At 58.8% G+C, this 56,281-nt stretch carries 52 protein-coding genes and 1 pseudogene (1 of these 53 cut by a window edge); 20 read left to right on the top strand and 33 right to left on the bottom strand.

Features of this window, described 5'->3' with window-relative positions; translation table 11 throughout:
* A protein-coding gene (pyrC, locus tag AO068_RS10925; protein WP_058408365.1) for a dihydroorotase crosses the window boundary here: on the bottom strand, window positions 1–293 show its 5' portion. Its footprint begins 751 nt before the window's first position; 293 of the gene's 1,044 nt are visible here — the first part of the coding sequence; the start codon lies at window positions 291–293; the stop codon falls past the left edge of the window.
* Window positions 294–442: 149 nt separating this feature from the next.
* Here pyrC and AO068_RS10920 point away from each other — a divergent pair, with 149 nt between their 5' ends.
* Together AO068_RS10920 and AO068_RS10915 are read left to right on the top strand one after the other, a co-directional pair.
* Window positions 443–1,348: a flagellar protein MotY gene (locus tag AO068_RS10920; RefSeq protein WP_057455933.1), complete on the top strand. Its 906-nt coding sequence runs from the start codon at window positions 443–445 to the stop codon at window positions 1,346–1,348.
* A gap of 120 nt (window positions 1,349–1,468) precedes the next feature.
* A complete protein-coding gene (locus tag AO068_RS10915) occupies window positions 1,469–2,686 on the top strand; it encodes an argininosuccinate synthase (RefSeq protein ID WP_003412906.1) in 1,218 nt (405 codons plus the stop codon).
* 434 nt (window positions 2,687–3,120) lie between these two features.
* Here AO068_RS10915 and AO068_RS10910 read toward each other — a convergent pair whose 3' ends face one another.
* Window positions 3,121–3,648, bottom strand: a complete 528-nt coding sequence (locus tag AO068_RS10910) for a hypothetical protein (RefSeq protein WP_063611886.1) — start codon at window positions 3,646–3,648, stop codon at window positions 3,121–3,123.
* Window positions 3,649–4,790: 1,142 nt separating this feature from the next.
* Between AO068_RS10910 and AO068_RS10905 the strand changes: the two genes are divergently transcribed.
* Window positions 4,791–5,417 (top strand): response regulator transcription factor, encoded by a 627-nt coding sequence (locus tag AO068_RS10905; protein ID WP_002554843.1) that lies wholly within the window; start codon window positions 4,791–4,793, stop codon window positions 5,415–5,417.
* Window positions 5,418–5,559: 142 nt separating this feature from the next.
* Here AO068_RS10905 and AO068_RS10900 read toward each other — a convergent pair whose 3' ends face one another.
* The 4 genes from AO068_RS10900 to metG form a co-directional block, all read right to left on the bottom strand.
* Complete coding sequence (locus tag AO068_RS10900) at window positions 5,560–5,742, bottom strand: PA3496 family putative envelope integrity protein (protein ID WP_058401641.1); 183 nt, start codon at window positions 5,740–5,742, stop codon at window positions 5,560–5,562.
* A 106-nt stretch (window positions 5,743–5,848) separates the two neighbouring features.
* Window positions 5,849–6,487 carry an endonuclease III gene (nth, locus tag AO068_RS10895; protein ID WP_002554841.1) on the bottom strand — a complete coding sequence of 213 codons (639 nt, stop codon included), beginning with the start codon at window positions 6,485–6,487 and terminating at the stop codon, window positions 5,849–5,851.
* Window positions 6,484–7,359 (bottom strand): electron transport complex subunit RsxB, encoded by an 876-nt coding sequence (rsxB, locus tag AO068_RS10890; protein ID WP_058408364.1) that lies wholly within the window; start codon window positions 7,357–7,359, stop codon window positions 6,484–6,486. Before rsxB ends, nth begins: the two co-directional genes overlap by 4 nt.
* A gap of 129 nt (window positions 7,360–7,488) precedes the next feature.
* Window positions 7,489–9,537, bottom strand: a complete 2,049-nt coding sequence (gene metG, locus AO068_RS10885) for a methionine--tRNA ligase (protein ID WP_058408363.1) — start codon at window positions 9,535–9,537, stop codon at window positions 7,489–7,491.
* Window positions 9,538–9,722: 185 nt separating this feature from the next.
* On the opposite strand from metG, the gene apbC reads away from it, so the two are divergent.
* Entirely contained in the window at window positions 9,723–10,817 is a 1,095-nt protein-coding gene (gene apbC, locus AO068_RS10880) for an iron-sulfur cluster carrier protein ApbC (protein ID WP_004657466.1), read from the top strand.
* Window positions 10,818–10,967: 150 nt separating this feature from the next.
* On the opposite strand, the gene AO068_RS10875 is transcribed toward apbC, so the two are convergent.
* Window positions 10,968–11,177, bottom strand: a complete 210-nt coding sequence (locus AO068_RS10875; protein WP_002554837.1) for a cold-shock protein — start codon at window positions 11,175–11,177, stop codon at window positions 10,968–10,970.
* 319 nt (window positions 11,178–11,496) lie between these two features.
* Between AO068_RS10875 and dcd the strand changes: the two genes are divergently transcribed.
* Window positions 11,497–12,063, top strand: coding sequence for a dCTP deaminase (dcd, locus tag AO068_RS10870; RefSeq protein WP_002554836.1), 567 nt, complete (start codon window positions 11,497–11,499; stop codon window positions 12,061–12,063).
* Between the two features lie 112 nt (window positions 12,064–12,175).
* Window positions 12,176–12,397, top strand: coding sequence for a hypothetical protein (locus AO068_RS26165; RefSeq protein ID WP_058428140.1), 222 nt, complete (start codon window positions 12,176–12,178; stop codon window positions 12,395–12,397).
* Window positions 12,398–12,457: 60 nt separating this feature from the next.
* Here AO068_RS26165 and pdeM read toward each other — a convergent pair whose 3' ends face one another.
* The 11 genes from pdeM to AO068_RS26855 form a co-directional block, all read right to left on the bottom strand.
* Entirely contained in the window at window positions 12,458–13,114 is a 657-nt protein-coding gene (gene pdeM / locus AO068_RS10865) for a ligase-associated DNA damage response endonuclease PdeM (RefSeq protein ID WP_058408362.1), read from the bottom strand.
* Window positions 13,111–15,603: a ligase-associated DNA damage response DEXH box helicase gene (locus tag AO068_RS10860; protein WP_058408361.1), complete on the bottom strand. Its 2,493-nt coding sequence runs from the start codon at window positions 15,601–15,603 to the stop codon at window positions 13,111–13,113. Before AO068_RS10860 ends, pdeM begins: the two co-directional genes overlap by 4 nt.
* 552 nt (window positions 15,604–16,155) lie before the next feature.
* Window positions 16,156–16,920: an ABC transporter ATP-binding protein gene (locus AO068_RS10855; RefSeq protein WP_002554833.1), complete on the bottom strand. Its 765-nt coding sequence runs from the start codon at window positions 16,918–16,920 to the stop codon at window positions 16,156–16,158.
* A gap of 9 nt (window positions 16,921–16,929) precedes the next feature.
* Window positions 16,930–18,048 (bottom strand): succinylglutamate desuccinylase/aspartoacylase family protein, encoded by a 1,119-nt coding sequence (locus tag AO068_RS10850; RefSeq protein ID WP_058408360.1) that lies wholly within the window; start codon window positions 18,046–18,048, stop codon window positions 16,930–16,932.
* A gap of 12 nt (window positions 18,049–18,060) precedes the next feature.
* On the bottom strand, window positions 18,061–18,771 hold the full coding sequence (locus AO068_RS10845) for an ABC transporter permease (protein ID WP_002554831.1): 711 nt from the start codon (window positions 18,769–18,771) through the stop codon (window positions 18,061–18,063).
* Complete coding sequence (locus tag AO068_RS10840) at window positions 18,768–19,496, bottom strand: ABC transporter permease (RefSeq protein WP_002554830.1); 729 nt, start codon at window positions 19,494–19,496, stop codon at window positions 18,768–18,770. The genes AO068_RS10845 and AO068_RS10840 overlap by 4 nt, the downstream gene beginning before the upstream one ends.
* Before the next feature lie 80 nt (window positions 19,497–19,576).
* Window positions 19,577–20,359: a transporter substrate-binding domain-containing protein gene (locus AO068_RS10835; protein WP_058401649.1), complete on the bottom strand. Its 783-nt coding sequence runs from the start codon at window positions 20,357–20,359 to the stop codon at window positions 19,577–19,579.
* Between the two features lie 343 nt (window positions 20,360–20,702).
* A complete protein-coding gene (locus AO068_RS10830) occupies window positions 20,703–22,406 on the bottom strand; it encodes an ATP-dependent DNA ligase (RefSeq protein WP_058408359.1) in 1,704 nt (567 codons plus the stop codon).
* Window positions 22,403–23,449, bottom strand: coding sequence for a ligase-associated DNA damage response exonuclease (locus AO068_RS10825; protein ID WP_058401651.1), 1,047 nt, complete (start codon window positions 23,447–23,449; stop codon window positions 22,403–22,405). Before AO068_RS10825 ends, AO068_RS10830 begins: the two co-directional genes overlap by 4 nt.
* A gap of 523 nt (window positions 23,450–23,972) precedes the next feature.
* Window positions 23,973–26,447, bottom strand: a complete 2,475-nt coding sequence (locus tag AO068_RS10820; protein ID WP_058408358.1) for a penicillin acylase family protein — start codon at window positions 26,445–26,447, stop codon at window positions 23,973–23,975.
* Window positions 26,448–26,642: 195 nt separating this feature from the next.
* A complete protein-coding gene (locus AO068_RS26855) occupies window positions 26,643–26,849 on the bottom strand; it encodes an SEC-C metal-binding domain-containing protein (RefSeq protein ID WP_002554826.1) in 207 nt (68 codons plus the stop codon).
* Between the two features lie 159 nt (window positions 26,850–27,008).
* On the opposite strand from AO068_RS26855, the gene AO068_RS10815 reads away from it, so the two are divergent.
* The 3 genes from AO068_RS10815 (at window position 27,009) to AO068_RS10805 (ending at window position 28,635) form a co-directional block, all read left to right on the top strand.
* Window positions 27,009–27,665, top strand: a complete 657-nt coding sequence (locus tag AO068_RS10815; RefSeq protein WP_054996890.1) for a LexA family protein — start codon at window positions 27,009–27,011, stop codon at window positions 27,663–27,665.
* A 128-nt stretch (window positions 27,666–27,793) separates the two neighbouring features.
* The gene (locus tag AO068_RS10810; RefSeq protein WP_057455702.1) at window positions 27,794–28,042 is read left to right on the top strand and encodes a DUF1654 domain-containing protein; all 249 of its coding nucleotides are present in this window, start codon (window positions 27,794–27,796) and stop codon (window positions 28,040–28,042) included.
* A gap of 263 nt (window positions 28,043–28,305) precedes the next feature.
* Window positions 28,306–28,635, top strand: coding sequence for a hypothetical protein (locus tag AO068_RS10805; RefSeq protein WP_058408357.1), 330 nt, complete (start codon window positions 28,306–28,308; stop codon window positions 28,633–28,635).
* A gap of 9 nt (window positions 28,636–28,644) precedes the next feature.
* Here the strand turns inward: AO068_RS10805 and AO068_RS10800 are convergent, their stop codons facing one another.
* Window positions 28,645–29,136, bottom strand: coding sequence for an LEA type 2 family protein (locus tag AO068_RS10800; RefSeq protein ID WP_005743218.1), 492 nt, complete (start codon window positions 29,134–29,136; stop codon window positions 28,645–28,647).
* Between the two features lie 114 nt (window positions 29,137–29,250).
* Here AO068_RS10800 and AO068_RS10795 point away from each other — a divergent pair, with 114 nt between their 5' ends.
* The gene (locus AO068_RS10795; protein ID WP_058401654.1) at window positions 29,251–29,814 is read left to right on the top strand and encodes a hypothetical protein; all 564 of its coding nucleotides are present in this window, start codon (window positions 29,251–29,253) and stop codon (window positions 29,812–29,814) included.
* A 111-nt stretch (window positions 29,815–29,925) separates the two neighbouring features.
* On the top strand, window positions 29,926–32,361 hold the full coding sequence (locus tag AO068_RS10790) for a TonB-dependent receptor (RefSeq protein ID WP_058408356.1): 2,436 nt from the start codon (window positions 29,926–29,928) through the stop codon (window positions 32,359–32,361).
* Window positions 32,362–32,525: 164 nt separating this feature from the next.
* On the opposite strand, the gene AO068_RS10785 is transcribed toward AO068_RS10790, so the two are convergent.
* Window positions 32,526–32,999 carry a YchJ family protein gene (locus tag AO068_RS10785; protein WP_058408355.1) on the bottom strand — a complete coding sequence of 158 codons (474 nt, stop codon included), beginning with the start codon at window positions 32,997–32,999 and terminating at the stop codon, window positions 32,526–32,528.
* A gap of 3 nt (window positions 33,000–33,002) precedes the next feature.
* A complete protein-coding gene (locus AO068_RS10780) occupies window positions 33,003–33,500 on the bottom strand; it encodes a DUF6231 family protein (RefSeq protein WP_058408354.1) in 498 nt (165 codons plus the stop codon).
* Between the two features lie 218 nt (window positions 33,501–33,718).
* Between AO068_RS10780 and AO068_RS10775 the strand changes: the two genes are divergently transcribed.
* Together AO068_RS10775 and AO068_RS10770 are read left to right on the top strand one after the other, a co-directional pair.
* Complete coding sequence (locus tag AO068_RS10775; protein WP_004657499.1) at window positions 33,719–33,994, top strand: DUF1145 domain-containing protein; 276 nt, start codon at window positions 33,719–33,721, stop codon at window positions 33,992–33,994.
* On the top strand, window positions 33,987–34,745 hold the full coding sequence (locus AO068_RS10770; RefSeq protein ID WP_058402133.1) for a hypothetical protein: 759 nt from the start codon (window positions 33,987–33,989) through the stop codon (window positions 34,743–34,745). The genes AO068_RS10775 and AO068_RS10770 overlap by 8 nt, the downstream gene beginning before the upstream one ends.
* Window positions 34,746–34,825: 80 nt before the next feature.
* Here AO068_RS10770 and AO068_RS10765 read toward each other — a convergent pair whose 3' ends face one another.
* The 3 genes from AO068_RS10765 to AO068_RS10755 form a co-directional block, all read right to left on the bottom strand.
* Entirely contained in the window at window positions 34,826–35,857 is a 1,032-nt protein-coding gene (locus AO068_RS10765; protein ID WP_005732255.1) for a purine-nucleoside phosphorylase, read from the bottom strand.
* A 26-nt stretch (window positions 35,858–35,883) separates the two neighbouring features.
* Window positions 35,884–36,843 (bottom strand): nucleoside-specific channel-forming protein Tsx, encoded by a 960-nt coding sequence (locus AO068_RS10760; RefSeq protein ID WP_058408353.1) that lies wholly within the window; start codon window positions 36,841–36,843, stop codon window positions 35,884–35,886.
* A gap of 180 nt (window positions 36,844–37,023) precedes the next feature.
* Complete coding sequence (locus AO068_RS10755; RefSeq protein ID WP_005732258.1) at window positions 37,024–37,488, bottom strand: CopD family protein; 465 nt, start codon at window positions 37,486–37,488, stop codon at window positions 37,024–37,026.
* 107 nt (window positions 37,489–37,595) lie between these two features.
* Here AO068_RS10755 and dinG point away from each other — a divergent pair, with 107 nt between their 5' ends.
* The 5 genes from dinG to AO068_RS10730 all read left to right on the top strand — a co-directional run bounded on the left by dinG (window position 37,596) and on the right by AO068_RS10730 (window position 43,774).
* Window positions 37,596–39,740, top strand: a complete 2,145-nt coding sequence (gene dinG, locus AO068_RS10750) for an ATP-dependent DNA helicase DinG (RefSeq protein WP_002554813.1) — start codon at window positions 37,596–37,598, stop codon at window positions 39,738–39,740.
* Window positions 39,741–39,851: 111 nt separating this feature from the next.
* Window positions 39,852–41,000 carry a serine hydrolase domain-containing protein gene (locus tag AO068_RS10745; protein ID WP_058408352.1) on the top strand — a complete coding sequence of 383 codons (1,149 nt, stop codon included), beginning with the start codon at window positions 39,852–39,854 and terminating at the stop codon, window positions 40,998–41,000.
* A 153-nt stretch (window positions 41,001–41,153) separates the two neighbouring features.
* The gene (locus AO068_RS10740) at window positions 41,154–42,299 is read left to right on the top strand and encodes an OmpA family protein (protein ID WP_058408351.1); all 1,146 of its coding nucleotides are present in this window, start codon (window positions 41,154–41,156) and stop codon (window positions 42,297–42,299) included.
* Window positions 42,300–42,514: 215 nt separating this feature from the next.
* Window positions 42,515–43,162 carry a pyridoxamine 5'-phosphate oxidase gene (pdxH, locus tag AO068_RS10735; protein WP_058402138.1) on the top strand — a complete coding sequence of 216 codons (648 nt, stop codon included), beginning with the start codon at window positions 42,515–42,517 and terminating at the stop codon, window positions 43,160–43,162.
* 147 nt (window positions 43,163–43,309) lie between these two features.
* Window positions 43,310–43,774, top strand: a complete 465-nt coding sequence (locus AO068_RS10730) for a glycine zipper 2TM domain-containing protein (protein ID WP_004657512.1) — start codon at window positions 43,310–43,312, stop codon at window positions 43,772–43,774.
* A 181-nt stretch (window positions 43,775–43,955) separates the two neighbouring features.
* On the opposite strand, the gene AO068_RS10725 is transcribed toward AO068_RS10730, so the two are convergent.
* From AO068_RS10725 to AO068_RS29230, 8 genes and pseudogenes are all read right to left on the bottom strand, one after another.
* Window positions 43,956–45,569: an NAD(P)/FAD-dependent oxidoreductase gene (locus AO068_RS10725; RefSeq protein WP_058408350.1), complete on the bottom strand. Its 1,614-nt coding sequence runs from the start codon at window positions 45,567–45,569 to the stop codon at window positions 43,956–43,958.
* A gap of 96 nt (window positions 45,570–45,665) precedes the next feature.
* Complete coding sequence (locus AO068_RS10720) at window positions 45,666–46,346, bottom strand: COG3650 family protein (RefSeq protein WP_002554808.1); 681 nt, start codon at window positions 46,344–46,346, stop codon at window positions 45,666–45,668.
* A gap of 182 nt (window positions 46,347–46,528) precedes the next feature.
* A complete protein-coding gene (locus tag AO068_RS10715) occupies window positions 46,529–47,230 on the bottom strand; it encodes an ABC transporter ATP-binding protein (RefSeq protein WP_002554807.1) in 702 nt (233 codons plus the stop codon).
* Complete coding sequence (gene livG / locus AO068_RS10710; RefSeq protein WP_002554806.1) at window positions 47,231–47,998, bottom strand: high-affinity branched-chain amino acid ABC transporter ATP-binding protein LivG; 768 nt, start codon at window positions 47,996–47,998, stop codon at window positions 47,231–47,233.
* A complete protein-coding gene (locus AO068_RS10705) occupies window positions 47,995–49,260 on the bottom strand; it encodes a high-affinity branched-chain amino acid ABC transporter permease LivM (protein WP_002554805.1) in 1,266 nt (421 codons plus the stop codon). The genes livG and AO068_RS10705 overlap by 4 nt, the downstream gene beginning before the upstream one ends.
* Entirely contained in the window at window positions 49,257–50,180 is a 924-nt protein-coding gene (gene livH / locus AO068_RS10700; protein WP_002554804.1) for a high-affinity branched-chain amino acid ABC transporter permease LivH, read from the bottom strand. The genes AO068_RS10705 and livH overlap by 4 nt, the downstream gene beginning before the upstream one ends.
* A gap of 227 nt (window positions 50,181–50,407) precedes the next feature.
* A complete protein-coding gene (locus AO068_RS10695; RefSeq protein WP_002554803.1) occupies window positions 50,408–51,532 on the bottom strand; it encodes a branched-chain amino acid ABC transporter substrate-binding protein in 1,125 nt (374 codons plus the stop codon).
* Between the two features lie 76 nt (window positions 51,533–51,608).
* Window positions 51,609–51,860: pseudogene (locus tag AO068_RS29230) on the bottom strand (hypothetical protein); the annotation flags it as partial.
* Here AO068_RS29230 and AO068_RS10690 point away from each other — a divergent pair.
* Entirely contained in the window at window positions 51,859–52,164 is a 306-nt protein-coding gene (locus tag AO068_RS10690) for a DUF2288 domain-containing protein (RefSeq protein ID WP_002554802.1), read from the top strand. The pseudogene AO068_RS29230 and the gene AO068_RS10690 sit on opposite strands and share 2 nt — an antisense overlap.
* 114 nt (window positions 52,165–52,278) lie before the next feature.
* Here AO068_RS10690 and AO068_RS10685 read toward each other — a convergent pair whose 3' ends face one another.
* The gene (locus AO068_RS10685) at window positions 52,279–54,570 is read right to left on the bottom strand and encodes a putative bifunctional diguanylate cyclase/phosphodiesterase (protein ID WP_058408349.1); all 2,292 of its coding nucleotides are present in this window, start codon (window positions 54,568–54,570) and stop codon (window positions 52,279–52,281) included.
* A 232-nt stretch (window positions 54,571–54,802) separates the two neighbouring features.
* On the opposite strand from AO068_RS10685, the gene AO068_RS10680 reads away from it, so the two are divergent.
* Window positions 54,803–56,182: a spinster family MFS transporter gene (locus AO068_RS10680; protein ID WP_058408348.1), complete on the top strand. Its 1,380-nt coding sequence runs from the start codon at window positions 54,803–54,805 to the stop codon at window positions 56,180–56,182.
* The last annotated feature ends 99 nt before the right edge of the window (window positions 56,183–56,281 follow it).

Genomic DNA, 56,281 nt, shown 5'->3' with positions numbered 1-56,281 from the left:
GCGTGCACGAAGCCACTGGCCTTGGCGGTACGGATGTCGTCGGGCGTGGTCTGGTCGGTGAGGTACAGCACCATCAACGGCTCGAAGCGGCTGTCGGCCGGGCGTGCAGCCAGAATGCGCTGACGATAGGCATCGGCTTGCTGCGCGTTGCGCACCGGAGGCACGAGGTTGGGCATGATGATTGCGCGGCCAAAAGTTCGCGCTACGTCAGCAACGGTATGAGGCAAGACAGCTCCGTCACGGAGGTGAATGTGCCAGTCGTCGGGACGCAGGAGGGTCAGGCGGTCAGACATTGGGGATTCCAGGCGGGTCAAACTCGCTGGGAATGCTACCGGAAAAGACTCTCTCAGGCATCCGCTATCAAGTTTTGCACGAAGTTACCGATAGCCCCCTTGTCAGTCAGTCATTTTTTGTTTCGCGTTTATTTCCAGTGGAGCCTCCCGTGCGCCAGCGATATTTAGCCCTGCTCAGCATGTTTGCCAGCCTCCCGGCGATGGCTATCAGTTTCCAGACTCGTCTGGAGAGCATCGAGTGGAAGGTCGAAGGCGATCAGTTCGAATGCCGCCTGACTCAGCCGATCACCGACTTCGGTGCCGGTGAGTTCGTGCGCCGTGCCGGTGAGCAGGCGACGTTTCGCCTCAAGGCTTCCTACAACATGCTGGGCAACGGTTCCGCAACGCTGCTGGCCGCCGCCGCACCGTGGCAGCCGGGGCGTGGTGATATCAATCTGGGGTCGGTGCGCGTCAGCAATGGCGACATACCCTTCAATACTTCCCAGGCACAGGCCGGGCGTCTGATCAGTGGTCTGATGGACGGTCGCAGCCCGCTTATCCGTCACTACACCCGTGACGGTGGCCAGATGGAAGTGCGCCTGCTGCCGGTCAAGTTCAGCAAGGCGTTCAGTGATTACCAGGCGTGCACAGCCAAACTTCTGCCGATGAACTTCGATCAGGTCAAACAGGCTGAAGTAGGATTTCCCGGTGGCGGTATTGAACTGGATGCCCATGCCAAGGCGCGTCTGGACAACATGGTGGCTTATTTGAAGGCCGACCCGACGGTTAACCGTATCGAGCTTGACGGCCATTCGGACAACAGTGGCAATCGGCTCACCAACCGCGACCTTTCCCGCCGCCGTGCGCTGGCGGTCATGGACTACTTCAAGGCTCAGGGCATCCCCGAGCAGCAAATCACCCTGCGCTTTCATGGCGAACGCTACCCGCTGGTGCCCAACACCAATGAGGCCAATCGTGCGCGCAACCGCCGCGTGAACGTGCATCTGGAGCGTGTTGCGCCCGATGAGCGTCCGGTGCCGGTAGCCTCTGCGGTCAGTGCAGCGCACACGTCCTGAGGGCTGCATAAGGCTCCTGCCAAACGTCGCCTTGTCGTCACAAGCTGTCGCGCCCCTGTAAATTTGCTGGTTTGAACGGTAGAATCAGCGGTTTTCCGTACAACCCGGTGGAGTGATGGCATGGCGGACGTAAACAAGGTAGTTCTCGCGTATTCCGGTGGCCTGGATACTTCGGTAATCCTCAAGTGGCTGCAAGATACGTACAACTGCGAAGTGGTGACCTTTACCGCTGACCTGGGTCAGGGTGAAGAAGTCGAGCCGGCACGCGCCAAGGCTCAGGCCATGGGCGTGAAAGAAATCTACATCGATGACCTGCGCGAAGAGTTCGTGCGTGATTTCGTGTTCCCGATGTTCCGTGCCAACACCGTCTATGAAGGCGAGTACCTGCTGGGCACTTCCATCGCTCGCCCGCTGATCGCCAAGCGCCTGATCGAGATCGCCAACGAAACCGGCGCTGATGCCATTTCCCATGGTGCCACCGGTAAAGGCAACGATCAGGTGCGTTTCGAGCTGGGCGCCTATGCGCTCAAGCCAGGTGTCAAAGTGATTGCTCCGTGGCGTGAATGGGACCTGCTCTCTCGTGAAAAGCTGATGGACTACGCCGAGAAGCACAACATTCCGATCGAGCGCCACGGCAAGAAGAAATCCCCGTACTCGATGGATGCCAACCTGCTGCACATCTCCTATGAGGGCGGCGTGCTGGAAGACACCTGGACCGAGCACGAAGAAGACATGTGGCGCTGGACCAAGTCCCCTGAGGACGCGCCGAACGTTGCGACTTATCTGGAACTGACCTACCGCAATGGCGACATCGTTGCGCTGGACGGCGTTGAGATGACGCCTGCCACTGTGTTGGCGACCCTGAACCGCATCGGTGGCGAAAACGGCATCGGACGTCTGGACATCGTTGAAAACCGTTACGTGGGCATGAAGTCCCGTGGCTGCTACGAGACGCCGGGCGGCACCATCATGCTGCGTGCTCACCGCGCCATCGAATCGATCACTCTGGACCGTGAAGTCGCCCACCTCAAGGACGAACTGATGGCCAAATACGCCAGCCTGATCTACACAGGTTACTGGTGGAGCCCGGAGCGTTTGATGCTGCAGCAGATGATCGACGCGTCTCAGGCCCATGTGAACGGTGTTGTACGTCTGAAGCTTTATAAAGGCAATGTGATTGTTACCGGTCGCAAGTCGGACGATTCGTTGTTCGATGCCAATATCGCTACCTTCGAAGATGACGCAGGTGCCTATGATCAGGCCGATGCGGCAGGCTTCATCAAGCTCAATGCCTTGCGTATGCGTATTGCTGCGAATAAAGGCCGTAAGCTGTTCTGATACTGCTGGTTGTTCGATGAGTGCAGCCCTTGCAGGGCTGCACTTTAAATCCAGGTTCCCCGTCACGCCTTTAAAGCGTCAACGTCTGTAGCCATTTCTCGAATTCAGGCTCTCTGACAAGTTGCTCATTGTTCATGAGTGTTTCTAGACCGTCCTGCCGGACGCTCAGTGTGTTTTCGGCGTCGCAGTACTCGTTTGATATTGACAGAGTATTTCCATCGGCAAGTCATGTAAGCAGCAGTTCGCCGGGTGCAGGCGATTATGTATCGCCGCGCATGTACTCATTAAATTCGTTCTTACCGTTCATGGCGAAAAGTGCAGGTCTGCTTTTGGTTTTTTCCTACAGTGGCTGTCGAAGTTAAAAGCAGGGTGCCTGGTGCTTTCTGCGTGGCAGTCGAAACTTGTGCACTCGATACCTGTTTTAGAGTCGGGCTTCAGGTCGTGTCGCTCTCGCGTTGCTGCTTGAACTCGAATCGATAGGCCTTGCCGATATTCCATACCTGGCGAAGGCTCAGGTCCAGTACCTGGGCAATCTCGGCTGCGGTATAGCCCAGCGCCGAGTAATGCATGGCGTGGCCGGCCACCACGTCGTCGATATCCGTAGCGTCATGACGGGCCTCCCTGCGGGTGGTGAGCATGGGCTGACTGACAGTGATCGTCACACCGTTTTCGGTAGCCAGTTGGCGAACGTCTTTTTTATTCATGCGTAATGAATATTGCAGCGCTGTAAAGCCTGCGCCCTTGGCGGCCAGGTATTTGAGTTGTTCCAGCTTGCCTGCGTGTTCAGGTCCGTCTGGCAGGGTTGGCGCTATATCGGTCGAGGACGGGTTTGATGCGCCTGCCATCTCTCCATCGGGTATGACTGCAATAATACCGCCTTTGGCAACAAAGTTTTCCACAGCGGTGATTAACTCGGAAGCGGTGGGTATTGATGAGCGCGTGCGCGCGTATCTAGTATTCATGGTGTATCCCTTTTTGAACATGGTTATACACAGGGCCCATTCAAAAGAGTTGCCAGGCACTCAGAGTTTGTCACGCGGCAGTGTCGCCTGATGAGCCGTGTACGCAACACCTGAATTCAGCCGGTTCGCGTGATACACCAAGTGCGTGTAAACGCGCCGCTCATGAACTGCAAACGTGTATGACCCAATGATAGTGTTTCATAGGGCTGCACATGGTTAATGGCAGTAAGTAATAAAGTCTCTGTTAAAAAAGTAACGACTGGTAATAAAATTTGCAAGTGAAAAATGGTGTGCCGCCAGAATTGATTTGTCGCTCTTTATAAAGTCTTACGTGCTGTAATGTTGCGTCCGTGAGTTTTGTAGTACGTTTCCTATTCGATTCCCTGTGTCTGGATTTGAAATAGAAAATGGTATTTGCTACTTGTCGAAAGAGCTGCTTATGGTCTTGAATGATGTAGGGTTATGCTATGGTGTGTGTAAGATCTTGCGACAATGCAAGGGGGATGGACTATCATTATTTGGCGTTTGTCGGCAATGGTTCAATTGGCACGCCGCGTTTACGTTGTGCGCTTCGGTTGTAGGAACTTTCCTTCATGCCTGTAAGGAGCGTCCTTAAATAAATATTTGTACGAAATTCCGGAATCGATGTGTAATTTTTAATCCCCGTTTGCGTATGTAATGCGTGGTGTGTATTCACTGATTTTCCATCATGGGGTTTCGGGTAGGGCATCCGGATGCAAGGCCTCTACAGTTTTCCGGCTGTTTTTGCTGGCGATAAGCCATGTGCCCGGCGTGTTCTGACGTTAACGCAAAAACAGTGTGGCGATACTTTTAACAGATGCAGCAAGGTCATTTTTGAACGTAAAAGTTTGGCTGGGTTTGCTGCATGCATTTACTTACTGGCGCTGTGATGCTTATGCCGTAGCCGCCAGCAATAAAAAATCACCAGATTCCGAAAAGGAAGGCTCTGTGAAAATTAATAAAAAATGTACGTTCCTGCCGAGTTTTGTAGGAAGTTTCTGCTGTAATTGTAGGAATGGTCTTTGGCTGTCAGTCCACAAGGGTGAGCGCCATGCAAAGCAGTAAACGACTAAGTTATTGTGCTGGCTCTGAAAATTCGAATAGCGAAAAATGGACTGCCCATGAATAAAGTGCTGATCGTGGATGATCATCCCGTCATTCGCCTTGCTGTACGCATGCTGATGGAGCGTCATGGCTATGAGGTCATTGCGGAGACTGACAACGGTGTGGATGCGCTGCAACTGGCTCGTGAGCACCTTCCTGATATCGTCATTCTTGATATTGGTATCCCCAAGCTCGACGGGCTGGAAGTTATTGCCCGCCTGTCAGCCATGACATTGCCGTTCAAGGTCCTGATTCTGACGTCTCAGGCACCCGGCCACTTTTCCATGCGCTGCATGCAGGCAGGGGCCGCCGGATATGTCTGCAAGCAACAGGACCTGACCGAGCTGCTCAGCGCTATCAAGGCGGTACTCTCGGGGTACAGCTACTTTCCCAATCAGGCGTTGCACACGGTTCGTTCCAGTATGGGCAACGCGAGCGAGTCGGACATGGTTGACCGACTTTCCGGCAGGGAGATGATGGTTCTGCAACAACTGGCCAGAGGCAAGACCAACAAGGAAATTGCAGACGGTATGTTTCTGAGCAACAAAACCGTCAGTACCTATAAAACGCGTTTGTTGCTCAAGCTCAACGCGCATTCACTGGTCGATCTGATCGAGCTCGCCCAGCGTAACGGGCTGGTCTGAATAACCGCGTGCCTGACGCCCACGTATGTGGAGCGGGTGAAGAGCAGCCACTCACGTATTGAAGCCTCTTCTGTGAGAGGCTTCAAATGCCTGAATGGAACGGTAGGTGGCAGGAAGCCGGTGCGAGGTTTTTTGCGCTTGTCTAGAAGTCGAAATCGTAGTCGGCCAGCTGTTTCTGCAAGCGCCGCTCTTCAAGCAGGTTGTCGATGGTGCGTCGTTTGCTCAGATTGGTCTTTGCCGGCTCAACAGTCGCTGTTTCGGTTTCATCCGTTTCGACGGAAACAAGGTCATCGTCCACGTCCAGTTGCTCGTTGTCAGTGCTCATGAAGTCGACTCCAGGGCTTGGGCTCTCTGGCGCCTCTTATATCGACAATCCACAAGCGGGTAAAAAAGATTTTTTCAATCGACAGGATAGCAACCAGCTGTCTGGCTCAATCGTCGGACGTTTTTTCCTTGTAATCGCACAGGTCTTCTATGCGGCAACTGCCGCATCGCGGCTTGCGTGCCTGACAAACGTAGCGTCCGTGCAGGATCAGCCAGTGGTGCGCATCGAGCAGATAGTTCTTTGGCACAAATTTCATCAATTGCTTCTCCACCTCCACCACATTTTTCCCTGGCGCGATGCCCGTACGGTTGCTGACGCGAAAGATGTGAGTGTCTACAGCCATCGCGACCTGACGGAAAGCGGTGTTGAGCACGACATTGGCAGTCTTGCGTCCTACGCCCGGTAATGCCTCGAGTGCTTCTCGGGTCTGCGGCACTTCGCTGTTATGCAACTCCACCAGCATCCGGCAGGTTTCAATTACGTTTTTGGCTTTGCTGTTGTAGAGGCCAATTGTCTTGATGTACTCGGACAGCCCCTCGACGCCCAGGTCATATATGGCTTGTGGCGTATTGGCAACCGGGTACAGCTTCGCCGTGGCCTTGTTGACGCTCACGTCAGTGGCCTGGGCAGAAAGGATGACGGCGATCAACAGCTCAAAAGGCGTGGTGTAGGCCAGTTCGGTTTTAGGGTCCGGATTGTCCTCATGCAGCCTGCGAAAGATTTCCTGGCGTTTTGCGGCATTCATGGACGGAGCTTTTCCTCGGAATTAGCCTGTGCGGGAGGCGGCAGAAGTGCTGCAAGTGTTTGCTCGGCGGCTTCGTATTCGCGCTGCAACTCCACGAGCCTGGCGGCCTGCTCGGCAATCGGTGGATGGCCGAAGGCCTTGAGCGACTTGTTGAGCTGCGCGCGGCTCATGGCCACGGCAATACGGGCTCTTTTCACCGCTTCATCCGGTCCGGCAGGTTTGTCGTTTCGGGCGAGTGCAACGGCGGAATGAGGCAGCACGTCACGAGCGGATTCAATGCGTTGCGACCGCGCAAGGCGCTCTGCCAGCCGTTTTTGCTGTTCACGGTGCAGGCGCGCATTTCGTGCTTCGAAACGCTTCCGGGCATGGCTACGCTTGCGCTGCCGCGCCTCCTGCAGCTCGGGTGTAGGGGCCAGACCACCCACGATGGGCGTGACCGTTGCCAGTGGCAGCGGATGCATTTCAATGCAGTCCACCGGGCATGGCGCAACGCACAGATCGCAGCCTGTGCATTCATCGATAATCACGGTGTGCATCAGCTTGGATGCGCCGAGAATGGCATCTACGGGGCAGGCCTGAATGCATTTGGTACAACCGATGCACTCTGCTTCGCGAATGAACGCAACCTGCGCAGGGGCTGCACCGCGTTCCATATCCAGCCGCAGAGCCGGAACACCCAACAGCTCTGCCAGTTGGGCTATTGTTTCGTCCCCGCCCGGCGGGCATTTGTTGATGGCTTCACCGCCAGCGATGCCTTCGGCGTAGGGCTTGCAGCCGGGATGGCCGCACTTGCCGCACTGAGTCTGCGGCAGAAGGGCGTCGATACTGCGGATGAGGTCCACGCCGGGAAGCAGGCGAATCAATTCAGTCATGATCTTGCCAGGTGACCAACAGGTGTTCTGTCTATCCAGGGTGCAGCATTATCGGACAGATCGGGAGGTTTGCGAATGCGCAAAGGCCCGGTATCCGCCTGATGGCTGGATACCGGGCCTTGTCTGGGTTTACTTGATGCGCTGGCCGGGTTTTGCACCACTGTCCGGGCTCAGCAGATAGATCTCCTCGCCGCCAGGGCCTGCCGCCATCACCATGCCTTCCGAAATGCCGAAACGCATTTTTCGTGGCTTGAGGTTGGCGATCATCATGGTCAGACGGCCTTCGAGTTCGGACGGGTTCGGATAGGCGCTTTTGATGCCGGAAAAGACATTACGTTGCTCATCGCCGATGTCCAGAGTCAGGCGCAGCAACTTGTCGGCACCTTCCACATGTTCGGCCTTGAGAATCAGGGCAACGCGCAGGTCTACAGCGGCAAAAGCATCAAAGTCGATTTCCGCCGACAGCGGGTCTTTGGCGAGTTCACCATTACCGGCAGGCGCACTGCTCGCGGTAGTGTCGGTAGCGGTCAGGTCTTCCTTGGAAGCAGCAGCCATGGCTTCTACCTTGAGTGGATCTATGCGGGTCATCAGGGCCGAGAACGGATTGAGCTGATGATTGCCCAGCAAGGTCTTGTGGTCTTCCCAGGTCAGCGGCTCGACGTTGAGAAATTTCTCTGCGTCGGCGGCCAGATTCGGCAATACCGGTTTGAGGAAAATGACCAGCTGGCGGAACAGGTTTATACCCAACGCACAGACCGCCTGGACCTCATCCTGTTTACCTTCCTGTTTGGCCAGCGCCCACGGCGCTTTTTCCGCGATATAGGCATTGGCACGATCCGCCAGAGCCATGGTTTCGCGCATGGCGCGTGCGAAGTCGCGGGCTTCGTAGGCGTCGGCAATGCTTGGGGCTGCCGCGAGGAACGCATCGGTCAATTCGGAAGCCGCATTGGCCTCGACCATTACACCGGCGTTGCCTTTGTGGATGAACCCGGCACAACGGCTGGCGATGTTCACGACCTTGCCGATCAGGTCAGAGTTGACCTTTTGCACGAAGTCTTCGAGGTTCAAATCCAGGTCGTCGACGCCACGACCCAGTTTCGACGCGTAGTAATAGCGCAGGTACTCGGGTGGCAGGTGGTCGAGGTAGGTGCGCGCCTTGATAAAGGTGCCGCGCGATTTCGACATCTTCTGACCATTGACGGTCAGGTAGCCGTGTACGTTGATGCCGGTCGGTGTGCGCAAGGCCGCACCTTCCAGCATGGCTGGCCAGAACAGTGCGTGGAAATTGACGATGTCCTTGCCGATGAAGTGATAGAGCTCGGTGGTCGCACCCTTGCCCCAGTACGCGTCGAAGTCCAGGTCCGGACGACGTGCACACAGGTTCTTGAAGCTGGCCATGTAGCCGATCGGTGCATCCAGCCATACGTAGAAGTATTTGCCCGGCTCGTCGGGAATTTCAAAGCCGAAATACGGCGCATCGCGGGAGATGTCCCACTGCTGCAGGCCGCTGTCCAGCCATTCGGCGATCTTGTTGGCGACGGCGTCCTGCAGGGTTCCGCTGCGCGTCCAGCTTTTGAGCATCGTGTCGAATGCAGGCAGGTCGAAGAAGAAGTGCTTCGAGTCCTTGAGTACCGGCGTGGCCCCGGAAATTGCCGACTTGGGGTTTTTCAGGTCGGTCGGGGCATAGGTTGCGCCGCACTTTTCACAGTTGTCGCCGTACTGATCTTCAGCCGCACATTTCGGGCAGGTGCCTTTGATGAAGCGGTCGGCCAGGAACATTTTCTTTTCCGGGTCGAAATACTGGGTCACCGAACGGGTTGCTATATGACCTGCGTCGCGCAGACGCGTGTAGATCATGCTCGACAGTTCGCGGTTTTCGTCCGAGTGCGTCGAGTGGAAATTATCGAAATCCACCAGGAAGTCGGCGAAGTCGGCGCTGTGTTCGGCTTTGACGTTGTCGATGAGCTGTTCTGGCGTAATGCCTTCTTTTTCAGCGCGCAGCATGATTGCCGAACCGTGAGCGTCGTCCGCGCAGACATAAATGCATTGGTTGCCGCGGTGCTTCTGAAAGCGCACCCACATGTCGGTCTGGATGTACTCGAGCATGTGGCCAAGGTGGATGGAGCCATTGGCATAGGGCAGGGCGCTGGTAACGAGGATCTTGCGTGGCTCGGACATGGGGCTCGGCTACTTGAAGTGAAACGGAGACCGGCCACTATAAAGGTCTGAGCGATTTTTTTCACCCCGCTCGGTTGCGCGAATGCTCCTGAACGGTTGGGCGGGGTTCAGTGAAATCATGTCGGCTACGGACAGAACAGGTACGATAGCCGGCTGTTTCACTCAGTCTTTTACGGAGTAAGCCCATGAGCGCAGTCAATCGCGCAGCGGTGGAGACGATTCTTCGCCAGTACACCGACCCTTATCTGAATCAGGACCCGGTCAGTGCCGGTTGCGTGCGGTCCATCGATATCCAGGGTGCACAGGTAAGCGTGCAACTCGAACTGGGCTATGCCGCCGACCTGTTCAGGAACGGCTGGGCGCAAGTGCTGAAAACCGCCATCGAGAACCTGGACGGCGTCAGCTCGGCCACGGTTGCCATTAAAAGCGTGATCAGCGCGCACAAGGCGCAGAGTCAGATCCCCGGTCTGGCCAATGTGAAAAACATCGTGGCTGTCGCGTCGGGCAAGGGCGGTGTCGGCAAGTCCACAACGGCGGCCAATCTGGCACTGGCACTGTCTCGCGAGGGCGCACGGGTCGGTATCCTCGATGCAGATATCTATGGGCCGAGTCAGGGTGTGATGTTCGGTATTGCCGAGGGCACGCGGCCGAAGATCAAGGACCAGAAGTGGTTCGTACCGGTCCAGGCTCATGGCATTGACGTGATGTCGATGGCGTTTCTGACCGATGACAACACGCCTATGGTCTGGCGCGGGCCAATGGTGTCAGGGGCGTTGCTGCAACTGGTCACCCAGACTGCCTGGAATGATCTGGACTATCTGGTTATCGACATGCCGCCCGGCACAGGCGATATCCAGTTGACGCTGGCGCAGAAGGTCCCGGTTGCCGGTGCCGTGATTGTCACTACGCCTCAGGATCTGGCCTTGCTGGATGCGAAGAAGGGTGTCGAGATGTTCCGTAAGGTCAACATCCCGGTGCTGGGTGTCGTGGAAAACATGGCGGTGCACATCTGCTCCAACTGCGGCCATGCCGAGCATCTGTTTGGTGAGGGCGGGGGCGAGAAGCTGGCGTCGCAGTACAATGTCGAGTTGCTGGCATCACTGCCGTTGTCGATGCTGATTCGCGAGCAGGCAGATGGCGGCAAGCCTACCGCTATTGCCGAGCCTGAAAGTCAGATTGCGATGGTGTATCAGGAGCTGGCACGTCACGTGGGCGCACGAATCGTCTTGCAGGAAGCTGCAAGCCCGGCGATGCCGACCATTTCTGTCAGCGACGATTGATTCTGTAGTGGTGCTCTGGCGGGGAGGCGCAGCCAATTGACGTCTCTCGGTCAGGCTTATGCGTGGCTTGATGGGTAAGCAAATGCTCAAACGACAGGCAATAAAAAACCCCGCTTTTAAGGGCGGGGTTTTTAAGCGAATCAGTACAAGTTAGATAACTTGAACTTCTTCAGCTTGCATGCCTTTCTGACCGCGGGTAGCGATGAAAGAAACCTGTTGGCCTTCTTTCAGGCTTTTGAAGCCGTCGGATTGGATAGCTTTGAAGTGCACGAACAGGTCGTCACCGGATTGTGGAGTGATGAAGCCGAAGCCTTTTTCATCGTTGAACCACTTAACGGTACCAGTTTGGCGATTGGACATAGTATATCTCCTTGGACAAAGTTAACTGCGGCGTAGGAAGAGCCCTGGCCGAGACTGAGTGCAAAGAGCTGGAAAATTCATGGAGATGGTTGGATCGAAATTCAACATCGTGTAGAGATTCTCAGTGACACAAGCAACACAGTGACGCCACCTTAACCCTTTTTTCCGAACGTGCCAATGGTCTGTTGATGATTATTTCCATTCGCAGCGAAAGAGCCCGGCTCGTCACACAAACTCGCTACCAGTTGCCTTTGAACCGTCGGCCCCGGCCCGGTAAGATGCCGGATATCTTTTTTACCTCGCTATTCAGGACACCGCCATGAGCATCAAATCGGACAAGTGGATTCGCCGCATGGCGCAGGAACACGGGATGATCGAGCCCTTCGTCGAGCGCCAGGTACGTGGCGAAGGGGCTGACAGGGTGATCTCCTTCGGCGTGTCCAGCTACGGCTACGACGTGCGTTGCGCCGACGAATTCAAGGTGTTTACCAACATCAATTCGGCCACGGTCGATCCGAAAAACTTTGATGAAAAAAGCTTCGTCGATATCAAGAGCGACGTGTGCATCATTCCCCCCAACTCGTTCGCACTGGCACGCACCGTCGAATACTTCCGCATTCCGCGGAACGTTCTGACCATCTGCCTGGGCAAAAGCACCTACGCGCGCTGCGGCATTATCGTCAACGTCACGCCGCTTGAACCAGAATGGGAAGGCCATGTGACGCTGGAGTTCTCCAACACCACGACATTGCCGGCCAAGATCTACGCCAACGAAGGCGTGGCACAGATGCTGTTCCTCGAGTCCGATGAGGAATGTGAAGTGTCCTACAAGGATCGAGGCGGCAAATACCAGGGCCAGCGTGGCGTCACCCTGCCACGTACCTGATTTGCCGGTCAGGTGATTAGTGGAATTGAATTAATACTCTATTTCGCACTCTATCTGCTCACATGCTTTCGCATAATCGATATGTGCGACGGCCTTTGATCTGGAGTGCCCTATGAAGACTACTTTCAAAATCTCTGAACAGGTTCAATCTCCGCTTAACGAGATCGGGTTGCTTGCCTGGTCATTGATGGCTCATTCGGATCTGCTTCCCGAGCTTAATATGGTCGGTGGTGGCATTCCGGGTGACCCAGGGCCAGATACTCCCTATCCGGAGCCCACTGAGCCAGGTGGACCTACCGTTCCTGACGAGCCGCCACCTGCGCCGGTTGCCTGATTACCAGTTCCCTGCTTCTCCTTGTGAGGGGCAGGTCCTCGTATGCGGCGGCTAGCGACGCTATACCACTCGCCACACGGCATCACCGCCTGTCACATAGACTGAGCAGTCCTGCGCCGGACTAATCTGAAACCCGCCCGTAAATTCACCGAACGCTGGCAGCAGGCTGACGCGTTGGCCCAGGTAGAAGCACGCCAGTCGCAAGCTTTGCCTGCCACGCCCATGCAGCCGGTAAACCGGGTGAACATGCCCGGCCAGTACGTGCAATTGAGGGTGTGGGTCAGGCTCGTGTTGCAAGGCAAAGGGCCCCAGCGTCAGGGGTTCGGGAACTACATCTATGCCCAGATAGGCGGGCGGGTCGCCCGCCCGTTTGTCATGGTTACCGCGGATCAGGGTGATGCGCAACGCCGGGTGTTCGCCCCGCCATTGTTCCAGTGCCGCGAGCGTGCCCGCTGCGTGTGATTCCGGCGCGTGCAGAAAGTCGCCCAGAAAGATCAGATGATCGCAGGCATACGCATCGAGCAGGCTGTCCAGTCGTCGCAGATTGGCTTGAGTGGTGCCGTGTGGCACTGGTTGACCCAGCTTGCGGTAGGCCGCTGCCTTGCCAAAGTGCGCGTCGGCAATCAGCAGCGATCGCTCTGCTGGGTAGTAGATGGCCTTGTCGGCCAGCAGCCACAACTCTTCTCCCGCCAGCGTTACTGCGAGGTAAGGCGTCATTGCTCATGCTCCGGACCTGCGGCTTTCTCCAGGTCGCGGACCATGCGCGCAATGCGGTCAGCGAGTTTTTCCGAACTGAGACTTTCGCGGAAGCGCTCTACCAGTAGAGGAAAAGCCAACGGGGTCGCGCGCTTTATCGCATGCAGGTCCAGCCTGCGACTGTTGATCTGGCGCAATGTCAGCTCCAGACGCTGCAGATCCAGCTCCTGGCGTAGCACTTCCTGTTCGGCCTGGGTCAGCAGCATGTTGTCAGCGTCGTATTGCTTGAATACCTCAAAGAACAACCCGCTCGATGCCTGAAGTTGTCGATTGCTTTTCGCCGCACCCGGGTAGCCGGAAAACACCAGTCCCGAGATGCGGGCAATTTCGCGAAAGCGTCGCAGCGCCAGTTCGCCCGCATTCAGACTGGCAATAATGTCGGCCAAAAGATCGGTCTCGCTGAAAAGGTCAGCCTGCAATGCCTGGGCCCAGTCAATCTCGCTGGCGCTGAGCAGTTCCAGCCCGTAGTCGTTGACGGCGATGGAAAAGGTCAACGGTCGATGCTGGCTCAGACGCCAGGCCAGCAGACTACCCAGCCCCAAATGCACGTGCCGACCGGCGAACGGGTAGAGAAACAGGTGCCAGCCTTCACGGGATTTAAGGGTTTCAGCCAGCAGCGTGTCGCGTTGCGGTAGCCCGGACCATTGTTGCTGCACTTCCAGCAAGGGTTTGATGGCTTGCATTTCCGGGCTGGTGAATTCACCCCGTGCCGCCGCATCGAACTTCTCCACCACGGCGTCCGCCAGTTCGCTGGAAAGTGGCATTCGACCACCGTTCCAGCGTGGCACGGCGGCTTTCTTGCCCGTAGCCCGCTTGACGTAGGCGGTCATGTTTTCCACCCGGACCAGCTCCAGCAGGCGCCCACCGAACAGAAAGCCGTCACCAGGTTTGAGCCGGGCGATGAAACCTTCTTCAACGCTGCCCAGCGAGCCGCCACCGCCGCCTTTTTTCCAGTACTTCAGGTTAACGGTGGCTTCGCTGACGATGGTGCCGACGCTCATGCGGTGGCGCCTGGCGAGACGCGCATCGGGAACACGCCAGACACCCTGTTCATCCGGTTCGGCGCGGCGGTAATCGGGGTAGGCGGTCAGTGAGTGGCCGCCGTTGCGCACAAAGGCCAGCGCCCATTGCCATTGCTCGTCGCTGAGGTCGCGGTAGGCCCAGGCGCTGCGCACTTCGGTCAACAGCTCATCGGGCATGAAGCCACCGCCCAGCGCGATGCTGACCAGATGCTGGACCAGAACGTCCAGCGGCTGCTGTGGTGATTCGCGCGGCTCGATCATCCGCGCGGCGACGGCGTCATGAGCGGCAGCAGCTTCGACCAGTTCCAGGCTGTGGGTCGGCACCAGCGTGACACGCGAAGGGCGACCCGGCGCGTGGCCTGAGCGTCCGGCACGCTGCATCAGCCGTGCGACACCTTTAGGCGAGCCGATTTGCAACACGCGCTCGACCGGCAGAAAGTCCACGCCCAGATCCAGGCTCGATGTACACACCACGGCCTTGAGCGCGCCTTCTTTCAGCGCGCGTTCGACCCAGTCACGGACTTCGCGGGCCAGCGACCCGTGATGCAGGGCAATCAATCCGGCCCAGTCCGGGCGCGCTTCGAGTAGCGCCTGATACCAGATTTCCGATTGCGCCCTTGTATTGGTGAACACTAGGCAACTGGCGCTGCTATCCACCTCGGCGACCACTTGCGGCAGCATGCGCAGGCCCATATGTCCTGCCCACGGAAAGCGTTCGATGGAGGACGGCAACAGCGTATCGACCTGTAAATCCTTGACGATCTTGCCTTGCACGGTCACGCCGCCGTCGCCGATCAGTACGTGCTGCGCATGCTCCTGATTGCCCAGCGTTGCCGAAATGCCCCACACGATCAGTTGCGGATTCCATCGCCGCAGACGCGCCAGTGCCAATTGCAGCTGCACGCCGCGCTTGTTGCCGATCAGTTCGTGCCATTCATCCACCACCACCATTTTCAGCGTCGACAAGGCGACCTGGGCATCGGCACGGGTCAGCAGCAGCGTAAGGCTCTCCGGTGTGGTGATCAGGGCAGAGGGCAATCGCCGGCTCTGCCGGGCGCGTTCGCTGCCGCTGGTATCGCCGGTGCGCAAGCCCACCGACCACGGAATATCCAGCTCGGCCAATGGTGCTTCAAGGGCTCTGGCGGTATCGGCGGCCAAGGCGCGCATGGGCGTGATCCACAGCACACTCAGCGGTTCAGCGGGCGGTTTGCGTTTACGAGGTTTGTTGTCAGCGGTGAGCGCGTTGGCTTTGGCAAAGCGGTTGAGCGCGGCGAACCATACGGCGTAGGTCTTGCCCGAGCCGGTACTGGCATGCAGCAGGCCGGACTCACCCATCTTCACCGCCGCCCAGACCTCCTTTTGAAAAGCGAACGGCTTCCAGCCTCGGGCGAGAAACCATCGTCGAGCGAAATCGGTGGGTCTGCTCATCCGTTTGCGTGTGCTCTGAGTGGCGTTAAGTCAGAGACAGCGAAGAAAGGGTAATAGTTTTAAATGGTTATATGGCTGGAGCATGCGGAATCTCAACTATCGTGCGCCGCTCCGCGTCGCATGCCTTTCCGGACGCTCCGCGTCCTCCTTGCGACGCAGAGCGTCGAGACCTGCATTCCCACGCTGGAGCATGCGGAACGATAATCTCAACCATCGTGCGTCGCTCCGCGTCGCATGCCTTTCCGGACGCTCCGCGTCCTCCTGGCGACGCAGAGCGTCGAGACCTGCATTCCCACGCTGGAGCATGCGGAACGATAATCTCAACCATCGTGCGTCGCTCCGCGTCGCATGCCTTTCCGGACGCTCCGCGTCCTCCTGGCGACGCAGAGCGTCGAGACCTGCATTCCCACGCTGGAGCGTGCGGAACGATAATCTCAACTATCGTGCGACGCAGAGCGTCGAGCACTGCATCCCCACGCTGGAGTGGGGACTATAGTCGTGGATATTTCAGTTCCGGTTACCTGGCGTTTCCGGCTTCATACACAAAAAGCGCTATTTCAGATTGCCACTCAAAAACTGCTGTAAGCGCTCGCTTTTCGGATTGTTGAGCACCTCGTCCGGGTGGCCGGATTCTTCTATCTGGCCTTGGTGCAGGAACACCACCTGGCTCGCAACCTTGCGCGCAAAGCCCATCTCGTGTGTCACCAGAATCATGGTCCGGCCTTCTTCGGCCAGGCCCTGAATGACCTTCAGCACTTCACCGACCAGCTCCGGGTCCAGTGCCGAGGTGGGTTCGTCGAACAGCATGATTTCCGGCTCCATTGCCAGTGCACGGGCAATGGCCACGCGCTGCTGCTGGCCGCCCGACAGGAACGCCGGGTACTGATCGGCGACACGCTCCGGCAGCCCGACCTTCTCCAGGTACTTGCGCGCGCGGGCCTCGGCTTCGGCCTTGGGCACTCCCAGTACGCGGCGTGGAGCCATGGTGATGTTTTCCAGCACGGTCATGTGCGCCCACAGGTTGAAGTGCTGAAACACCATCGCCAGCCGCGTGCGGATGCGCTGCAGTTCATCCGCGTCGGCAACGCGCATGCCGTCCTTGTCGCTGACCATGCGCACTTGCTTGCCGTCCAGGCTCATTGCCCCGTCATTGGGCTGTTCGAGAAAGTTGATGCAGCGCAGAAAGGTGCTCTTGCCGGAGCCACTGGCGCCGATCAGGCAGATCACGTCACCGCTGCTGGCCTTGAGCGATACGCCTTTGAGCACTTTGTTGTCGCCATAGCTTTTGTGCAGGCCATCGATGGTCAGTTTGTACATGACAGGTCCTCAAGGAGAAAGTAGATAGCCGCTGCGATAGGCCTGGGTGCCAGCGATGTGCGCAATGACCATGCCGGCAGTCGCCATGCGGCGCAGCGAGCGGGCGTACAGCAGGCCCGCGTTCAAGGCATGGATGCAGGCCACGGTGTCGCTGATCGGGTCGATGACCTCGGCAATCAGTTGGCCAGCCTCGACGTGTTCGCCGGGCATCGCGCAGAACACCAGCAGGCCGCCGACTGGCGTGGTCACCGGTTCGACCGCTGCCAATGGCGTAGCGGGATAGAGCAGTTCGGGCAGCGGCTGGAGTTCGCCGTCGATGATGCCTGCGTCGATCAGGTAATGAATGATGGCCTGACAGTCACGGCTGGCGAGGGCATGGTTTACATCGCCTTGCCCGCGCAACTCCAGTGTCACCGAGAAGCTGCCCATGGGGATCGGAAAGCGCTCACCGAAGCGTTGCTGCAATTGCCACCAGACCAGCGTGAAGCATTCGTCGAACGACTGGCCACCCGAGTCGGTCGCCAGCAGGCTGGCCTGCGCGCCCAGGTAGCGCGACAGCGGCTCGACTTTCGGCCAGGCTTCGGGCGTGGTGTACAGATGCTCGACCGATTCGAAATCACAGTGCAGGTCCAGCACCATGTCGGCATCGCAAGCCAGGCGCTGCAGGGTCAGGCGCAGCGATTGCAATTGGGTGTTTGCGGGTACGGCATCCAGCGCCGCTCTCAGGCTGTCCCGCACCAGTGCGACGTTGTGCTCTGCATCAGCAGTCAGCCGGGCTTCGATATCATCGCCGACCTGCGCGCCAAGGTCGCTGAACCAGCGATTGAAATTCTGGCCGCTTTCCAGCTCGTAGCGGCCCAAAGGTGTGTCCATCAGGACCTGTTCCAGACCAATCGGGTTGGCGACCGGCACTACGACGACTTCACCCAGCAGGCGACCAGCACTTTCCAGTTCGGCCAGACGCTGCTTCAGGTACCAGGCAACCAGCATGCCCGGCAGTTCGTCCGCATGCAGTGAAGCCTGGATATAAACCTTGCCGGACCCGTTTTGCGGACCGTAGTGAAAGCTGTGGACCTGCCGGGCAGTGCCTGGCACTGGCGACAGCAAGTCATGGGTGTGATGGCGCATGTTCAGTCCTGATTAGTGGGCCGGGCCGAGAAAGGCCAGCCAGCGGCGTTCGGCAAGGCGGAACAGCCCGACCAGAATGAACGTCACGGTCAGGTACATGACGGCGGCGATACCGAAGGACTGGAAGGTCATGAAGGTCGCAGAATTGGCATCCCGCGCCACTTTCAATATGTCCGGCACCGTAGCGGTAAAGGCCACCGTGGTCGAGTGCAGCATCAGGATCACTTCATTGCTGTAGTACGGCAGCGACCGGCGAAGCACCGACGGCATGATGACGTAGGCGTAAAGCTTCCAGCCGGTCAGGCCGTAGGCTTTGGCCGCTTCGACTTCGCCGTGGGCCATGCTGCGGATCGCACCGGCAAAGATCTCTGTGGTGTACGCACAGGTATTCAGGGTGAAGGCCAGGATTGTGCAGTTCATCGCATCGCGAAAAAACGCATCCAGCATCGGCTGTTCACGCACCGCAGCAATGCTGTAAATGCCGGTGTAGCAAATCAGCAACTGTATATAGAGGGGCGTGCCGCGAAACAGGTAGGTGTAGAACTGCACTGGCCAGCGTACCCAGCGGTTTTTCGACACCCGTGCAATCGACAGCGGGATCGACACGCAGAAGCCGATGGCGATAGAGGCGCTGAGCAGCCACATGGTCATGGCCAGCCCGGTGATGTTTACGCCGTCTGTATAAAGGAAGGGTTTCCAGTATTCCTGTAACAATTCGATCATCGCTGTGCCTCCCGGCTGCCTGCGGCATAGTGCCGTTCAGCCCAACGCAGGGCGAAGTTCGAGGCGCTGGTGATCAGCAGGTAGATCAATGCCGCCAACACCAGAAAGTAGAACAACTGATAGGTACTTTTGCCAGCGTCCTGCGAGGCCTTGACCAGATCAGCCAGGCCGATGATCGATACCAGCGCCGTAGCCTTGAGCAGTACCTGCCAGTTATTGCCGATCCCCGGCAGTGCGTAACGCATCATTTGCGGGAACACAACGTAGCGAAATCGCTGGCCGCGTTTCAAGCCGTAGGCGGTTGCCGCTTCCACCTGACCGCGAGGCACGGACAGAATCGCACCGCGAAACGTCTCGGTGAAATATGCCCCATAAATGAAGCCCAGAGTGATGACACCCGCGCCGAACGGGTTGATCTCGATGTATTCCCATTCCATTGCGTCGGTGAGCATGGTCAGCCAGGTTTGCAGGCTGTAGAAAATCAACAGCATCAACACCAGATCCGGGATACCGCGGATCAGTGTTGTATAAATTTGTGCCGGAACGCGCAGCAGCGCCGAGCTCGACAGTTTGGCGCTTGCCCCGATCAGCCCGAGCAGAATGCTCAGCGCGAGGGACAGCACAGCCAGTTTTATGGTCATCCAGGTGCCTTCCAGCAACAGCGGGCCAAAGCCCTTCAGGCTAAATGCCGAGAGTCCCAGGTTTTGCATGAGTGCATCGAGCATGGATAGGCCTTGCTTTCAAAAACAGAGACGCCCATCGATTGGGCGGCGAATCATCGCCGAAATCGATAGGCGTCGGGGTGTTATTTGCCGCTGTACAGGTTCAGGTCGCCAAAATGCTTTTTCTGGATTTCGGCGTAGGTGCCGTCGTCGTGCATCGCCTTGATGCCTTTATCCAGCAGCGCTTTCAGCTCCTTGTTGCCCTTGGCGATGCCGATGGCAGTTTTGGCTGGCAGCAATTTGTCGTCGATAGGCTTGCTGACTTCATAGTCGGCACCGGCTGGCGACTTCAGGAAACCCAGTTCGGCTTGCAGCATGTCCTGGATCGAGGCGTCCAGACGGCCCGAAGTCAGGTCAGCGTAAACCTGGTCCTGGTTGGCGTAGGCCTTGGTGGATACACCGGCCTTGTCCAGTACGGCCTTGGCGTAGGCTTCCTGGATAGTGCCTTGCTCATAGCCCACAGTCTTGCCTTTCAGGCTGGCCGGGTCGGCGGTAAAGCCTGCACCTTTCTTGAACACCAGCGAGGTCGGGCCGGAAAACAATTCGTTGGAGAAGTCGATGACTTTTTCGCGAGCAGGGGTCACGGTCATCGAGGAAATCACGCCGTCGAACTTGCGTGCCTTGAGGCCGGGGATCATGCCGTCGAAATCGCTTTCAACCCATTTGCAGGTGACTTTCAGCTCTTTGCAGATCGCGTTGCCCAGGTCGATATCGAAGCCGACCAGGCTGCCGTCGGCGGCTTTGGATTCAAACGGTGCGTAAGATGGATCGACGCCGAAGCGCAGTTCCTTGTATTCCTTGGCCATGGTGTTACCGGCGGCGATGCACAGAGCCAGTGCAGAAAGAGTCAGCCATGCTTTTTTCATTGTTCAGTCCTTAAAACCTTAAATGGGGCGTTGGGAATACGCGAAGCGTGCTACCGGCAAGTGCCAGACAGGCATTGGTTAGCAATTTCCGAACCAGAGGAACGAACGTGCGTTTGAAATATAAGGGGTTGTCGCTATTTCATATAAACGGCTGGCAATAGGCCGCCCATGCGCGCTTACAGGGCTGGTGTTCATCGCCCGGTCCGACACAAGATGCTTGTTCAGGTAAGAAAGAGCGGAAGATTGGTAACGAATCGGGAAGTTTCCTGCATGGAGACGGGATGATTCGTTCGTCGGTGTTTCAAAAAGGTGCACGGTATTTCTCGTGCGCCTTTTTGGTGCTCTAGTTCAGCAGGTCCTGTAATGACGCCAGGCTGTCGGCTTCGGCCACCGGCTTGTCCTGCCGCCAGCGCAACATACGCGGGAAGCGCACCGCAATGCCGCTCTTGTGGCGCTTTGACAAGGCGATGCCTTCAAAGCCCAGTTCGAATACCAGCGTCGGCGTGACGCTGCTCACCGGGCCGAATTTTTCCACGGTGGTTTTACGAACGATGGCGTCGACCTTGCGCATTTCCTCATCGGTCAGCCCTGAGTAGGCTTTGGCGAATGGCACCAACGTGCGCTCACTGGCGTCGGGCGGGCCGTCCCACACCGCAAAGGTGTAGTCGCTGTACAGGCTGGCACGTCGGCCGTGGCCGCGTTGCGCGTAGATCAGCACGGCATCGACACTGAACGGGTCGATTTTCCATTTCCACCACACGCCCATGTCCTTGGTGCGACCGACGCCGTACAGCGAGTCGCGGGCCTTGAGCATCATGCCCTCGACGCCCAGGCTGCGAGAGGCTTCACGTTGAGTCGCCAGATCAAGCCAATCCTTGCCGGTGAGTAGCGGGGAGGGCATCAGCACCTCACTCTGGACGCTTTCGATCAAGGTTTCCAGTTGTGTGCGACGTTCATGTTGCGGTCGGCTGCGCCATTCATCGCCTTGCCATTCAAGCAGGTCATAGGCCAGCACCACCACGGGAACGTCAGCGAGAATTTTCTTGCCGAGGGTCTTGCGGCCAATCCTTTGTTGCAGCAGGGCAAAGGGCTGAACCGAAGGTAACGATGCGGTGGCATCACCGTTCAACGCAAATTCAGCGCCGCTATCGGGGCTCGGCTCGGGGGCTTTCCAGACGACGATTTCTCCGTCGATAACTGTGCCGTCAGGCAGGCACTGCGCCAGGCTGTGCAGCTCGGGAAACCGGTCGGTGACCAGCTCTTCGCCGCGCGACCAGATCCACAAGCGTCCGTCACGTTTGACCAGTTGCGCGCGAATACCGTCCCACTTCCATTCCACCTGCCAGTTCTCGGCCGCCCCGAGCAACTCCTCAAACTGATCGGCGGGCTGTTGCAGGGAATGGGCAAGAAAAAACGGATAGGGCTGACCGCCACGTTGTGCGTGCTCGTCTTCGGATTCAGGCGCGATCAGTTTCAGGTAACGCTCGGCGCTGGGCCGATGTGACAGGTCGGTATAGCCAACCAGTCGTTGGGCGACGCGCTTGCTGTCGATATCGGCCAGCGCAGCCAGTGCGCGCGTCACCAGCAGTTTCGACACGCCAACCCGGAAACTGCCGGTGATCAGTTTGATACAGACCATCAGGCTGCTGCGGTCCAGTTGTGACCAGAACATCGGCAGGCGGGCTGCCAGCTCTTCGGGCGGCAGCCCGCGTAACGGCAGCAATTTTTCTTCCATCCAGGTGGCCAGGCCCTCGTCATTGCTGTGATCGGCCTGGGGCAGTAACAACGACAAGGTCTCCGCCAGATCGCCGACCGCCTGATAGCTCTCTTCGAACAGCCACTCCGGCAGATTCGCCAGGGTCATTGCCTGCTCGCGCAACACGCGGGTCGGCACCAGTTGCCTGGGGCGTCCACCGGACAGGAAGTACACGGCCCAGGCAGCATCCTCTGCAGCCGCTTTCTCGAAATAGTCACGCATCGCGGCAAGTTTGGCGTTGCTCGATGTGGTTGCGTCCAGCTGTGCGTAGAGTTCCGCGAAGGCTTTCATGACTGAGCCGCCCCCGCAGTTGCTGCCTCAGGCTCTGCCGTCGCCGGATTGCTGTCTTCTTCATCGCCGTATTCGGTGCTGAAGCCTTGCGCATCCAGACCCAGTTCGCGCAGATAACGCACCAGTATGCCGACCGAACCGTGGGTGACCATGACCCGCTCGGCACCAGTCTGTTCGATGGCCCAAAGCAAGCCCGGCCAGTCGGCGTGATCGGACAGCACGAAACCGCGATCCACGCCACGCCGACGTCGAGTGCCGCGCAGCATCATCCAGCCGCTGGCAAAGGCATCGCTGTATTCGCCGAAGCGCTTCATCCAACTGCTGCCACCGGCCGAGGGCGGGGCGAGAATCAACGCCTGGCGCAGGGCCGGATCAGTCTTTTTGAAGTCGCCAGCGTATTGGGTTTCCGGAATACGAATGCCGCCTTCGCGGTAGACCCGGTTCAACGGCTCGACAGCGCCATGCACCAGAATCGGTCCGATCTGGGAATCAATGCCATGCAGAATGCGTTGCGCCTTGCCGAACGAGTAGGCGAACAGCACGCTGGCCTTGCCCTGAGCCGCATTGCCACGCCACCACTGGTTGATGCCTTCAAAAATCTGCGACTGCGGTGCCCAGCGATAGATCGGCAGGCCGAAGGTCGATTCGGTAATAAAGGTATGACAGCGCACCGGTTCGAATGCCGCACAGGTGCCGTCTGGTTCGACTTTGTAATCCCCGGAAGCCACCCAGACTTCGCCTTGGTATTCCAGCCGCACCTGCGCCGACCCCAGCACATGCCCGGCCGGGTGCAGGCTGAGTTTTACCCCGTGATGGGTGATGGTTTCGCCGTATTCCAGGGTCTGCAGGTTGATGTCCTGGCCAAGGCGCGAACGCAGAATGCCCTCGCCACTTGCCGCCGACAGATAATGCTGATTGCCGGTACGGGCGTGGTCGCCATGCGCATGGGTAATGACGGCCCGTTCGACCGGGCGCCACGGGTCGATATAGAAATCACCGGGTGGGCAGTACAAACCTTCGGGACGAGCAACGACAAGATCCATGAGGCAACCGTATGGATGGGCTTGTTAGCTATGAGCCGGGGCAGGGCGGGAAGTTCGGGGAGTTTGCGTGCGCTACGGAGCGTGATGAACGATAAATATCCGAAATAACACTACTGTGCATAAAAGCGCTTTTTTATCACGATGGCAATGACGACGCAGAGTGCGACCTGAGTGACAGGGCGAAGGAACCCGACGAAGTCGGGCCGGAAACAGGAGCGAGGGGATTTGCCTACTTTGGCCCCATCAAAGTAGGTCGCCGAGGGGCGAAAAGGTGACCTGAGCCGAACCTNGCGGAGCGTCACGAAATGCATTACCACGCGGAGCGTGGGAACGATAGGCGTTCGGGAGCCTGCTCCGCGTGGGTATATGCCTGTTGGAGCTTGGGAACGGGCGTTCGGGAGCCTGCTCCGCGTAGGTATGCTCGCTGGAGCATTCGGAACGATAGGCGTTCGGGAGAACACTATCGTGCCCATGCTCCGCGTGGGTATGCCGTTCTGGACGCTCCGCGTCCGGTTTTCGGCGCTTACTTGCCCGGCGTGAGTGTCAGGCGTTGCTTGCCGTAGCCTTTTTCATAGTTCTGCTGTTGCAGCGGGATCGACATGTATTGACCTTTCTGCCACGGCTCGATGCTGTTGGCATAAAACGGGCTGGCCGGGTTGCCGGACTGGCCGGTGCTGATCAGGCCGGTCATGGGCTCGACAAGGCTGAAGTCGACGATCATGCGCAGGCCGGGGGCCACGTGTGTATCGAAGCCTTTACCCCACTCGAAACCGGACACGTTCAGCGTGCTGTGGTCACCACCTGCCGGAGAGGCACCGCGATTGAACTCGCCGCCACCCAACTGTTTGGCGAGCGGGCTGGTCGAGGTCCAGTTGTCGCGGTGCAGCTTGCCCCATTGCCAGGCCTTGTGATCGCTACCCAACAGGCTGTCGCCACTGGTGACAGCAGCCGCCAGACTGCGCGCCAGGATGGCTGGCTTGTCTTCTTTCTGCGGGGTTTTGACGTCATCCCAGTACGGGCTGTCATCACGGCCCAGCAAATGGTCGGCTTGCGGCGAATACGACGAGCTGGCGTTGGCCACCAGCGCCTGCCAGGCAGGACTGGTTTCCGGGCCCAGTTCATCAAGGAAAATCTGCTTGGCGCTTTCCTGCAGAAACAGCTCGTACAGCGCAGCGTCAGCCGACGTTGCGCTGAGCTTGCCATCGAATGCCATCAGGCGCGTGAACGCTTCGCGGGCCTTGTTACGATCCGCTTCCGGCAGGGCGTCGATGGCCTGCTTGAGCGGCTTGCTCATGCCCGGTGCCTGGAACATGGTCTTGAGTTTGGCCGCGAATGTCGTGGTCTGGTCGTACTGCATGGCGATGGTGCTGCGCAGGTCCTGCTTGCCGCTGTTGGCCAGCTCGGCGATACGCTCGGCACGCTCCGGGTAGCCCCACGAGTTGGAAAGCTGCATGCCATAGCCTTTCGGAATCGTGCGCTGGTTAGCCGCCGCTAGCCAGCCCTGACGCGGGTCTTGGTCGTAAGGATGGAGCATCGAGTCGGCGAAACCGTCCCAGTCGTATTTGCCATCCCAGCCCGGCGAAGGCAGCAGGCCCTGGCCTTCACGGCGGTTCGGGAAACGGCCGGTGACCTGCCAGCCAATGTTCGAGGCATCGGCGAAGATCATGTTCAGGGTAATCGCACGAATCTCGCGGCTGGTGTCGAAGGCCTTCTCGACGTTAGGTGCGCGGGACAGATCAAAGAATGCGTCCAGGCTCTTGTCGTCCTTGAAGTTGGGTACTTGCAGCGCCAGGCTCAAGCCATTGTCCGGTGGCGTTGCAGATGCGTTGAGCAGCGCGCCGTGGCGGGTTTCGTATACGGTTTCGCGAAGCGGGCTACCACCCTTGACCAGAAAGGTCTCCTGATGGGCAGTAGCGGGCAGCCATTTGCCGTCAGCCATATAAGACACGCGGTTGCCTTCGCGCTTGATCTTCTCCAGAAACAGGTCCTGGTTGTCGCCCTTGACGTTGCTCATGCTCCACGCCAGCTTGCCGTTGAAGCCGCTCAGGACCAGCGGCAAGCCTGCGATGGAAACACCGGACACCTGATATTTCGGCGCTCGGATCTGCACGAAGCTCCAGGCGGAGTTGAGCCCGGCAGGCAGTTGCATGTCGCTGGCCAGCAGGCTCTTGCCGCTTCGGCTGCGTTGCGGCGCGATGGCCCAGTTGCTGGAGGCTGCAACGCCAAGCATGTTCAGGTCCGAGAGCTGCAAGGCGATCTTGTTCAGGTCGCTCAGGCCATTGACCTGATTATTCAGGTTCAGGCCCTTGAGCTTGTCGGCTTCGGCAAATGGCAGTTCTTCGTCAGGGTAGGTCGGCAGCAGCCAGGCAAGTTTGTCTGCCCCGACTTTCTGCGCCAGCACCAGCGCCGAAAGCTCTTCCTGCAGGTTCACCGACAGGCTGAAATTGAGCAGGCTGAAGATCAGCGCCGAGTCTTCCGGTTTCCAGTACTCCGGCTTGTAGCCCGAATTGGCGACATCGGCCGGCAGCTTGTCGCGGTAGCGGAACAGGTAAGCGTTAACGCCGCGCGCATAGACGTCGAAGAAGCGCTTCAAGCGAGGCGAGGCGGCGTTATACAGGTCGCTGGCGTTTTGCTTGAGGTTGACCGAGCGCATCAAACGGTCGACTTCCAGCGCGTCCGCCCCGGCCATTTCCGACAAACGGCCCTGCGCCAGCAGGCGCATGCCGAGCATCTGACCGATGCGGTCACCGGCATGGATGTATCCGAGGGTGAACAGCGCATCGTGATACGTGCTGCTTTCAATCAGCGGCATGCCCATGTTGTTGCGGCGCACGGAAACGTTTTGCGCCAGCCCTTTGAGCGGGAACGTCCCGGAAGCAGGCAGTACGGTCTCTGGATCACCGCCGCCCAACTGGCAGCCGGCAAGGCTCAGGAAACTCGCCGCAGCGGCGGCAGCGCCGAATCGGGGTAGAAAATGACGAAGGGCTGGCGAGGCCATGGGCAAGCTCCTGGAGGGGTAACGTACAAAAGTCGCTACGTTAGAGAGCAGGCCGTCAGCGCGCAAGCGGGGAGGGCGAGTTTATTTCAGGATTTTGCAGAAGCTGGCCACACGCCTCTCGCTCCACTGCGTGTGAAGACGCGCGCAAATGAAAACGGCCTGCTCATGCAGGCCGTCAGAAGAACGCTCAACGCTTTACGCGCCGTGGCATTTCTTGAATTTCTTGTCGCTGCCGCACGGGCAAGGGTCGTTGCGACCTACATCTTTCAGGGTGTTGCGCACCGGTTCCTGGTGGGCATGCCCGCAGTTCGGACCGTGCACGTGGCCATGCTGGTGGTCGTGATGATCGTGATCATGGTCGTGGTTGCAATCGGGGCCATGAACATGGGCTTGCTGGTTCATCGGTTTTACTCCGCAAATAAATCTGGCGCGCATTATCCAGCAAATCGGGACGAAGCAGTATCGACATATTTCGATTCACATATTACTGCAAATTTAAGTATGCTTATTTTTTCGGGCGTTTTTCAGCGTCTTTGTATTTTCATGCGCAGAGCCAACGTTATGACCCGACAAGAGCGTATCGCCAGGGCAATTGCCGCCAGCGGCATGAAGAAAGGGGAAATTGCCGCACAGTGCGGCGTTGCCAATTCTGCCGTCACCCAATGGATCAGCGGCGAAAGCAAAAGCCTGCGGCCGGAAAACCTCTATGCACTGGCGCGGGCCACGGGCTTTCGTGCCGAGTGGCTGGCGATTGGCGAAGGGCCTGAAAAGGACGCCCCCTTTGACGCCAACGTTGCCCTGATCGATCAGCCGAACATGTCCTTTCGTTATCCGGTAATCAGCTGGGTGTCGGCAGGTTCCTGGGAGGAAGCCGTCGAGCCTTACCCCGACGGTTTTTCCGATCGCTATGAAATCTCCGATTACGACTCCAAGGGCCCGGCGTTCTGGCTGGAGGTCAAGGGTGACTCGATGACTGCACCCACTGGCGTCAGCGTGCCAGAGGGGATGATGATTCTGGTTGATACAGAAGCCGATGTGCAGCCCGGCAAGCTCGTGATCGCCAAGCTGCCCGCCAGCAACGAGGCAACCTTCAAGAAGCTGGTCGAGGACGGCGGCACGCGCTACCTGAAGCCCTTGAATCCTGCGTACAAAATGATCGAGTGCGGTGCCGACTGTCGCATCATTGGTGTAGCTGTGAGAATGACCGCCAGGCTATGAGCCTTGTTTTACAAGGCTTGCGGGCGTTATCCGTCGCGACGTGAGGCGGGGCGCGTCCTACGAAGTGCTTGCGCAGGTCTTGCAGCTGGAATACTGTATTTATATACAGTTATCTCCGGGAGGCAGTCATGACTGGCACTCGTAATGGGCCGACAGGTGCGTCGTCTTATGAACAGATCGGCAAGCGCATTCAACGGCTGGTATCTGCGCCGAATGTTCAGAAGATCCAGTGGGTCATCGTAGCCCGACGCGACGATGAGCCTGTGGACAGCTGGAACGTGGTGCTCCGGGAAATCGAAGAAACCGAAGGGATCGAGGTCGACCGTCAGCCAGACGGTTCGGTAAGGATCGGCTGGCAGCGCTATATCGATAATTGAGCCTTTATACGGTGCTCCGCCACGTTTGATGGCAAACGTTTCACTTTATTTTTAAGTATGCTGAACTTTTTGGTTCCAGCTTCACATACCGCCGCCGCATCGACCCGCAATACGCGCAAGGAAGCGATAAAGGGCAGGGCGGGCCCGAACGTCAACCCGGATGACCCTCAGCAACCCGTTCCCTGCCATTCGAATGGCAGGCTCTCAGCGTCTGAATTTCTGTTTTCGTGAACGGCTGTATTTCTTGAGCGGAGTCAGGTCCGATGGATATCTTGAATGGTTTGGCAGACAGAGGCGAATGGCTGGTCGCCGGTCTGGTGGGTGCAATCATCTCTGGCTGGTGGCATAAGGCCGGCTTGCTCGACTGGCGTGCCTGGCTGGTTTTTCTGGTCACCGGCGTGGCCTGTGCGGTGTTTCTCACCGGCATCGCCAGTGATTATCTGGGGGTGGCCGACCCTCGCAACATCACAGGCGTGGGCTTTCTGTTGGGCTCGTTTGGTGGCGCGTTGATCAGCGCAATCAATCGGGCATTGTGGGCGGCGGATATCTGGAAGTTTCTGCTGGAGCTGATCAAGGGCAAGCTGGGCGGTTAGGCCACGTGATTATTTGCGTTGAATCAGCTCATCTGGTGCCACGTCGCCGGTTTTGCCGATCCGCACGTTGTGCCTGAACAGCATTCCGGTCTTGAGCTTGCCTTCAAGCCGGTAATGGATCAGCTCATCAGGTTTTTTCAGCAGTTGAGCGATGTATTTCGCGTAACGCCACAGGTTGGTACGAACAGGCACCACAAAGGTTTTCCGGCTATGCGCATCGACGAAAAACCAATCACTGAATTGGTCGTCAGCGAGCACAACGTCATTAAGCGAGATCTTATAGTTCAGGCCGCGTACGAACAGGTCCGAGTCGTTGGGGTTATCGACCTCGAAATACAGTTTGAAATCCTGTTGTGTCAGCCTTGCCTTGACCACCTGGACTTTGAGCAAATGCACTTCCGGATCCTGCACGCTGTCAAAGCTCAGTAACGAGCATCCGCTGAGACCGAACATGACCAGCGCGAGGCTTATGATTCTTGTAATGTGCGCCTGAAAAAACATGGATGTGCTCCGTTTGACGCCTGAGTCTAACAACTCGACGGTCAAGGGTAACGCGCTTGTTGCGCTGTCTGATGCTACGCCATACTTTTTATTGACGTGCTTACCGGTGTCTCCATGAATGTCTACGAAATTGTCTTCAGTGCCGAACTGGTCGCCGGAGCCCAGCCCGAGAAGGTCAGGGCCAACCTTGGCAAGCTGTTCAATGCCGACGCCGAGCGTCTGGAGCTTCTGTTCTCCGGGCGCCGACTGGTCCTGAAAAACAATCTCGATGCGGCAACCGCTGAAAAATACCGCGCTACGCTGGAGCGGGCAGGCGCACGGGTCCATGTGCTGGAAATGAATACGCCGCTGCCCATGGAAGAGGTCGAACTGGCGCCGCCGCCCGACGCACCGACCTGGTTGCGTAAATCTCCGGCTGGCCCGCAGTCGGGTACGGGCCGTCTGCAGATCAAACCGCGTGACGCGTATATGGCTGCTTTCGAAAATGTCGATGCGCCGGACTATTCGGTGGCCGAAGCGGGGGCCGACCTGTCGCCCGCCAAACCTCAGCCCGCAGCGCCACTGCTGGATCTTTCCCGGTTGAGCCTGGCACCGGTGGGCAGCGACATGGGGCAGGCCGAAAGGCCCGAGTCGCAGGCGGCTCCCGATACTTCTCACCTGAAGGTCATTCCGGAGTAATGCTGCGGGCCAACTGAATCCTGAAACGGAATTATTTTCAATCAGCTCTGTTACTTTCGAACTTTCGCTCGGCTAACAGGCATTGAGAAATATTCCATCAGGAGTTGCCCGATGTCCCGTTCGTTAGACACCCTTCTGCGTCCCAGTCTGTTGGCCGTGGCGATTGCCCTGTGCACGCCGCTGGCCAGCCCGCTGCTGATGGCCGCGCAGCAGGCCAGCGTGGTTGCCTATGACCTGCCTGCAGGCCCCCTGGCGACCACGCTGAACCAGATTTCCAGCCAGGGTGGTCTTGCATTGAGCCTCGATCCTGCGCTGGTTGCTGACAAAACAAGCCCAGCGGTGAAGGGGAATTTCGACGCGGCGACAGCCTTGCGTGAGGCGTTGCGTGGCAGCGGCCTGCAACTGGTGCAGAGCAGCGCCGGGACCTACACGCTGATGGTCATGGAGCAGAACGCCTTGAACCTGTCGGACGTGAACATCAACGCCAACAGCGCGCCCGCCGAAGGCTCGGAAGCTGCAGGTTATCGCAGCGAGAACATCAGCAGCGTCGGTGCACTGGGCGGCATGAAACTGCAGGACGCGCCGTACTCCATCAGTGTGACGCCTCAGGCTCTACTGAAAAACATTCAGGCCACCTCGCTCGACGATGTCATCAAGCACAACCCGTTTACCCAGATGTACTCGCCGACCAGCGCCGGTTATGCCAGCGCCGTCAACATTCGTGGTTTCAGCAGCTCGGGCAGCCTGAACATCGCCAATGACGGCTTGCGCTTTACCAATGGTGCGGATGGCAGCAACTACATTGAAGAGATGGAACAGCTGGAAGTCATCACCGGTCTGACCGGTTTCCTGTATGGCCCGGCCTCGCCGGGCGGGCTGGTCAACTACGTCATCAAGCGCCCTACTTACGAACGCTATAACAGTGTCACGCTTGGCAATGCCGGTGGCGAGAACTACTACCTGCATGGCGATTTCGGCGGGCCGATCGACAGCGAAGGCAAGTTTGCCTATCGCCTGAACGTGTTGACTCAGGATGGCGAAACCGCTGTCGACATGAACAAGCGTCGTCGCGAAATGATTTCCCTGGCGCTGGACTGGAACGTCTCCGACGACCTGCTGGTGCAGTTCGACGCTTCACACAAAAAGACCGAAATTCGCGGCCTGACCAGCTACTGGTACTTCGGTGACCAGTCGTTACGCCCAAGCGCAGCCTCGCTGGACAACGACAAACTCTACAGCCAGAAATGGTCGTTTTCCGATTATGAATCCGACAAGGCGGGCGTACGCGCCAAATGGCGCTTGAACGATACATTCACCTTGCGCGCGGCCTTTGCAGCCCAGCAGTACACTTCGGAAAACACCTATACCGGGCCGACTGTTTACAGCGCGGGTCTGTATTCGCAGCCGTTGTACGCCTTCGCACCGATCGAAACCGAAGAAAAGACCGGCTCGCTGTTTCTGGATGCAGCATTCGATACCGGTTTTCTCGGCCACAAAGTCACGATGGGGTACCAGGGCAACACATCTCGCCAGAAGCAGTACGAAGACCACATCCCGTACACGCCTGGTCAGCCTGGTCCGCAATACACCTCGCCAGTCGGCACGATACCGCTCGACCAGACACCTCAGGTCGGCAAACCGTCGTACTCGATTGGCCACGGCAACCAGCGTCTGGCCAATAGCTCGGAGAGCAACAACTTCCTGATCGGCGACATCATCACCTTCAACGAGCAATGGTCGGCGATTCTTGGCGTGACCAACACGCAGATCAAGACTTACGCCAACGAGTTCGTTTACGCCAAGGCCTTCGGCTCCGCAGAGACCGAGACCAAATACAACGAAAGCAAGACCTCGCCAAACATCTCGCTGGTCTACAAGCCGCTGCCGTGGCTGACCACTTACGCCACCTATATAGAAGGTCTGCAATCCGGCGGTGTCGCCCCGAGCGGCGCGGCCAATGCCGGCCAGGCATTCGCACCGGAAGTCAGCGAGCAATATGAAATCGGTGCCAAGGCGACGTTGGGTGAAACCCTGTTTACCCTGGCGCTGTTCAACATCGAGAAGCCCAACGGCTACACCACGGCCTCGAATATTTACGTGGTGGACGGACGTCAGGAAAACAGCGGCCTGGAGTTCAGCGTGACCGGCAAGGTCGTTCCGGAACTGACACTGGTCGGCGGCTTTACCTTGCTGGACCCGAAGATCAAGAAAACCGGCATTGCCGCAGATGAAGGCAACGCACCGACCAACGTCGCCAAGCAACTGGCCAAGGTCTATGCCGAATACGACATCAACCCGGTGCCTGGGCTGGCGGTAACCGGTGGCGCGTTTTATACCGGCAAGCAATACACCGACCAAAGCAACGAAAACGACCTGCCGTCCTTTACCACCTTCGACGCCGGTGCCCGCTATCGCATGCGCGTCTCGGAAAACGACCTGACCCTGCGGGTCAACGTCAGCAACCTGGCCAACAAGGAATACTGGCTCAACAGCAGCTACCTGGGCGACCCGCGCACTGTAGCGTTCTCGGCGCAGCTGGAGTTCTAGGTCGACTTGTGTCCACCGGAGCGTGACCATGACTATCGTGCGACGCTCCGCGTCGTCATGCCGTTCTGGACGCTCTGCGTCCGGTCTTGAGCGTGATGGTGCGGCGCAGGGCTCACGCACGGCATTCCTACGTTGTAGCGTGCGGAACGATCATCTCGACTATCTCAAACCACATAAGGCGAGCAGCATTTCTTGAATTTCTGTTCGCTGCCACACGGACACGCGTCATTGCGTCCGGCCTTGAGCGGGACGGTGGAATCGATAAAGTACCAGCGGCCCTGATTCTGCACGAACGACGAGCGCTCCTTGTGGCTGTGTTCACCGTTACCGTCGTGCCAACGGGCAGTGAAGGTCACAAAGGCATGCTCGGGCTTGCCGCCGAATACCTCCGAACTTTCTACCTCCAGCCCCAGCCAGGTGCTCTGCGCGCTCCACTGGGCAATGGCCTCACGGTTCAACCCGCTTTGCTGAACAGGCAGCGTCGTCTGGACCAGATAATCAGTCAGCCCGAGCACGTAGGCGCTGTAGCGCGAGCGCATCAGTTTTTCCGCGCAAGGCGCAGGCTGGCCAGCGTGATAATGACCGCAGCAGGCCAGCAACAGATCGCCGCTGCCGCACGGGCAAATAGCACTACTCATAGGTCACCACCAATACTTTCCAAAATTCTCCGGGTTGGCCCAATACTTCGCGTTCAGCCAGTCGGGCACCTGTTTGTATTCGCGCAGGTCGTAGGTGAACAGGTTCAGGACCTGCTCGTCGCGGGTGAAGCGTTCGCTGGATTGCAGGGCCAGCGAGAAAAAGTCGGTCTCCTGCCAGCCGCAGGCCTGCAAGTCGGCCAGTACCGCGATGCGGCTGGCGTTAAGGTTGCGGATGCCGCCCAACAGCTCCAGTCCGGTACGCTTGGGGATGTGCTCCAGGCAATCGACCACCAGCGCCAGATCGAAACGTTGCGCCGCCAGATCTGCGGGCAGGGGACCAGGTTCGGCCAGCGCCACCTCGGTCTGCGGGTGTGCTTCCTGAAAGGCTTGTAACGCAGGGAACGCCTGAGCGCCGATCAACAGCAGACGCTGGGGTGCGTAACGGTCGAGCAGGGCAGCCAGCGCTTGCTGCGGCGTGCGGGATGAGTAGCCGACGGTCATCGAAAGTCCTCTGGTTGACTGACAAGACTAGCCTGCCGGACCCGCTCTGAACAGCCGTCAGTATCAGGCGAACGCCCACAGACTGACGACAACGATCTATGCTTGATCTTTTTCAATACACTGCTGGCATATTCGGCGTACAGCACGTCTACTGTGCGGCGACGAAAAGCGCGCGCAGACTGCGCTTTCGTAACGGATCATGACAAAGGGGGCAGGCGATGAAGGTGTTTTGGGGGCTGGGAAAGATCTTGATGCTGGGCTTCTGGCTGGTGGTGCTGGCCAATGCGGTCATTGAAGCGCCCAGCCCGTTTGGCGTGATGATCGACATGGCGGGTGCCGTGCTGTTGTTGACTCACTTGCTCGAACTGATCCTGTTCAACGGCAGCCTGCGCGGTCGCAGGCATCCTTGGCGCGACCGGGGCAAAATCATCCTGTTCGGCATCTTTCATGTTCAATCCATCGGCCGTTCGGCCACAGGGCACTCTCATGCGTAAGCTCGTTCTGCTGGCTGCACTGTTCAGCCCTATGGCCTTGGCTCAGGCGATTATCGTCGCGCCACACTCGCTCATGCGTCTGCCTGGCAACAGCAGCGTTTTGCAGGTCGAGCGCCTTGAAGTGGCCGACTACGGCACCCTGCTGATCCCGGCCGGTATCGATGACGTAAAGATCGGCGAACTGGTGCTGGGGCACGAAGCGCGGATTGCCATCGTCCCCGGTGTCCAGGCGTTCAACCTTGTCGTGGTGCATGGTGAATTCGGCACCGGTAGCCAGATCACTGCGCGAGGCGCTCCGGGCACGTTCGAGAAGCCTGCACTGCCGGGGCGCAATCTGACCCTGCGTCTACAGAGCCTGAATGCCGAACAACTGTCGATCGATGCACGCGGCGGCGCGGGCAGCCCAGGCTATGTCGGGCTCGATGGCGGCACGGGCGAAGAGCCGGGCTGCACCTGGGGCCAGGCCGGGCGTGGTTACAACGGTGATAGTGGCGGCAACGGCCACGACGGCGCAGCCGGTGCGCAGGTTCGTCTGGAGCTGCCACAGAGCTTTCCGGCCGAGCGTATCAAGGTGAATGTTGCGGGTGGCGCGGCAGGCAAGGGTGGTGAAGGCGGCAAGGCAGGCAAAGGCGGCGCTTCGAAGGGCTGCATCGTCTACCGCGCGGACGGCGGCAAGCCAGGCAGACCGGGCGAACCCGGCCTGCCTGGTGTTGCAGGGCCCGCGGGCAGTTTGATTCTGCAGCGCCTGTAACCTTCAACAGCTGTCATCCTTGAGAGGCAGCCCGGATCAGGCGCAAGGCCACGATCCGGGCAGTCATCACGGCAGCGCGCTTACTGCGGTACGCCTTTTTCCCAGTTCTTCCAGTCGCCGACAATGGCCTGCACCAGCGGATTACCGGTGCGGTACAGGTTTTCCAGTGCCGGTACGAAGGCACCCTGGTCGGCATACTTGAGCAAATTGTCCACTTCGCTGTAACCCGGATACGGACGGTCGAAATCGGAACCTGCGCGCACCACGGCCAGCCGGTTGACGTCTACCTTGCCTGCCTTGCTGGCTCGCAACAGGGCTTCGTACGTCGAGTTGTCCTCCTGCTGGGTGGTGCAATACACGCCTTTGCCGTCGGTCAGCAGCTTGGTCCAGACTTCCGCCCGCTCACTCAGACGCGTTCCGGAAAACCACGTGTTGCCCGCCAGCGTATCGCACTGCGTCACCTGCGGCGGCTGATTGGCCGGGGCGTAAGGGTACTTGACGCGCCAGGCGGCAGATTCCTTGCTCTCGCTGAGCGTCACTTTTTGCGACAGGGCGAAGGCCTTGGCTTGAAGTTTGGGGTTCAGCTCAAAGACTTCAGTCTTGTAGTCCAGCGGCGGCTTTTCGTTCGGACCTTTGGTGTTGATGCCCAGGTAACCGGTCGGCCAGTCCTTGGGCACGTCGCGCGAATCGATTTCCCACTGCGTGCCGAACTCCACCAGATAATGCGCCCACGCAGTGGTGCCGAGCGTGCCGTGATGCGGGTTGATACCGGCAATGCCAGCAACGATGAAGTAGGTCTTGCGCAGGTCGAATTGCGGCGATAGCGCCAGCGCCAGGGTCGACGCGGCAGCATTGGTCTGGCCCATGCCGGTGACCATCAGGCACACGTCCTGAGCGTTGCAGCGGATGGCCGGGTACTCGGCGGCAAGGCCGGGCACCTGAATCTCTTTGGTCAGGTGCAGCCGGTCGATCCAGTTCTGTGCTTCGGGCGCAAACATGGCGACCAGCATGACCTTGGGCGTGACTGGCGTAACCGGCGCGGTGGCTGCCCAGAGGGCAGGGCTAAGCAGGGCCAGTGTGGCGCCGAGTGTATTGCGGGTGATGTGTTTCATGAAAACTCCTGTCGTCATAATCAGGTTCAGAACTGGTAACCCACGCCTGCGTAATATCCCCAGCCGTCGGAGCGCGCACGGAAGTTGCCTTCGCCGAAGTTCAGCTCGCTGCCGTCCTGCCAGTTGCCGCCGTTGTGGAAGTAACGACCCACCAGGGTGAAGCGCAGGTGCGTGAAGGCGTAAAGCAGCACGTTGGTGGCGACTGTGGAGTTGCCGGTGCGTGCCGGATCGTTCTTGAGGTCCGAGCCGAAATCGAAGTTGGTGAAGCCGATGTACGTCAGCGAAGCGCCGTTGTCGAATTTGCTGATCGGTACGATGTATTTGAGCTGGGCGCGATAGCCATCCCACGAGTACTCATTGCTGGCACCGTAGTTCTCCCACTGGTAGCGGCCATAGAAGTTGGCCGACAGATTGACCCGCGAGTGGGTGTCGATGTCAGTGCCAAGGCCGCTGTACAGGGTGTTGGCACGGTTGGCCGAGTTGCTGCCGTGGTCGTAGATCCAGTCAAAGGCGACGTACCATTCCTTGAACGGCCCGACGGCCAGGCTGCGCCCTGCCAGGTAGTCGATGGAGATACGCGGCTCATGCTCCATGAACAGCGGCGAGCCATGGTCCCAGACGCCTTTGTCATTATCATTGCCGATACCGAGGATCTTCGGCACGTCGACATAGCCATAGAGTTCAAACGGCCCCTTGCGGCCGAAATACTCGTACTCCAGGTAAATGTCATCGTTGGGCTTGGGGCCGAAGCTGATGTCCTTGCTGCCGATCAGCGTCAGGTCCTGGTTGAACCAGTCTGAAAAGTACGCGCCTTTGCCTTCCTTGGGTGAGGCGGGCGGGCTGAGCGCTTCGCCTTGAGCCGAGTCTTCGGCAGCGGCGGGCTGTGCCAGGACGCTGGTGCATGGCAACGCCGCAGCGGCGGCGAACAACAGAGGCATGAGGAATCTTGAGGGCGTTGCGGGTCGAGTGAATGGCGGCTGTGGCATTGAAGCTCCTTTTCGTGGGCGCGTACTGCTGATCGCAAACGTTTGCACAGCCCATGCCAAAGTGTTTCAAGATGTTGAATGGCTTGGATATCGGGCACAGAAGATGACCGATCGGGCAGGAAACTGCCCGCAAGCTGTGCGCGGTGTCACCGCCAGTGCCCCGCGATGTTCCGTTTTGCCTCAAAGGCCCGGACGGGCGGCTGCCAATATCACTACTGCCAGGCCGATAATCAGGTTGATGCCGACCAGCCGGCGAATGTGACCGAGTGCTGCTGCGCCTTCGGCCCATTGTTCGGCGTCCACGGCGCGACGCAACTCCGGCAACTGCAATGAATGGATACGCAGGAACAGCGCAACCATCACCACGTACAGGCCCATCATGATCTGCACATAACGCGGCGCGGTTTCAAAGCCGGTGAAATTCAGCTGGATCATGCCGATGCCGGTAATCGGCAGCAGCACCACGGCTGCCCAGACCCAGACGAAGAAGCGTGGAAACACCTGGACCCACACTTTCAAGCGAGAAGGGCCTTCAAGTGCTGCAATGACTGCTGGACGCAAGACCATCCAGGCGAAAAACATCCCGCCAACCCACACCAGGGCAGCCAGCAGATGCAGCGTATAGACAGTAGAAAAAGCGGTCATCGGACACTCCGTTCTGCGCGGATGGATTTAGCGCGCTATGATAGCGCCCACTCAGAACTACTGAAAATTTATCCAGCCTTTTTAGCCGTGCCCCCGAACCGAAGCCAATGATCAGTACCGAACTCAAAACCCAGATCCAGGGCGCTTACTCGCGTTTCCTCGAAGCCAAGAGCCTCAAGCCACGCTATGGCCAGCGATTGATGATCGCTGAAGTTGCCAAGGTGCTGGGGGACATTGACACCGATGAAGAGGGCCGTCGTTCGGGCGATCCTGCGGTAGTGGCCGTCGAGGCCGGGACGGGCACCGGCAAGACCGTGGCGTATGCCATCGCGTCGATCCCCACCGCCAAGGCGGCAGGCAAGCGGCTGGTAATCGCCACCGCGACCGTCGCCTTGCAGGAGCAGATCGTCTACAAGGACCTGCCAGACCTGATGCGCAATAGCGGTCTGAATTTTACCTTCGCGCTGGCCAAGGGCCGCGGCCGTTATATGTGCCTGTCGAAACTCGACGCGTTGCTGCAGGAGAGCGACGCGACCAACGCGACCGCGCAGCTGTTTGAGGAAGAAGGCTTCAAGATCGAGGTCGATGAAGCCAGTCAGAAGCTGTTCACCAGCATGCTGCAGAAGCTGGCGGGCAATAAGTGGGACGGTGATCGCGACAGCTGGCCTCAGGAACTCGCCGATCAGGACTGGGCGCGGCTGACCACCGATCACAGCCAGTGCACCAACCGGCATTGCCCGAACTTTCAGCAGTGCGCTTTCTATAAGGCGCGCGAAGGCATGGGCAAGGTTGACGTGATTGTCACCAACCATGACATGGTGCTGGCGGACCTCGCGCTGGGCGGCGGCGCCGTGCTGCCCGACCCGCGTGACACGCTGTACGTGTTCGACGAAGGCCATCACCTGCCTGACAAGGCCATCGGCCACTTCGCTCATTACACCCGACTGAAGTCCACCGCTGACTGGCTTGAACAGACAGCCAAGAACCTCGCCAAGCTGCTGGCCCAACACCCACTGCCCGGCGATCTGGGCAAGCTGATTGAGCAGGTGCCGGAGTTGGCCCGCGAAATCAAGGGGCATCAGCAGTTCATGTTCGGTGCCTGCGAGCAACTGGCAGATTTCCGCGCCGGTGAAGACATGCAGGGTCGCGAGCGGCCCCGTCACCGCTTTGTCGGCGGCGTGATTCCCGAGCACATCCGCGAGATGGGCATCGAGCTCAAGAAGGGCTTTGCGCGCCTGGACGACCTGTTCACGCGCCTGACCGAGCTGCTCAAGGAAGGCATGGATGGCGAAGTCAACATCGGTATCGCCAGCCATCAGGCTGAAGAGTGGTACCCGCTGTTCGGCAGCCTGCTGGCCCGCGCCCACGGTAACTGGGAGCTGTGGACCGCCTTTACCGCCGAAGACCCGGAAGACAGCCCGCCCATGGCGCGCTGGCTGACCCTGGCCGACAGCGGTGCAATGTTCGATATCGAGGTCAATGCCAGCCCGATCCTGGCGGCGGAAATGCTGCGTCGCAACCTGTGGAACATTGCCTACGGGGCGCTGGTGACTTCAGCGACCCTGACCGCGCTGGGCAAGTTTGATCGTTACCGCATGCGTGCCGGCCTGCCCAAAGGGGCGGTGACCGCCGTGGTGCCAAGCCCGTTCCATCACGCCGATGCCGGTGTGCTGCGCGTGCCGGACCTCAAGGCCGACCCGCGTGACTCGGTGGCCCATACCGCAGCGATCATTCGTGACCTGCCCGGGCTGGTGGAAGGTTCGCGAGGCACGCTGGTGCTGTATTCGTCGCGCAAGCAGATGCAGGACGTTTTCGACGGCCTGGACCGTGACTGGCGCAAGCAGGTGTTCATCCAGGGCAACCTGTCCAAACAGGAAACCCTCAACAAGCACAAGGCCCGCGTCGACAGCGGCGAGTCCAGCGTACTGTTCGGACTGGCCAGCTTCGCCGAGGGTGTGGACTTGCCCGGTGCGTACTGCGAGCACGTGGTCATCGCCAAGATTCCGTTCGCGGTGCCCGACGACCCGGTCGAGGCTGCGCTGGCCGAGTGGATCGAAGCGCGTGGTGGCAACCCGTTCATGGAAATCGCCGTGCCGGATGCCTCTTTGCGTCTGGTACAGGCCTGTGGCCGCTTGCTGCGTACCGAAGAAGACCGCGGCACCATCACGTTGCTGGACCGACGTGTCGTCACCCAGCGTTACGGCAAGGCGATTCTCAACGCATTGCCGCCGTTTCGCCGCGAGATTTCCTGAATAACAGCTGTCGGTTGACTCGGGTCTGTTCCCAAAGCGCCCGATCGCTGGAACAATATGCGCCCATTCGGCCTGTCATCAGGCCCAGTACCGTCAGTCAGGAGTCAGCCGTTGCAGATCCAGGGTCATTACGAACTTCAATTCGAAGCAGTACGTGAAGCCTTTGCGGCGCTCTTTGACGACCCTCAGGAGCGCGGCGCTGCCTTGTGCATTCAGGTCGGCGGCCAGACCGTCATCGATCTGTGGGCGGGCACGGCCGACAAGGACGGTGCCGAGGCGTGGCACACCGACACCATTCTCAACCTGTTCTCCTGCACCAAGACCTTTACCAGCGTGGCGGTATTGCAGCTGGTTGAAGAAGGCAAGTTGAAGCTGGACGAACCCGTCGCCAGGCTCTGGCCCGAATTTGCCGCGGCGGGCAAGGCATCGATCACTTTGCGTCAGCTGCTCTGCCATCAGGCCGGTTTGCCTGCGGTGCGCGAGCAATTGCCTGCCGAAGCGCTTTACCAGTGGGACACCATGACGGCGGCGCTGGCGGCCGAAGAACCTTGGTGGACGCCGGGGCAGGGTCACGGTTACGCGGCAATCACCTATGGCTGGCTGGTAGGCGAGGTGCTGCGTCGTGCCGATGGTCGAGGCCCGGGGGAATCCATTGCCGCGCGTATTTCTCGCCCGCTGGGGCTGGATTTTCATGTGGGCCTGGCTGATGACCAGTTTCATCGTGTTGCCCATATCGCTCGAGGCAAAGGCAACACCGGTGACGATGCCGCTCAGCGCGTACTGCAAGCCACGATGCGCGAGCCAGCCTCCATCACTGCCAAGGCGTTCACTAATCCGCCGTCGATCATGACCAGCACCAACAAACCCGAATGGCGCCGCATGCAGCAACCGGCGGCCAACGGCCACGGCAATGCGCGCAGTCTTGCCGGTTTCTATAACGGTTTGCTGGATGGCAGCCTGCTTGAAGCAGACATGCTCAACGAACTGACCCGTGAGCACAGCCTCGGTCAGGACAGGACTCTGCTGACCTCGACCCGTCTGGGCCTGGGCTGCATGCTTGACCAGCCGACCGTTGCCAACGCGACCTATGGTCTTGGCCCCAAGGCGTTTGGCCATCCCGGGGCAGGCGGTTCGGTCGGGTTCGCCGATCCTGATTACGAGGTCGCCTTTGGCTTCGTTACCAACACCCTGGGGCCGTACATTCTGATGGACCCGCGTGCGCAAAAACTGGTCGGGATCCTGCGTGAGTGTTTGCAGTAAGTATCGGCCATAAGTGCTTGTTTCATACCGACTGTCAGTTAAATGGCTGTAACAGGAACCGTACGACGGTTTCTTTTTCCAACTGCATCTTTATGCATGTTATACCGGCGTAGTCACGTCCTTCTGTCTGATCAAAACCGTTGCGGGTTATCCATGTCGTCTAATAAAAGCCTCGTTCTCGCCCTGTGCATCGCTGTGACCGGCTGTGCTCAAACCCCTCAATCCGACTCTGCTGCAACCGGAGGCCATTGGTGGCAGTTCGGTTCAGGCAGCGAGTCTGCTGATGCAGGCGCTGCTGCAAAGGCTCCGGCACCGAGCCCGGTACCTGCTCCGGTCGCCAAGGCCGCTGCAACACCGGCAGCACCTGCGGCTGGCGCTGAAAACAGCGCGCCTTGGTACTGGCCGTTCGGCTCGAAAGATAACGCGCAGGCCAAACCTGATGCCGTGGCCGACAAGCCTGCCGACAAGCCAGCTGCGCCTGCCCTGGTAGCCAAGTCGGAAACTGATAGCAAATGGTGGTGGCCGTTCGGTAGCGAGGGCAAGAAGGACGAGCCTAAAGCGCTGCCGATGCCTGATCCGAAAGTGACCCAGGCCTGGCTGGACGAGTACGAGCCGCGTCTGCGCGCTGCAATCAAGGACAGCCCGTTCCAGTTGGAGCGTCGCGAAGACCTGCTGGCAATCACTGCACCGGTCGACAGTTCGTTCAACCCCGACCGTCCGGCCATGCTGCTGCCGAATACGCTGGGTCCGATCACCCGTCTGGCCAAGGTGGTCGAAGGCGATCAGAAAACTGCCGTGCTGATTCTCGGTCATGCCGACACGTCGGGTCCTACCGAAGCCAACCAGAAGATCAGTCAGGAACGCGCGCAGTCTGTTGCCGCGATTTTCCGTCTCAGTGGCCTGGAGCGTAACCGTCTGAGCCAGCGCGGGATGGGTGCGGTGATGCCACGTGCCGCCAACGACAGCCTGCAAGGCCGTGCACTCAACCGCCGTGTTGAAATCCTCATGACGCCGCAGGACACCATGCGCGCGCTGATGGCCCGTTATGCGCTGCCGCCGGTTGCTCCAGTCATGGTTGCCACCCAGGACGTCAAGCCAGTAGCGCCAGCACCTGCTGCCGCGCCTGCCAAGAAAGCCGCCGTGGCGAAGAAAGACACTGCCAAGAAAGCGCCGGCCAAGGCCAGCACTGCCAAAAAGGCTGCGCCTGCCAAGACCACCGCAGCAGCTAAAAAACCAGCAGCGACCAAGGCCCCGGCCAAGGCGCCCGCCAAGAAAGATGACAGCCAGGCCAGTAACTGAGGCTTGATGCGTTACTTGTGACCATGCATCGTAGATGACTATCGTGCCGACGCTCTGCGTCGGTACGCCGTTCTGGACGCTCTGCGTCCGATCCTGAGTGCGCATTGCAGCACAGATTTGTGACGCAGAGCGTCACGGGATGCATGCCAACGCGGAGCATTGGCACGATGATCACCTGTCTAAGCACCACGTAAAACCTGCGCAGGAATGAAACCATGACTCAGACCCTGGCCGACATGCGCCGTGATTACACCCGCGACGGGTTGACCGAAGCGCAATCACCGGACGAGCCCTTCGCGCTCTTCCACACCTGGTTTGACGACGCTGTAAAGACCGAGCAGCCGCCGGTCGAGGCCAATGCCATGACCCTGGCGACGGTCGATGAGCAAGGACGTCCGCATTGCCGTGTCTTGCTGCTCAAGGGGCTGGACACGCAGGGTTTCACGTTCTTCACCAACTACGAAAGCGCCAAGGGCCAGCAACTGGCTGCACGTCCATTCGCGGCCATGACCTTTTTCTGGCCGACGCTGGAGCGTCAGGTTCGTATCGAAGGTCGGGTCGAGAAAGTCAGCGCGCAGGAATCCGATGCTTATTACCAGGTGCGTCCTCTGGGCAGCCGTCTGGGGGCATGGGCCTCACCACAAAGTCGCGTGATCGCAGATCGTGACGAGCTGGAAGGTTTGATCAGACAGACGGAACAACGCTTCGCAGAGACCCAGCCACACTGCCCCGAGCACTGGGGGGGCTACCGCCTTTTGCCTGAGCGAATCGAGTTTTGGCAGGGGCGCTCCAGTCGACTTCACGACCGTTTGAACTATCGTTCGGTAGACGGCAGGTGGACGCGCGAGCGCCTTGCGCCCTGATTGAATTATTCGCCCGGCGCATCGTCTGAGCGTTATGCAGGTGGGCCGCTGTATGCCGCCTGAATGAACTTAAATTGCAGGATCGGGGCCGTGACAGCACCTTTGTCAGGTAGTCTAATGGCCACTGATTCCTCTGGAGATTCCCTTATGCGCAAGTCTGCTCTTCTGGTTGCTTCGTTCACTGCCATGGCATTGATGCTGGGCGGCTGTGCCTCGAACCTGACCGGTGATTCCTATTCCCGCGATGAGGCCAGGACCGTACAGACCGTCCGCATGGGCACTATCGAATCCTTGCGTCCGGTTAAAATCGAAGGCACCAAGACGCCGATTGGCGGGGCTGCGGGTGCGGTCGTCGGCGGCGTAGGTGGCAGCGCTATCGGTGGCGGCCGCGGCAGCATCGTGGCTGCGGTAATCGGCGCGGTGGCCGGTGGTCTGCTGGGTTCAGCGACCGAAGAAGGCCTGACCCGTACGCAGGGTGTTGAAATCACCGTGCGTGAAGATGACGGCAGCATGCGTGCCTATGTGCAGCAGGTTCAGGAAAACGAGATTTTCCGGGTCGGCGAGCGCGTACGCATCATGAGTGTCAACGGCACAAGCCGCGTCACCCACTGATCTGTAACACCGCACAGCAAAACCCCGAGCCGCAATGCTCGGGGTTTTTTATTGCCAGACGTGAATGGACGTGAATATCGTGCCAATGCTCACGAAGACGATGTATCGAACGCCCTATTTCTTGCGGGTGTCGCGGCCTCTTCGCGAGCAAGACTTATGTATAACGATGGTCATTCTGAGGTCAGTCCTCGATCCCCAGCATGTCGCGCACCAGCGCTTCGGCAACCCGAATGCCGTCCACGCCAGCCGAGAGAATCCCGCCCGCATAGCCAGCGCCTTCACCGGCCGGGTAAAGGCCTTTGGTGTTCAGGCTTTGCAGGGTCGGTCCGCGGGTAATGCGCAGCGGTGCCGAGGTACGGGTTTCGATGCCGGTCAGTACCGCATCGTGCAGCGAGAAGCCTTTGATCTGCTTGTCGAACGCAGGCAATGCTTCACGAATGGCTTCAATGGCAAAGGCGGGCAGGGCGTCGGCCAGGTCCACCAGTTTCACGCCCGGTTTGTATGAGGGCTCAACGCTGCCCAGTGCTGTCGAGGCCCTGCCAGCGATAAAGTCGCCGACCAGTTGCGCCGGTGCTTCATAACTGCTGCCGCCGAGCAGATACGCATGGGACTCCAGGCGTTCCTGCAACTCGATACCGGCCAGCGGGCTGCCGGGGAAATCCTGTTCCGGCGAGATACCGACCACAATGCCCGAGTTGGCATTGCGCTCGTTGCGCGAATACTGGCTCATGCCATTGGTGACCACGCGCCCAGGCTCTGAAGTGGCGGCTACGACAGTGCCACCAGGGCACATGCAGAAACTGTAGACCGAACGACCGTTGCTGGCGTGATGCACCAGTTTGTAGTCGGCTGCGCCCAGCTTCGGGTGCCCGGCGTATTTGCCCAGCCGTGCGCGGTCGATCAGTGATTGCGGGTGCTCGATACGGAAACCTACCGAGAACGGTTTGGCTTCCATGAACACGCCACGGCCGTGCAGCATGCGGAAGGTGTCACGGGCGCTGTGGCCCAGGGCCAGAATGACGTGCCGGGATTCGATCTGCTCACCGCTGTCGAGCTGGACACCCAATAACTGGCCGTCCTTGATCATCAGGTCGGTCACGCGCTGCTGAAAACGTACTTCGCCGCCCAGCGCTTCGATCTGATGACGCATGTTCTCGACCACGCCGGTCAGGCGGAACGTGCCGATATGCGGCTTGCTGACATAGAGGATTTCTTCCGGCGCACCGGCTTTCACGAACTCGTGCAGTACCTTGCGGCCGATGAATTTCGGGTCCTTGATCTGGCTGTAAAGCTTGCCGTCGGAAAAGGTCCCGGCACCGCCTTCACCGAACTGCACGTTGGACTCGGGGTTGAGCACGTTTTTGCGCCACAGCGCCCAGGTGTCCTTGGTGCGTTGGCGAACTTCGGTGCCGCGCTCAAGGATGATCGGCTTGAAGCCCATCTGCGCGAGCAGCAGGCCGGCAAAGATACCGCAGGGCCCGAAGCCCACGACGATCGGGCGCTCTGTCAGCCCCTCGGGTGCATGACCAACCACTTTATAGCTGACATCAGGTGCAGGGCCGACGTGGCGGTCATCGCCCAGTTTGCGCAGCAGTGCCTGTTCATCACTGACCTGAAAGTCGATGGTGTAGATAAAGCACAGCTCGGATGACTTTTTGCGCGCGTCGTAACTGCGTTTGAAGAGGGTAAAGTCCAGCAGTTCGCTGCTGTCGATGCCCAGGCGCTGCAAGAGTGCAACGCGCAGGTCTTCTTCCGGGTGATCGATCGGCAGCTTGAGTTCGGTGATTCGTAACATTAAGGGGTCCAGTTTTCGGGCCGCAGGTTCAGCCCGACAGCACTACAAGACCGGCGATTATAAGCGCTGAACCCCTTTGGCGGCGAGCCTGCCTGATCACTCGTCGCGCGAACCGCCATAATAACCGCAGCCACGCTGGGCCTGGCCGTTGATACGCAGCTCGGCAGTCAGGTGTTGTACCGAGCCATTGACGCTGTCAACGCAGCGTTGCGGTGCCACCCAGATCTCGATGCGCTGGTTGTTGGCTTCGCTGCTGACGCTGAAGCTGCCGTCGGGCAGCTTCTCTTCCACGTAAGGCAAGGCGAGCGGTGCAAGACCTTCGCGCTCCAGCACCATGCCCTTGCCACTGACGTTGACGTTCCAGGCGGGTTTGTTGCCATTGACGTGCAAGGTCAGACGTTTGAAATTGGCGTCTTCACAGGCCTGACCGGGGCGCTCGACGCGGTACAGCTGATGCAGGTCCAGCTGACCGTCGCTGTTCGCCGCTTTGCTTGCGGCAAAATTACCGCGCAGATCGGCGAATACCGTGCCCTTGCTGTCTGCCAGTGAAGCGGCTTCCTGCAAGATGCCGGTATTGCCGCGATCCTTGACCACATAGCGCCGCTGCTCGTTGCACGGTTTGAACAGCAACTGGCCATTGCTGCCCGTCAGGTCGCCCTGCATACGGAGCATGCCTGCCGTGGAAACCTTGGGTTCCTCGGTCTGTTTGCCGAGCAATTGGCACCCGGCGAACAGTGGCAGAAGGGCAAATACGAGGACGGAACGGGCAGCAAACATGGTGTGGTCTCCAGACAAGTGCCGCCACGTTACTCAGACTGGAGGTGCATCACAAGGGGGAACGGCCAGACCTGCGTCGCAGTGTGACGCGGAGCGTCACGAAAGGCATTACCACGCAGAGCGTGGTAATGAGAATCAGCGTGGCCCATCCGGTTTCTGAACGTTAATGCGCTTCGCAGCGCTTACCCGCCCAGATACGCATCCCGCACTTTCGGATCGACCAGCAGTTCTTCGCCGGTGCCTTGCATGACCACACGACCGTTTTCCAGTACATAGGCGCGGTCGGCGACTTTCAGCGCCTGATTGGCGTTCTGTTCGACCAGAAACACCGTCACACCATCGCGACGCAACTGTTCAACGATCTCGAAAATCTGCTGGATGATGATCGGAGCCAAGCCCAGCGAAGGCTCGTCGAGCAACAGCAGCTTGGGCTTGCTCATCAGCGCGCGACCGATGGCCAGCATCTGCTGTTCGCCACCGGACATGGTGCCGCCACGCTGATTGAAGCGTTCCTTGAGGCGCGGAAAGAGCTGCAGGACCTTGTCCATCTGCTCCTGATAATCAGCCTTTTCCGTGAAGAAACCGCCCATCGCCAGGTTTTCTTCAACGGTCAGGCGCGCAAACACGCGACGGCCTTCCGGCACCACGGCAATGCTCTTGCGCATGATGATCGACGACTCCAGTCCGACCAGTTCTTCGCCCATGTAGCGAATACTGCCGCTGTGCGCGCGTGGTGAGCCGCACAGGGTCATCAGCAGCGTGGACTTGCCTGCGCCGTTGGCGCCGATCAGGGTGACGATTTCGCCCTGACGTACTTCAACGTTGACGCTGTGCAGCGCCTGGATCTTGCCGTAGAAAGTGGAGACGTTTTCGAACTGCAGCATTTACGCTTCCCCCAGATAGGCTTTGATCACGTCAGGATTGTCACGAATCTGTTCCGGCGTACCGTCTGCCAGAGGCGTGCCCTGATTTATCACAACAATGTGGTCGGAAATGCTCATCACCAGTTTCATGTCGTGCTCGATCAACAGGACTGTAGCGTTGTGCTCGCTGCGCAACACGCCGATCAGGGCTTTCAGGTCGTCGGTTTCTCTGGGGTTCAGCCCGGCTGCCGGTTCGTCGAGCATCAGGATGCGCGGGCGCGTCATCATGCAGCGGGCGATTTCCAGACGGCGTTGCTGACCGTAGGCCAGTGTACCGGCAGGGCGGTTAGCGAATTCCTTGAGGTTGACGGCTTCCAGCCAGTGCTCGGCGTAGTCCATGGCTTCGCGTTCGCTGCGGCGGAACGCCGGGGTTTTGAACAACCCGGCGAGGAAGTTGGTATTCAAATGCCGATGCTGGGCAACCAGCAGGTTCTCTACAGCGGTCATTTCCTTGAACAGGCGCACGTTCTGGAACGTACGCACCACGCCCTTGCGAGCAATCTGGTGACCGGCCAGGCCTTGAATGGGCTCGCCGTCCAGCAGAATAGTGCCTGCGCTTGGCCGGTAGAAACCGGTCAGGCAATTGAAGACGGTGGTCTTGCCCGCGCCGTTGGGGCCGATCATCGACACGACCTGCCCTTGATTGACGGTGAGGGCAACGCCATTGACCGCCAGCAGGCCGCCAAAACGCATGCTCAAGCCGGTGGCTTGCAGTAATGGGCGGCTCATTTCGGCAGCTCCGTTTTCAATTTCATTTCAGGCCGTTGCATGGGCAGGAAGCCTTGAGGACGCCAGATCATCATCAGCACCATCAGCGCGCCGAACATCAACATGCGGTAGTCGCTGAACTCGCGCATCAGCTCAGGCAGCAGAATCATCACGATGGCGGCCAGGATCACGCCCAGCTGCGAGCCCATACCGCCGAGCACGACGATGGCGAGGATGATTGCCGATTCGATGAAGGTGAACGATTCCGGGGTGATCAGACCCTGACGTGCGGCAAAGAAGCTGCCTGCGAAACCGGCGAACGCAGCGCCAAGGGTGAACGCCGAGAGCTTGATCACGGTCGGGTTCAGCCCCAGCGCACGACAGGCGATTTCGTCTTCGCGCAAAGCTTCCCAGGCCCGTCCGATCGGCATGCGCAGCAGGCGATTGATGACGAACAGTGCCGCCAGCGCCAGCAGCAGGGCGATCAGGTAAAGGAAGACGACCTTGTTGATCGAGTTGTAAGGCAGGCCGAAGAACTCGTGGAAGGTCTGCATGCCCTCGGCAGCCTTGCGCTCGAACGTCAGGCCGAAGAAGGTCGGCTTGTCGATGTTGCTGATGCCGTTCGGGCCACCGGTCAGCTCGGTGAGGTTGCGCAGGAAGATGCGGATGATCTCGCCGAACCCCAGTGTCACGATGGCCAGATAGTCACCGCGCAGGCGTAGCACCGGGAACCCCAGCAAGAACCCGAACAGCGCCGCCATCAGGCCCGCAATCGGCAGGCAGATCCAGAAGCCGAGCCCATAGTAGTGGGACAGCAGGGCGTAGCTGTAGGCACCGACTGCATAGAAACCGACATAGCCCAGGTCCAGCAGACCGGCCAGACCGACCACGATGTTCAGGCCCAGGCCGAGCATGACGTAGATCAGGATCAGCGTGGCGATGTCCACCGCACCGCGCGAACCGAAGAATGGCCAGATGAACGCAAGAACGATCAATGCGGCCAGGCCCCAGCGTTGGGTTTTCGGCTGAGTCAGGAAATCGCTGGTCTTCTGCGAGATCAACGGCTTTTCGGTACCGCGGCGCATGCTGCCGATCTGTTCTGCGAACAGTACGCGCAAGAACAGCATGACCGAACAGAAGGCAATGATGGTCAGGGTCAGCGGGCTGGCGTTCTGCACTTGCAGGGTGACGCCGGAAAAGGCCAGTTTCAGGCCGAACACCGGGTAGGCCACGGCCCAGACCAGCGCGGCGCTGAACAGCGCCTGTTTGAAAGACTTGCTCATACTTTCTCAACCTCCGGACGACCCAGGATGCCGGTCGGTCGGAACAGCAGCACCAGGACCAGCAGGCCGAAGGCCACGACGTCCTTGTACTGATCACCAAAAATGTCGGCACCGAACGCTTCGGCGACGCCCAGTACCAGGCCACCGAGCACAGCGCCCGGGATCGAACCGATACCGCCCAGGACGGCAGCAGTGAACGCTTTCAGGCCGACCAGAAAGCCGGCGCTCGGGTTGATCACGCCGTACTGCATGCTCAGCAGCATCGCCGCGACGGCAGCCAGTGCAGCACCGACCACGAAGGTCAGGGCAATGATGTTGTTGGTGTTGATCCCCAGCAGGTTGGCCATTTTCATGTCCTCGGCACAGGCGCGGCAGGCACGGCCCATGCGTGAGCGGGAGATGAACAGGGTCAGGCCGGTCATGGCCAGCAGGGTGACGACAAAGACCACGATCTGCATGTAGGAGATCAGCACTTCCTGAGCGCCACCGGGCCCGAACGACAGGCTGCCGGGCAGCAGGTTGGGGATGGCGAAGTTGCCGGAGCCCTGAGAAAGCTGAACCGAGTTCTGCAGGAAGATCGACATGCCGATTGCAGAAATCAGTGGAATCAGACGGTTGCTATTGCGCAACGGACGGTAGGCCACACGCTCGATGCTGTATCCGTAGGCACTGGTTACGACGATGGCTGCGGCGAAACCGGCAATCATCAGCAACGGCAGGCTGTGAATACCCAGCATCGCCAGACCGGCGAGTGCCATGAAAGCTACATAGGAACCGATCATGTACACCTCGCCATGGGCGAAGTTGATCATTCCGATGATGCCGTACACCATCGTGTAGCCGATGGCGATCAATGCATACGTACTGCCAATGGTCAGGCCATTGACCAGCTGCTGCATGTAGTGGAATAACTCGGGCATTTACCGCGCTCCTAAAAACCTGATCTGCATTTCTCTGACCTGCGCCGGGGTGGCATTCTGTCGATGCGTAGCCTGTCGCGCTGTCAGGGAACCGCTGTTGACGGTTTTAAGATTTTCAGGGGGCCTCGTGCATGCAGTTCGGGTCGTCGAAATGTGCGTACGGGCCTGGATTCGTAAAACAAAGCCCACTGCGCTGGCAGTGGGCTTTGAGGGTTAACGCAAGCAGCTTATTTGGCGGCTTCGGTCTTGGGTTTGCCGAAGTGCCACTCGTAAACCACGAACTGGAAGTTCTTCAGATCACCTTTGTCGTCGTAGCTCAGCTCGCCCATAGGGGTCTTGAACGTGCCAGCATGGATGGCAGCAGCCACCTTGGCGGTGTCTTCGGACTTGGCGGCGGCGATGCCATCAGCAATGACCTGAACGGCGGAGTAGGACGGGTAAACGAACGGGCCGCTCGGGTCTTCTTTCTTGGCCTTGAAGGCTTCGGTCAGCGCCTGGTTGGCCGGGTCCTGGTCAAAGGATTTCGGCAGGGTGACCAGCAGGCCTTCGGACGCATCGCCAGCGATTTGCGAGATGGACTCGTTGCCCACGCCTTCAGGTCCCATGAACTTCGCGTTCAGGCCTTTTTCCTTGGACTGGCGCAGGATCTGACCCAGCTCCGGGTGGTAGCCGCCGTAGTAGACGAAGTCGACGTTGGCTTGCTTGAGCTTGGCGATCAGCGACGAGAAGTCCTTGTCACCTGCGTTGATACCTTCGAACAGAGCAACCTTGACGCCTTTTTTCTCCAGCGTCTGCTTGACTGCTGTCGCGATACCTTCGCCGTACTGCTGCTTGTCGTGAATCACAGCAACGATTTTCGGCTTGGCGACGTCGGCAATGTAGTTGCCTGCGGCCGGGCCCTGGGCGCTGTCGAGACCGATGGTGCGGAATACCAGTTTGTAGCCGCGTGCGGTGATTTCCGGGCTGGTGGCAGCCGGGGTCACCATGATGATGCCTTCGTCTTCGTAAACGTCGGACGCTGGCTGGGCGGAGCTGGAGCACAGGTGACCGACCACGTATTTCACACCGTCGTTGACCACCTTGTTGGCGACCGCAACGGCCTGTTTCGGATCGCAGGCGTCATCGTATTCGACGGCTTCAAGCTTTTTGCCATCCACGCCGCCTTTGGCGTTGATCTGCTCGATGGCCATTTTGGCACCGTTGAACTGCATGGTGCCGTATTCGGCAACCGGGCCGGTCTTGGGACCGGCGATGCCGATCTTGATGGTGTCAGCTGCGAACGAATGGCTGGCAACCCCCGCCATAACCAGTGCGGCAAACAGCCTTGAAAGCTTATTGGTACCCTTAGTCATGATGCTCCACTCTTGCGTTGTAGTTTTTATAATCCTGATGGCCAAGGCTCCAGGACCGGATTCGATCACCGGTTCTCCCACGCCGCCAACTGTACCGGAACAGTTTAGAGTGCCGCTTGTTGGCTTGGAAAGCCGGGCGTTTGGGGACAAACCGATGCGTGTCGCTTAATCGAAAGAAAGTTACAGAATCAAACCGCCTGAGGCGCTGAAATCGCTTCAGATCCATAAGGTTATCTGCACTTTCCCGCGATAAATCACCTGCTTCTGGGCTTGCCGATGGGAAAGTCGGCGCTATCATTGCGCCGATTTTCTTTCTGGTGAAACCCATGACGCAAGAACCTAGCACCCTCTATGCCAAACTGCTTGGCGAAACCGCATCAATCACCTGGACTGAATTGCAACCATTCTTTGCCAAGGGTGCCCTGTTGTGGGTCGAACTGCCTCTGGATTTGATCGAAGTTGCCGAGGCCGTGGCCGAAAATGATGCAGTGAGGGTGTCTGCATGGCTGGCTGAAGGACAGGTCGGCAAGGTCTCGGAAAGCAAGGCGCTTGAGCTGGTGGAGACCGATCCTTCGCTCTGGGCTGTAGTGGTGGCACCTTGGGTTCTGATTCAAAACAGAGCGCAGGATTGATTTGCGCACCATTTAGGTGCCTGACGATTTGCCGGAGTGAGTTGGAAGGTAACTGTCCCGGCGTCGACGTAGCGTAAAACCACACCTGCCGACCAGTGACTACAAAGCGTAGCGTCAGGTACGGACGGGCCTGTGACTGGCAAATTCGTCATTGTCGGTCAGGTCGGCAAACACATCGGCAGGTTCTGAAACGTCGATGTCCGGGCCGTGCATGTGCGGTGGTGGCAGGGCAGACCAACGGGTAGTCGGTTCGCGCTCGTTCATCTGTCTGGCAAGGGGCAGGATTCGCTCCAGGGGCTGAGGCTTGCTGAACAGATAGCCTTGTACATAATCACTGCCGAACCGGCTGAGAAACTCAAGTTGAGCCGGGGTTTCCACGCCTTCCGTGACGACTTTCAGGTGCAGGGTATGAGCCATGACGAGAATCGCCTGGACGATTTCCATATCCTGTGGAGATTGGGGAATATCAATGATGAATGATCGATCGATCTTCAGCGTGTCCAGTGGCAGCCGCTTGAGATAGGCAAGCGATGAGTAGCCGGTGCCGAAGTCGTCAATCGACAGGGAGACCCCCAGGCTGCGAATGTGCTTGAGCATCAGAATGGTATTGCTGATATTGCCCATCAACGCATTTTCGGTCACCTCCAGTTCCAGTCGGCCAGGTGCAACGTCGGCGTCGGCCAGTGCCTGCTCGACCTCTTCGACCAGTTCGTCGCGGCCCAGCGTGAGTGCCGAGCAGTTGACCGTGATGATCAGCTGTTCCAGCCCTTCCTGACGCAGTGTGCGCAGGTCGTGACAGGCGCGGCGCAGCACCCAGTTATCCAGCTCGGCGATCAGACCGTTGGCCTCGGCAATGCCGATGAAGCGCCCGGGAGCCAGCAAACCGTGTTGCGGGTGATTCCAGCGCACCAGTGCCTCCAGCTTGGCAACGTGGCCAGTATGCATGTCGACGATAGGCTGATAGTAGACCTGCAGGCCGGTCTCTTCGCGCAGGGCATTGCGCAGTTCCTCCTCCAGATGCAGTTCCAGGCTGGCCCTGGTCTTGAGCGCGGGGCTGAAGAAATTGACCCTGTTGCGTCCGTTGCCCTTGGACTGGTAAAGCGCGAGGTCTGCGTGTTTGAGCAGTTCATCACAGGTCGAACCGTCGCGCGGGAATACGGCGATACCAATACTGGTCGTCATGACCATGCGCCTTCCTGCCAGCGCGATGGTTTCCTTCATTTTTTGCATGACCCGATAGGCCAGGCGTCGTGCCTCCTCGTAGTCCGGAATGCTCAGCAGTATGCAGAATTCATCGCCCCCGAAACGGGAGACCACGTCTTGCACACGGGTGGCGCTGCGGATGCGTTCGGCAATCACCTTGAGCAGTTCGTCACCGGCGTCATGGCCCAGACTGTCGTTAATGCGCTTGAAGTGGTCGATGTCCAGAAACATCACTGCAAGCATGCCGTTGTTGTAGGTGTGCTCCTGCAGCTTTTCGGCAAATATCTGATTGAAGCCCCGGCGGTTGATCAGGTTGGTCAACGGGTCGTAATGGGCCACCTGCTGAAGCGAGACGCGGGCCTGATCCAGCTGGCTGAGCAGCGCGTTGACGCGTTGCAGGTCGTGCTCCTTGCCTTGCAGTTTCTTGTCGGCCATTGCCGCGCTGATGCTGCCGGCGATGATAAGCAGGGTGATGGCGGCAATGGTAAGCCCAAGCTGCTGGCTGTTTTCGGTGCCGGGGATGTGCAGCGCAGCGCCTTCGGGCATGACCAGTCGCAGTGCCCTCATGCCCATCAAGTGCATGGTCAGCAAACCCGCACCCAGCAGAAGACTCACTCCGTAGCGGAACATCTGATGAAACATGCCGTTGTACTGACGCAGATGCCGGGACAGTGTCAGCAGAGCAATGCTGGAAAGGACGGCAACCACGATCGACAGCGCGAACATCCGTGGTTCGTAGTACTGCGTGGCAGCGGAGCGCATCGCCGACATGCCCAGATAGTGCATGACACTGATGCCGGTCCCCATGACCAGCGAACTGATCAGACAGCGCCTGAGCGTCAGCTCAGGGATGGTCAGGGCTCTCATGGCCACCAGTGCAGTGATCAGCACGATCAGCAGGGAAGCCAGCGTGACTGTAAGATCGTAAGAGATTTTCAGCGGGGCCTCAAACGCCAGCATGCTGATGAAATGCATCGCCCACACGCCGCCCGCCAGGCATAACGCGCCCAGTGCTTTCCACAGGCGACGGCTCTTGATGGCGTCGACCTGAATGACACGGTCGGCAATATCCAGCGTGGCGAAGGATGCGGCGCAAGCCACACCGTAAGCCAGCGCTACCAGAAACAGGTTATGACTGCAGTCGATTAATAATTGCCCGTCCGCTGGGAGGCCAGCGAATACGTTCAAACCCAGCCACTCCATAGCACGCCCTATTCTCACTACAAGAGCGCCAAGCCTCAGGACCTGGCGGTTTGAGCTGAGTATAGAAGCTGTTTACAACCTGCCACCTCTACGAGCTGCCATTTTGATATTGACTCAATAACGAATAGTTATAAAAGGCCATCATGTCCCATGTGTAGTTACGAATGTTTACAGACAGATAGCGCTTCTGCTTCTAGATTGAAGTGACTGAGAGTCAAGGGATGGATGCCTTATGAACGCGCTCCAGGCTGAAAACGCTACTCAGGCTGCCAATGCCTGGCGAGTGTTGTTCCTGCTTTTTCTGGCCAATCTGTTCAACTTCTTTGATCGCACTATCCCGGCGATCATCGTCGAGCCCATTCGTCTGGAATGGCATTTGAGCGACTTTCAACTGGGGCTGCTGGGGACTGCGTTCACGCTGGTCTACGCTGTCGCCGGTCTGCCATTGGGGCGCATGGCCGATAACGGGTCGCGCAAGAAACTCATGGGCTGTGGTCTGGCGGTCTGGAGCGGGTTGACGGCGGTCAATGGCATGGTGGGCAGTTTCTGGACCTTCCTGCTGGTGCGCATGGGCGTCGGCATAGGTGAGGCCAGCTACGCGCCTGCTGCCAACTCGCTGATCGGTGATCTGTTTCCAGCCCATCGGCGTGCGCGGGCCATGGGGCTTTTCATGCTGGGTCTGCCGTTGGGGCTGCTACTGGCGTTCTTTACCATCGGCGCTATGGTCAAGGCGTTTGACAGCTGGCGGGCACCTTTCTTTATCGCTGCGGTACCCGGTCTGTTGCTGGCCGTGTTCATCTTTTTCATCAGGGAGCCCAAGCGCGGCGCGGCTGAAAGCGTGCGGATGTCAGAGGCGAAGATTGAAAAGCCGATCCGCCGTGTGCTGTCGATTCCGACCTTTCGCTGGCTGGTGCTGGGCGGTCTGACCTTCAACTTTGCGACCTACGCCTGCAATTCATTTATGGTGCCGATGTTGCAGCGCTACTTTCTGCTGCCCTTGCAGGAAGCTGCGGTGGCGACCGGGGTTATCGTCGGCGTCACCGGGCTGATCGGTCTGACGCTTGGGGGCTGGATAGCCGACAAACTGCATCAGCGCTTTTCCAATGGACGGCTGTTGTTTGCGACCATCAGCATGTTGATCGCCGCTCTGGCCACAGGCTATGCGCTGCATGCAGGGCAGATCGGGATCGGCGTATTCGTGGCGGTGTTCAGTCTGGGCTGGCTGTTCGCCTACAACTTCTACACCTGCGTTTACACTGCGATTCAGGACGTGATCGAACCGCGCCTGCGGGCCACGGCCATGGCGCTGTTCTTTGCCGGGCTTTATTTGCTGGGTGGAGGGCTTGGGCCGGTGGTGGTCGGTTTGCTGTCTGATCACTTTGCTCATGCAGCGATGAGCGTTGCGGGTGTCGGGGTGATGAGCGAAAGCTTCAAGGCCATCGGTTTGCACGATGCCATGTACCTGATCCCGGCAGCGCTGTTTCTGACCTTGCTGTTCCTGTACCAGGCTTCGCGCTGTTTCAGCCGCGATGCCGAACGGATGAGGGCGAGGATGGCGGCTGACGAGCCGGTGGAAGAGCTGGCACAGGGGATTGTCGTGGCCAGGCAGTGATTGCGCTGGTGCAAGACCGGACGCAGAGCGTCCAGAACGATAGTTAAGGTCATCGTTCCGCACGCTCCAGTGAACTGCCCCCAAGAAGTTGGACACCAA

The organism is Pseudomonas sp. ICMP 3272 (genome assembly GCF_001466905.1).
GTDB classification, from domain to species: Bacteria; Pseudomonadota; Gammaproteobacteria; order Pseudomonadales; family Pseudomonadaceae; genus Aquipseudomonas; species Aquipseudomonas amygdali.
Note: the sequence above shows the minus strand (reverse complement) of the source record. Positions and strands in the feature narration are given on the sequence as shown.

Coding starts and splice junctions, on each gene's coding strand:
- AO068_RS10915 (WP_003412906.1), top strand. CDS start 1,469: ATGGCGGACGTAAACAAGGTAGTTCTCGCGTATTCCGGTGGCCTGGAT.
- AO068_RS10910 (WP_063611886.1), bottom strand. CDS start 3,648: ATGAATACTAGATACGCGCGCACGCGCTCATCAATACCCACCGCTTCC.
- AO068_RS10905 (WP_002554843.1), top strand. CDS start 4,791: ATGAATAAAGTGCTGATCGTGGATGATCATCCCGTCATTCGCCTTGCT.
- AO068_RS10900 (WP_058401641.1), bottom strand. CDS start 5,742: ATGAGCACTGACAACGAGCAACTGGACGTGGACGATGACCTTGTTTCC.
- nth (WP_002554841.1), bottom strand. CDS start 6,487: ATGAATGCCGCAAAACGCCAGGAAATCTTTCGCAGGCTGCATGAGGAC.
- rsxB (WP_058408364.1), bottom strand. CDS start 7,359: ATGACTGAATTGATTCGCCTGCTTCCCGGCGTGGACCTCATCCGCAGT.
- metG (WP_058408363.1), bottom strand. CDS start 9,537: ATGTCCGAGCCACGCAAGATCCTCGTTACCAGCGCCCTGCCCTATGCC.
- apbC (WP_004657466.1), top strand. CDS start 9,723: ATGAGCGCAGTCAATCGCGCAGCGGTGGAGACGATTCTTCGCCAGTAC.
- AO068_RS10875 (WP_002554837.1), bottom strand. CDS start 11,177: ATGTCCAATCGCCAAACTGGTACCGTTAAGTGGTTCAACGATGAAAAA.
- dcd (WP_002554836.1), top strand. CDS start 11,497: ATGAGCATCAAATCGGACAAGTGGATTCGCCGCATGGCGCAGGAACAC.
- AO068_RS26165 (WP_058428140.1), top strand. CDS start 12,176: ATGAAGACTACTTTCAAAATCTCTGAACAGGTTCAATCTCCGCTTAAC.
- pdeM (WP_058408362.1), bottom strand. CDS start 13,114: ATGACGCCTTACCTCGCAGTAACGCTGGCGGGAGAAGAGTTGTGGCTG.
- AO068_RS10860 (WP_058408361.1), bottom strand. CDS start 15,603: ATGAGCAGACCCACCGATTTCGCTCGACGATGGTTTCTCGCCCGAGGC.
- AO068_RS10855 (WP_002554833.1), bottom strand. CDS start 16,920: ATGTACAAACTGACCATCGATGGCCTGCACAAAAGCTATGGCGACAAC.
- AO068_RS10850 (WP_058408360.1), bottom strand. CDS start 18,048: ATGCGCCATCACACCCATGACTTGCTGTCGCCAGTGCCAGGCACTGCC.
- AO068_RS10845 (WP_002554831.1), bottom strand. CDS start 18,771: ATGATCGAATTGTTACAGGAATACTGGAAACCCTTCCTTTATACAGAC.
- AO068_RS10840 (WP_002554830.1), bottom strand. CDS start 19,496: ATGCTCGATGCACTCATGCAAAACCTGGGACTCTCGGCATTTAGCCTG.
- AO068_RS10835 (WP_058401649.1), bottom strand. CDS start 20,359: ATGAAAAAAGCATGGCTGACTCTTTCTGCACTGGCTCTGTGCATCGCC.
- AO068_RS10830 (WP_058408359.1), bottom strand. CDS start 22,406: ATGAAAGCCTTCGCGGAACTCTACGCACAGCTGGACGCAACCACATCG.
- AO068_RS10825 (WP_058401651.1), bottom strand. CDS start 23,449: ATGGATCTTGTCGTTGCTCGTCCCGAAGGTTTGTACTGCCCACCCGGT.
- AO068_RS10820 (WP_058408358.1), bottom strand. CDS start 26,447: ATGGCCTCGCCAGCCCTTCGTCATTTTCTACCCCGATTCGGCGCTGCC.
- AO068_RS26855 (WP_002554826.1), bottom strand. CDS start 26,849: ATGAACCAGCAAGCCCATGTTCATGGCCCCGATTGCAACCACGACCAT.
- AO068_RS10815 (WP_054996890.1), top strand. CDS start 27,009: ATGACCCGACAAGAGCGTATCGCCAGGGCAATTGCCGCCAGCGGCATG.
- AO068_RS10810 (WP_057455702.1), top strand. CDS start 27,794: ATGACTGGCACTCGTAATGGGCCGACAGGTGCGTCGTCTTATGAACAG.
- AO068_RS10805 (WP_058408357.1), top strand. CDS start 28,306: ATGGATATCTTGAATGGTTTGGCAGACAGAGGCGAATGGCTGGTCGCC.
- AO068_RS10800 (WP_005743218.1), bottom strand. CDS start 29,136: ATGTTTTTTCAGGCGCACATTACAAGAATCATAAGCCTCGCGCTGGTC.
- AO068_RS10795 (WP_058401654.1), top strand. CDS start 29,251: ATGAATGTCTACGAAATTGTCTTCAGTGCCGAACTGGTCGCCGGAGCC.
- AO068_RS10790 (WP_058408356.1), top strand. CDS start 29,926: ATGTCCCGTTCGTTAGACACCCTTCTGCGTCCCAGTCTGTTGGCCGTG.
- AO068_RS10785 (WP_058408355.1), bottom strand. CDS start 32,999: ATGAGTAGTGCTATTTGCCCGTGCGGCAGCGGCGATCTGTTGCTGGCC.
- AO068_RS10780 (WP_058408354.1), bottom strand. CDS start 33,500: ATGACCGTCGGCTACTCATCCCGCACGCCGCAGCAAGCGCTGGCTGCC.
- AO068_RS10775 (WP_004657499.1), top strand. CDS start 33,719: ATGAAGGTGTTTTGGGGGCTGGGAAAGATCTTGATGCTGGGCTTCTGG.
- AO068_RS10770 (WP_058402133.1), top strand. CDS start 33,987: ATGCGTAAGCTCGTTCTGCTGGCTGCACTGTTCAGCCCTATGGCCTTG.
- AO068_RS10765 (WP_005732255.1), bottom strand. CDS start 35,857: ATGAAACACATCACCCGCAATACACTCGGCGCCACACTGGCCCTGCTT.
- AO068_RS10760 (WP_058408353.1), bottom strand. CDS start 36,843: ATGCCACAGCCGCCATTCACTCGACCCGCAACGCCCTCAAGATTCCTC.
- AO068_RS10755 (WP_005732258.1), bottom strand. CDS start 37,488: ATGACCGCTTTTTCTACTGTCTATACGCTGCATCTGCTGGCTGCCCTG.
- dinG (WP_002554813.1), top strand. CDS start 37,596: ATGATCAGTACCGAACTCAAAACCCAGATCCAGGGCGCTTACTCGCGT.
- AO068_RS10740 (WP_058408351.1), top strand. CDS start 41,154: ATGTCGTCTAATAAAAGCCTCGTTCTCGCCCTGTGCATCGCTGTGACC.
- pdxH (WP_058402138.1), top strand. CDS start 42,515: ATGACTCAGACCCTGGCCGACATGCGCCGTGATTACACCCGCGACGGG.
- AO068_RS10730 (WP_004657512.1), top strand. CDS start 43,310: ATGCGCAAGTCTGCTCTTCTGGTTGCTTCGTTCACTGCCATGGCATTG.
- AO068_RS10725 (WP_058408350.1), bottom strand. CDS start 45,569: ATGTTACGAATCACCGAACTCAAGCTGCCGATCGATCACCCGGAAGAA.
- AO068_RS10720 (WP_002554808.1), bottom strand. CDS start 46,346: ATGTTTGCTGCCCGTTCCGTCCTCGTATTTGCCCTTCTGCCACTGTTC.
- AO068_RS10715 (WP_002554807.1), bottom strand. CDS start 47,230: ATGCTGCAGTTCGAAAACGTCTCCACTTTCTACGGCAAGATCCAGGCG.
- livG (WP_002554806.1), bottom strand. CDS start 47,998: ATGAGCCGCCCATTACTGCAAGCCACCGGCTTGAGCATGCGTTTTGGC.
- AO068_RS10705 (WP_002554805.1), bottom strand. CDS start 49,260: ATGAGCAAGTCTTTCAAACAGGCGCTGTTCAGCGCCGCGCTGGTCTGG.
- livH (WP_002554804.1), bottom strand. CDS start 50,180: ATGCCCGAGTTATTCCACTACATGCAGCAGCTGGTCAATGGCCTGACC.
- AO068_RS10695 (WP_002554803.1), bottom strand. CDS start 51,532: ATGACTAAGGGTACCAATAAGCTTTCAAGGCTGTTTGCCGCACTGGTT.
- AO068_RS10690 (WP_002554802.1), top strand. CDS start 51,859: ATGACGCAAGAACCTAGCACCCTCTATGCCAAACTGCTTGGCGAAACC.
- AO068_RS10685 (WP_058408349.1), bottom strand. CDS start 54,570: ATGGAGTGGCTGGGTTTGAACGTATTCGCTGGCCTCCCAGCGGACGGG.
- AO068_RS10680 (WP_058408348.1), top strand. CDS start 54,803: ATGAACGCGCTCCAGGCTGAAAACGCTACTCAGGCTGCCAATGCCTGG.